We start from the raw sequence: 55,726 nt of genomic DNA, 5'->3' as shown, positions 1-55,726 counted from the left end.
TGCAGAAACAACCCGGGCTTACATGGAAACCCTCCGGGGTTACCTTAATGATCATGGCGTACCACTGGCTCTCTATTCTGACAGACACAGTATATTCAGAGTAAATAACCCGGAGCGGGAAGGAGAGTTGACTCAGTTCACACGTGCGATAAAGACACTGGGCATCGAGCCAATCCATGCCAACAGCCCGCAGGCAAAAGGGCGGGTAGAGCGTGCCAATCAGACACTGCAGGACAGGCTGGTCAAAGAAATGCGGCTTCAGGGTATCAGTGATATTGAAACAGCAAACGCATGGTTGCCGACCTTTATTGAAGCCTATAACAACCGGTTTGCTACGCCGCCTCGTATTGCTGATAACGCCCATCTTGATGTACACCATTCTGAAGAGGAACTGGGTTATATCTTCAGCCTCCAGGCGAAGCGCGTTCTCTCCAAAAATCTCACTTTCCAGTACAAAAGCAGTGCGTTTCAGATTCGCAGTGAAGGCCGGGGATATCGACTTCGGCATTCGGTTGTCACGGTATGCGAAAGCTTTAACGGTGAAATTAAGGTTCTGTATGATGGGAAAGCGTTGGGATGGGAAAAATATGTTGATGGCCCGGAGCCTATACCACTGGATGATGAAAAAAGTGTCCATGAACGTGTGGATAATGCCCGTTTTGATTTACGCTCAAAATTCTACGTAAAACCTAAAGCTGACCATCCTTGGCTCACGCGCCGCACGCAAAGTAATCAGCAAGTGAAGCCCCCTAAATTACCCAGAAAGAAGACTGATCCCGATAAAATGGACTGAAACCAGGCGTTATTCAGTTGAGTGCATATCCAGTCATAGGATAGATTCTTACGTAGCGTTTCTGGCGTGCATTTTCGGGTGGTTTGTTACTGTTTTTAACGGGGACACGTCAGAAACGCGCTCAGGCCGTCTGAGCGGTACGCGTAAATGCGACGTTATGGTAAATAGTCTGAACTAATGTCAGCGAAGAGCGGACGTTGGTAGATTACAATTAACAGCTGTCGGGTCACGAGATGTTTTTTTTGATTGTTACTCAAATACAATTCTCTCCGAAGACTGAGGATACATCGACCATTTATCATAATTGCTGTGGCAGAAAGGAATGTTTTTCTGCCACATACGGGGTCAGTTTACTTTTGGAAAGTCCACCACGGTGTCATTCACACGGTTGACCATATTCGTAAACAGAATCGCACTGACTGCACTGATGACTTCTACTACCTGTCGATCGCTAAAGCCTGCTGCCAGAAAACGACTGACGGTTTCTTCTGGTAAGGTGTTGCGGGTCGTCACCAGAGTTTTTACAAATTTGACCAATGCATCAATATGCGGATCTTCCGGGAACTCTCCCCGGCGTAATGCCTTAATTTGCTCAACGCTGTAACCTGCCATTTTCCCGGTTAACGTATGCGCCGCCAGACAGTAATCACATCCTGACACTTCACTGACCACAAGGTTAACGGCTTCAATTTCCTGTTTATTCAGCTGGCTTTTCGCCAGCGTGGCGTTGTGTGACAATGCCTGACCCAGAATGTCGGGGGCGATCCCGATGGTCTGGTAGGCATTCGGGACTTTACCCATCGCTCGTTTAATGGCGCTGAAGAGATCTGCAGTCTTGCCAGTAGCATTTTCAGGTTGTACGGAAGTTAAACGGCTCATCATTTTTTCCTTTCAGTTTAGGGTTTCGCCGTATCGGCCATGAGCACATAATAGGGCTTACCAGGCAGGCAGGTAGGCCGTATCGTCTCGATTATTTGTCTTATCGTCTCAGGAGCCAGAGTGGACAACCTCAGTCGTTTGCTTTCCTTATTTACTCCAGCATGTAGCGTTAATCTTCACTGCCGTTTTGCCGGGCGCTGGGATGTCGACCACCCGCAACAAGCCGCCGGTATTGTGCCCTGGCATGTCATTCTTCGTGGCGAAACGCGGCTCATTGTTGAAGGAAAGACGTTCGATGTGCGCGCCGGTGATATCATTCTGTTCCCGCACGGATCCCCGCATTTATTGCAAAGCCTGGTGGACTGGGGGCAGGTTGTTCCTGCTCAGGTCAACAATAATGGCATTGTCACTGATGTGTGGACGGAAGGACCGGGGCCTGCGGTTGAGGTATTGTGTGGAGAGTTTCATTTCGGGCCGGGTTATCGCTGGATGTTCGCCGATGAAACGGTACTGATCCATCTCCGTGCCGATGAGCAACACGATTGCCCTGAGCTGGAAACGCTGCTGGTAATGCTGGTACGCGAAAGTCTGGGTGGTTTACCGGGCGGTGCGAGTATCGTTAAGGGGCTGGCAGATACGTTGCTCGCGCTAATCCTGCGTATTTTGCTGTCGCTGCACGAGCCTCCTGCGGGTGTTTTACGGCTACTGAGCGACAAACGTCTTGCTCCTGCCGTTCTGGCCGTTATCGCTGATCCTGCATTGCCATGGACGATGGAGTCGATGGCGCAACGCTGTTTTCTCTCACGCGCCACCTTCGCCCGCCACTTTTCACACAGCTATCATCAGACGCCCCAAGTCTGGCTCAACCAGTTACGTATGGTGTTAGCGGCAAGACTGCTTTCAGAAGAGAAAAATCTGACAGCAGAGAGAGTGGCTGAACAGTGTGGTTTTTTGTCTCTGTCGTCTTTTTCTAAAGCGTTCAAAAAAACCTATGGCATAACGCCTGCTCTGCACCGTAAACGTGGGTAGAGTGAACCATGCCGTAAATTAACGCCCTGCGCGAAGCGACTGAGGTGGAATGCCATACCCGCGAATAAACACCTCCCGCATATGTCGTCTGTCGCGAAAACCGGACTCGCGGGCAATGGCATCCAGTGATAGGCGGCTTTGTTCAATCATTAATCTGGCAGCCTCAAGTCGGAGTCCTTCAATGGCTTTTGCCGGAGATTTACCCGTCTCCTGACGAAAAAGGCGGCTAAGTTGGCGGGCACTGATATGTACCGCATCTGCCAGCAGTTCCACCGTCAGTGTTTTGTGCAGATTATTACGGGCATATTCCAGCGCAGTTTGCAGACGGTCTGAGCGGGGTGCCAGGGCAAGAATTTCTGAATGCTGCGTCTGACCGCCGGAACGGCGCTGGTTCATTACCAGACGATGTGCCACAGTACGGGCAATGTCTGCGCCGAGATCTTTCTCCACCATGCCGAGTGCCATATCCAGCCCGGCTGTCATGCCAGCCGATGTCCAGATAGTGTCATCAATAATAAAAATACGATCATCTTCAAGCTGAATAGTGGGATGTCGCGAAGCCAGGCTGTGTGAGTGTGCCCAGTGCGTAGTGGCGCGTTTTTGCTCCAGCAGCCCGGCCTGTGCCAGTACAAATGCCCCGGTGCAGATCCCGGCAATCCGGCGCGTCTGGCGGGCGGTGGCTTGCAGAAAGTGAATGACACCCGGGCTAGCCGGTTCATCCACTGGCGATAATACGCCCGCCACCAGCCAGGTATCCACCTGCGTTTCCTCGCTCAATTTTGCCGAGTCTACACCAATACCCGAAGAAGAACGTACAGTCCCACCGTGTTCGGAGTAGACCTCGGGTTGATAAAACGGACTTTCAGTCACCAGATTGGCAAACTCAAATACCGTCAGCGTAGACAGCGCCAGCATCTGGAAATGGTCGGCAATGATGAGTCCTAAACGGTGCATCTCAACTCCTTTATGACAGGTGAACCGCCTGATATTTCGCAGAACGTGCTCGTAACCATTCAGACGTCCACAGACTGGCCAGTGCCAGCAGCAGGAACAGGACTGAGCTTATCATTACTCCGTAAAACCCCGACAGCGGATAAAGCCATGATGCCACCGCCGACCCAAAACCAATACCGCAGAACATAAAGGCGCTGGTTAACGCCAGCGAAATTCCACGCGTTTCCGCGGTCGAGATCTCCACAATACGTCGCTGTTGAGTGGGCCATAACAGGTCAGTGGAGAAGGCCCAGACCACCAGCAGGATATACAACAATGACAACTGAGCAGGTAGCAGAATAATAATCAGCATATCCGCAACCAGTAAGGTCAGACCGGCAACCAGTAATTGCTCTGCACTGTAGTGGCGTGCGGCGCGAGTAACAAAAAGATTCCCCACAATACCCGCAATGCCGATAACAGCCAGCGCTATCGATACGGAAGATATATCCCCCTGCCAGCGATCTCGGATAATCGGAGAGATAAAGGCATACATATCGTATACACCGGAGGTGATAAAAAAGACCACCAGAAAGGCTGTCAGCGTTTTCCCCTCTGTAAGTACCCGGGCGACCTGCCGCAAATGAATATCGGCACCTTTGACCTCGTTCGGAACCAGAATCCACACTCCCGCCGCCGTCACCAGGCTGACCAGTGTGACAAGCATGAACAGCAAGCGAGCCCCCCAGGCGCTGGCTACCCATGTCGCAAGCGGAATACCGACCATGCTGGCCATCGACACCCCGAGCAGAATAGTGGCAATGGCACTGCCACGCTCTTTCGGCGCGACCAGCTCAGCGCCGAGCGCGACCAGAACTGGGCCTATCAACGATGCCCCCAGCCCCATCACAATCCGCGAAGCCACCAGCAGCTTGTAGTCTGGAGCAATGGCAAATATAAAGGCCCCGAGCCCAAATACCAGCATGCCTGCCAGCACCTGTGTTCTGCGCATCAGCTTGCCGAACAGTACCTGCGCCAGCGGTGCGCCCAGCGCAAATGTCAGACCAAAAATAGAGAGCAGGCGGGCACTTTGTGCATCGCTTATCCCCCACTCCTGAGAAATCGAACCCAGGCTGCCCGCCACGGAAAGTGAACCCGTCGCCTGAATAAAATACGCCAGACTTAGCGCCCATAACGCGCGCCTTTGAGATGTTGTCAGATGATTTTGCATCATAAACTCCAGGGATGGGGCAGTTACCTGCCCCTGAGTCGGTCAGGCAACCTGAATGGGGTTATCTACCATTGACTGATTAAACGCGTTCACCATCTCGTGTTCGTTCACACCCGGATTCGCACGTGCAGGGAGCACACTATCTACAATCACTTCAATGGAATCTGTCGCCAGTTTGTCAAAAGTTTGCTGGATAAAATCAGCTACCGGCATCGCACGGGAATCACCGCTTTTGTAGATCAAATCGGTATCGACCCAAGGCGGTGAAATCTCGATCACATTCACACCGGCATCGCGCAGTAAAAAACGCTGCGACAGGGTATAAGAATGAATCGCTGCTTTGGTTGCTGAGTAGAGTGCATTCGTCACCAAGGGTAAAAAAGCCAGAATCGAACTGTTGTTGATCAATACCGCATCCGGTTGTTGTTTCAGGTGCTCAACAAAGGCTGAACTGACCCGAACAGTGCCCAACAGGTTCGTGTCCAGTAAGGTGGTGGCCATATCGTCATCCAGTTCGGCAGCTGGATTATCGAAGGGCATAATGCCAGCGTTATTGATCACCACATTCAGGGCCGGATAGCGGGAGAGCACCTCTTTCGCCGCCGATTTAATGCTGGATACATCGGTGACATCCAGTACCACGGAATCCATTCCCGGATTGGCGGACGTAACCGTGTCAAGAAGAGCTTTACGACGGCCTGAAATGATCACCTGATTACCCATTTGATGAAATTTTTCTGCCATCTCGCGGCCAATACCCGACGTGCCGCCAGTGATAAAAATAGTGTTGCTTGTCAGTTTCATACGGTTATTCCTGTTGGCTAAATACAAGGCTAGTGAGTAAGTCCGGCACGATAACGGCCGGCGGGTACATTGCTGGAGAGGTGCGGGATCATAGCCTGGCGACTACTTTCCATCGCCTGCCAGTAAGCTTCGTTATGCAGTGACGGGATGGTGACAAATTCCCCGTTAAGAAAACCCGTAAGCGCCGCGTCCACCAGATCGTAAGCGCTCATTACTATTGACTTATCGAGTTGGTCAAGGGGTAAACCACCGTTATCCCAGAACGGCGTTGCTGTCGCGCCCGGCAGCACGGCCTGAAAATGGATGCCCTTTTCAGAGAGTTCATGATGCAGTGACTGAGTGAATGCCAGAACAAAGGCTTTTGTGCCGCCGTACACGCCGTTAAGCAGTTCCGGCGCAAGGCTGACAATCGATGAGATATTGATGATGGCACCCACACCTCGCGCGACAAATCCGGGAACCACGCTGTAAGTCAGACGGGTCAGAGCAACGACATTGAGATTAATCATCGCCTGCATTTGATCGACATCGCTCGACAACAACGGCGTATGAGTTCCGACACCGGCATTGTTCACCAGGAGAGTAATGCTGGCATCGGCACGCAGTTTTTTCTCCAGAGCAGCAAGCTGTTGGGCATCACCCAGATCGGTTGCCAGCACTTCCACATTGCGGGCGGTGTCAGCAGTGATGTGACTCGCCATCTGATTTAGGCGGTTATGATTACGGGCGATAATGGTAAGGTCGTATCCCATGCGCGCCAGTCGACTGGCGTAAACGGCACCGATGCCGGTGGATGCACCAGTGATTACGGCAGTGCCTTTACCCGGTTGTGTTGCGACACTCATTGCAGACTCCTTTCGATCACCATTGATTCGATGAGAGAATCATAAGTGAGAAAGAAATGTCGTAAATGACAATTATGGTAGTTATTTAGGACATTGCGTATTTCTGTTCAAGTAACGGGCAGGAGAGAAAGTAACTATCGGGCTGCGGTTTCATTTCAGACACATAAGACTACTTACGGTGTGTAGTAATGTCCGCTCCTGGCACGGAGCGGACCAGCTAACTGAGCTGAAGGTCCGCTGTGAGCGAGAAGCGGAAGTTAGGGATCCATGTTTACATCGATGTGTTCTGAATCATATGGAACAGATCACCTGACGTTCTTGTTTTTCGGTTAGTGTGATTTATTTCTCTAAATATTCAATACGATAGCTGTATGCAAATCTATAAATAGCAATTGGTTTAATTTATGTTGTATTTCAGTTTGTAGAATAGAGACTAACCAAATACATAAGGATTGTTCTTTACATGAAAACATTAGTAATTGCCACCACCATTTTAATTGGTACTTTTCTAAGCGGTTGCTCTGTGCAAAATGATAAAACACAGTTTCAAGGCCTGGGTCTGACATATCAGTCCGATGTCAAAAAACTGGATAATGGGAACTACCTCACTGAGGTAGAAGCTGCTCCTGCTGCAGGTCGTATACGAGGCGCTATTGGCACTGCAACAAAAAAGGCTTCTGATTTCTGTAGGGTACAAAATAAATCTATGAAAGAAGTCAGAACTGATATTGATACACACTTACTTGTTAATGGCGTTGCTCGCCTGACGTTTAAATGCGTTTAAATATTCCTACGGTTTATGATTTTTCATAAAACTAAGGTGGCTGTTGTGAAATATGTTCTCTCTGCGCATATTCTTACGGCCACTAGGTGATAATATAGTTATCCCCTAAAAACGTCCCTTTCCCTGTTGGAGATATTCCGATATTCACCTATTTATACCAATACCTCCATTCTTCATTAAGGGCTAAGGAGCGGTTTGCTTGAGCTAGTAGTAACGTCCGTTCCTGGCACTAAGCGGACTGTGATCACACTTCTGACGTCTCGTTTTCTGACTTCCTTCGTGGCTTGCCCTAAGCATGTTGTAGTGCGATACTTGTAATGACATTTGTATTTACAAGAGGTGTGAGACATGGGTAGCATCAACCTGCGTATTGACGATGAACTTAAAGCGCGTTCTTACGCTGCGCTTGAAAAAATGGGTGTAACTCCCTCTGAGGCACTTCGCCTCATGCTTGAATATATTGCTGACAATGAACGTTTGCCGTTCAAACAGACACTCCTGAGTGATGAGGATGCTGAGCTCGTGGAGATCGTGAAAGAACGACTTCGCAATCCTAAGCTAGTACGTGTGACGCTGGATGAGCTCTGATGGCATATTTTCTGGATTTTGACGAGCGTGCACTAAAGGAATGGCGAAAGCTGGGCTCGACGGTACGTGAACAGCTAAAAAATAAGTTGGCTGAAGTGCTTGAGTCACCCCGAATTGATGCGAACAAGCTTCGGGGTATGCATGACTGTTACAAAATTAAGCTCCGGTCTTCAGGCTATCGTCTTGTATATCAGGTCATAGACGAGAAGGTTGTCGTCTTTGTGATTTCTGTCGGGAAAAGAGAGCGCTCGGAAGTTTATAGCGAGGCGGTCAAACGCATTCTCTGAAATAAAGCAGGACATCTCTGTTTCGCAGTAAAGGTGCCATTTCTGCTTTGCGTTGACAGGAGAAGAAGGCCATGAAACTGCCGCGAAACACCCTGCTCTGGTGCGTATTAATAGTGTGTCTCACACTGCTGATATTCACTTACCTGACACGGAAATCGCTCTGCGAAATCCGGTACAGGGACACGGACAGGGAGGTGGCAGCTTTTATGGCTTACGAATCCGCTAAGTAGCTAACCCCGGCGGGGGGAAACCCCCGCCATTCAGGGGCTGAGACTGTGTGGACATGCCTGAAGCGCCTTTATGAAGGGGTTGCCGGTTCGCCGGTAGCCCCTTTTTCCTTCCCGATGCGACCGCACGCCTGAACTTCCGGGAAGGGCTGTTCCCCTGCGGGGAACGGGGGAAGGGGGACGCGCCTTCGGCACCGTCCCTCTGCTCCCTCCGCCTTGCCCTCTCTCCTGCCTGATTTTGCTTAAGTCAGAGCACCACGAGTTACCTGCCTGTATCTGGCTTCAGCCTGGTTTTCCCTGTGTTCTTCATCCCGGGCATCATATCCGTCGTCCTGCTGGTTAACTTCCTCAGCTGCAGCTCCGTGGCCATAACCCGAAAACAGGGCAGGGCGATGGCCCCCTTCGGCTCCCGGCCAGCGCTGCTGTCCGGTCGTCGAGCCCCACTCCGCCAGGGCGGCTGCTGCGCACCCGCCGGGCTCCGCCGAATCCCTGCGGGTTTCGGGCTGACGCTAGGGTCTGATGGCGAAGGTCAAAGGCTGCGGCTTCTCCGGCCGTGCCGTCCGGAACGCCTTCACCGCGCCGGCTGATGCCGTCGCTTTAATGGCGCCACGCCGTTCCGACGTGTCGGGTGTGTGCATCCTGTTCCCCCGGTGAAGCCATCCCCCGTGTGTCCTCACGCGGAGGGCTGCTTGTAGCACCGTCGGGTCGTCATCCAAGGGGTGAAATGCACTCCGCCAAAACTTTTTGCGTGCCGCAAAAACTTTCGTCTCCGCCCCTTTCCTTCCTCCCTTCGCCGTTGCTCCTTTGCCCTTTGCCGCGAGAGAACTCACCAGGGAGATGGACAACCATCACCACAGGAGAAAACCAGGATGCACACACGAAACGTCAACGTCAAAACCGCCGCTCAAGAATCTTCCAGGAAGATGGGGGGGAAAACCGTGTCGTACACGATCCTCGTCGCTGAGACGAAAAAAAACTCTGAGGAGGAATCGGACGTTCTGGAGTTCAGCAGCCTTGCAGAGCTGAAGAAACTGCGCAGACGCTGCCCCGAAACAATGCGCTGCACCTATTTCTACGCCCTCAGCAGCGGCGTCGATAAACAGTTCCGCCATATCCATGTGGCTGAAGCTGACCACTTCAAACAGTTTGTGCGCCTGATCGAGCGCGAAGGTATCGACATTTAAATCCGGTTCACTCCGTGCGGCAGCCGCCGCCCGGAACCTCATCAGACAGGAGCCAGAAACATGAGCGTTAACACCCCGACCGCAAAGGCCTGTTCCGGAAATGGGCATATGTCAGGCCCGGAGCCTAAAACAGCCTCTCTAATTGCGATTTATGGCAATGAGGCGAGCTATTCATGGAACGTTCTGGAGGATCTGAAAGCTGCAGGTGCTTCTTATACCCGCAGAAACATTATCGCCGATATGTTCCGCCGTCTGGGCGTTCAGTAACCCGGACTTACCTTCGACCCGATGCGGTGCTGTATAGCAGCTACCGCCCGGAACTAAATCAAACAGGAGCCTGAAAGATGAACGTTAACCCCCCGACCGCTGCACCAGTGGCCTTTTTCGTTCCGTCTCATAACGCCGTTTATGACCGCGCAACACAACTGGACGGGCAGTGGGTGACTCAACGTGAAGCTAAAACGCTGGAATCCCTTCGCCGTCTCTATCCGGATGCGGAGCTGATCCCCGCGACTCTGGTACAGGAAAAGCAGAATGACGGCTATCGCCGTCCCTGGGTGGAAATCACCGAGGCCCGCTATATCGACCAGCTGGAAACGTTGCCGCCAGTGGACTGGTGCAGGGGGTATGGCGGGGAGTCGTTCAAATCGATGGAGTTTACGGGCGGGGATGTGACCGCGATTTTTGTCCGGTATGGCGCGCGTTTCTTTGAGTGCCATGACCTGCACACCCGCCATCACCGGGAGCTGATTGGCGACGTGATCGCCCGTTTCTGTCTCGATGCGCCGCTGAATTCCGCGCATTAAAAAAGCAGGGTAGCCGCAGCAACGGTGAACCGGCAATCACAACCAAAGTAAGGAGATTGATCGTGAAATTTGACCCGCAAACTGTCGCACAGGTGAAGGCATTTGTAAATGCCCTCCGCGCCGGAAAACGCGCTCGCGTACCCGCGCTGCGCTTCTCACAGTGGCAGCCGTTCCTGTCCGTGGTAAATGCCGAAACGGGCTACGCCACCGATGCTGACTGTGGTCTGGCTGTCAGCGTCTACCCGGCGCTTGGACTGGCTTAACAGGAGACGGCCGCCTGCGGGCGGCCGATAAGGAGAAACCATGTCACAACTGAGTTTTGAATCCCTGTTCCTGGCAGACCAGATTGATCCGCAGCCGCAGGGTTCTGCGCCTGCCCGGATGCTGTCGCCAGCTGAGGCGCGTAAAGAGTTCGCCAGTGTCTTCCGTCAGACGGCGAAAAATATGCGCCGTTCCGAAGTGTTCCGCGACTTCATCACCCTGGCAGCCAGCGAGCTGGATATGGCCCGTATTCGCTCGCCGGAGAACATCGAAAACAGCCGCCGCATCTGCGAACGGTATCAGCCGGACGATCTGGACGCCATGAAGCAGCTGTTCTGCCTGTTGGTGGAGGGGCTGGCGGGTGAAATTCATGATTTCCTCGGCGCTCTGTATATGGAGCAGGAGCTGGGCGCGGACGAAATGGGGCAGTATTTCTCCCCGTCCTGCATCTCCCGCCTGATGGCCGGACTACTCATGCCCGGCGCTCAGGAGACGATAAAGCGTGAGGGGTGGATAACGCTCGATGAGCCAGCCTGTGGTAGCGCCGGAATGGTCATTGCCTTTGCATACTGGATGGCTGAAGCGGGATATAACCCTTCAGAACAGCTGTATGCCACCTGCACTGACATCGATCCAATGGTGGCAGATAGCGGTGCATCACCGGCTGTTTTAATCTGCCAGTCACAGCTCACGCTCAGAACGGCCAGCGTTTCATCGTCGGTATCGACTGACTGTGTGGCGGTGATTTGCGTCGTTCCTTTCCGTGAATGGACTAACGATTTCGCCAGATGATCGATGCCGTTCTTGCCGGTAACGTAATGGCTGCTCATTCCCCGCCCTCCCCGATAACGCGGTAGCTCTCATCCCAGTGGGATTTGTTTTTCACGAACTCAACCACAGCCGGCTGATGAAAGTTGTCGTCCGTGTCCACCCAGGGGGCAATCCACAGGCGCTGCGTGGCGTCAGGAATACGCTGAACCGGAACGCGGCCCGCCGTGTTAACCGGCACGGGGGTCGCATGACTCGGCGTGGCCAGCGGCGTGACCAGTGAGCCGGATGTTTTCGCGGGCGCAGTGGTCAGAGGCCTGGCGGCGGTGGTTCCGGTTGCTGCGACGGAGACAGGACGGAACGGATTCACGACCGGTGCCGAATTGCGCAGTGCCGGCAGGGTTTCACCCGCAGGCTTTTTTGCGGTTTTCTCTGCCGTCAGGTCATCCAGACTTTTACCCTGAGCGGCCAGCTTGTTGGCCTCACCGGTGGTCAGGCACTGGTCGGTCGCGGTCTTGTTGCAGTCGAAATCAGAATTGAGACCGGCGCAGCCGGTCAGTGCGCTGCACAGCAGTGCAGCACCCAGTAGTTTTTTCATGGGGTAACTCCGGTTTTAATTTAAGGGGTATTCAGGGAGGGGTAATACTCAATTTCAATTATTTGCAGTTGCACTGAATCACAGTGAAAACCAACTGCACAGCAAGGCTGCCAAACACGCCGGCATAAAATAAATCCAGCGTCAGAAAGTTCAGGTTCATCTGGATAAAGCCATAAATACTCGCCACTATCAGCATTCCGCCCCACGGAACGACTGAACCATACATAAGAAACCTACCATCGAGTTTGTTAAAGGCTGAGTCGCTAAAGCATACGAGGAACAAGCTTAAGAGCAGACACACTCGCCAGGAGAACTGGGGGAGAAGGCCATTACGGTGCCGGTGCTCGATAAAATCACCCACACCCGTCATGAGTTCAATAAAACCGATGCCTGGGAAGCCGGGATGGTGGTTAAACGCGGCGATCGTTACCAGGACGTGCTGGCCGTTGACCGCAACGGCAGTACGGTCACGGTACGCGATGAGGAGGGGAAGATTGGACTGTATTCCCTGAAGGAACTCATCACCGGCGACGTGCAGCTGTTTCGCCGCAGCGAGAGGGAAGTCCGTGCCGGCGATCTGCTGAAGTTCACGGCGACAGACAAGGAGCAGGGACAGATGGCCAGCCAGCGCTATACGGTCGAGTCGGTCAGCGAAACGGGCAATATTCGTCTGAAGGGGGAAAACGGCCGCATTACCATCAATCCTCAGGCGGTCAGGGCGCAGCAGCATATTGACTACGGCTGGGCCGTCACCGGGTACGGTGCTCAGGGGGCCAGTAGCGACTATGTCATTGCGCTTGAGGGCACGGAAGGCGGGCGTAAGGCACTTGCCTCCCGTCGCGCCTTCTACATCTCGGCCTCGCGCGTGAAAGAGCACGTCCAGATTTATACCGACGGGAAGGCGGACTGGGTTAAGGCGGTAAAAACGCCGGAGCGGGATATCAAAACGGCGCACGATGCGCTGGCGCCAGAAACGCAGCGTAAACAGGCGAAAGCCATCTGGGCAATGGGACAGCCGGTGAATAAAACGGCCATGGGCCGCGCCTGGGTGCGCCATCAGGGCATGCAGGACGCGTCACTGACGGCAAAAATCATCCCGGCCACCCGGCGCTTTCCCGAACCGGCGCTGGCGCTGCCGGTGTATGACAACAACGGCCGGAGTGCGGGCCTGGCTCTGGTTTCCCTGGTTGCCAGCCCGGAAGGGCGGATGACACAGGGGGAGACCCGGATGGTCATGACAGAACGTGCCCGTGGTGCGGTACTGCAGCGAAGCCAGTCAGGCAACACGATTGTGGCCAGTGACCTGGCGGCCGCGCTTGATGCAGTACGACATCACCCGAAGGATGGTGTGGTCTGGCAGACCGGCGATGAGCCACCATCAGCACATCTGCTGAAAGTCAGCGGAGGTATCGTTACGGAGGCCGCATCAGAACACAAACTGATCCGTGACCAGGAGGAAACCACACGACAGACGGAAAAAGACATGCTTAACAAAGCCGTTAAAGCGGAAAAAGAAAAGAGTGAGACTCAGGAGCGTATTGTTGTGCCGGTGGAGGACGCGGTGCGTATTACGCCCGGGATGCTTGAGGTTGACGACCGGAATGAGCCAACGATTCCTGCCGGAAAAGTGCTCATTCAGGTTGCCAGCTCGGACAGCGTTAGCCACGATGAGATTGGCCGTCATATCAGGGCAGAAAAGGAACCATTGGCCAGCAAAGTTGCTTCGGAACGTGCGGGAGTCAGCCGCATTGTGAATGAGCTGGCCAATACCGAGCGGGATATTATCCGGCAACCCGAAAATAGCGAGCGCGGCCGCATGCCGGAGCGAGAAGAACAGACCCTCACCCGTACCATTCAGAAAGAACGTTAATCTCCCTTTTAACCATGAGACTCAGACGATGAAAGTACACAAATTAGCTGCATTAATAGTTACAACATACATAGGCTTTATTGCAACGGCACACGCTTCGGCCCCGCAGCTAGTCTTCAGCCCGGAGCAGGAGGCCCGTATCGGGGAAATCGCAGCAGACTACCTGGTGTCCCACCCGGAGATACTGGTAACGGTCAGTCATAAGCTGCAGGAACAGCAGGAGGCACGTAAGCAGAAGATGTTTGCACTCAGCGTGATGGAGAATCAGGCGAACCTTCTGCATGATCCGGACACACCGGTTTACGGTCCTGATAATGCAAAGGTCGCGGTGATTGAATTCTTTGATTACCAGTGCGTGTTCTGCAGCCGCTTCGCGCCGGAGCTGGAGAAGGTCATGAAAGCGCAGCCGGACGTCCGCTACCTCTTTAAGGAGTGGCCAATTTTTGGTGGTCGCTGGGAAGCCTCACTTCAGGCAGCGCAGCAGGGGCTGACGGTCTGGCAAAAGAAAGGGCCGCAGGCCTATGTCACCTATCACAATGCCATCTACGCCACCGGCCATAATGAAGGCAAGCTGACGGCGGAGGATATTCACGGGGCAGCGTCAAAGGCGGGGCTGACCACTCCAGCTCCTGGCGACCATACCGCGTCCCTTGAGAAAAATAGTAACCTGGCAGAGGCGCTGGGACTCACCGGAACGCCGGGGATCATCGTCATGCCCGTTAGCGGAGCCACTCCTGACACCATCACGGTCTTCCCGGAAGCCGTTACCGCTGAAAAACTCCAGGCTGCAATCCGGAAAGCCACCAGGGTGAAATGATCCTCAGTCCGAAGAACGTCTCCCGCCAGAGACTGTTTTTCATGTTCCGCGCGTAAATGCCATCTTCCTGTTCCGTTCTCCTGCGCTTCCTCGATCAGACCTGCCGGCCTGATACTGCGGCGAGCGCTGCCGGTTAAACGTCCCTTCAGGACAATTAGCACGCAAACAATGAACGCTAATCTGGCCTGACATCTGGAAATATTGCCAGCGAGAAGGTAGTATTCGGATCGTCAGCGATCGTCTTGTGGTGGGACAGATTGTTGATTCAGATTACTTTTGTGACCTAACTCAAACTGACGGTTTGACTGCTTTGTGGTGAGGCAGGCGGGTGGCAGAAGATGGTTTTACGGAAGAAATGCGGACTTCCGGAAACAGACAGGGACAGGACGTGTCCAGTAAAACGTTCAGGAGCAGGTGACGGGATTTCCCGGAGCCTGAATGCACAAACCCCCCGATATCTGCTACGAACTTGGCGGAACGTCAGATATCAGGGGGTCCAAAAGCAGGCGCGTTGCCTGTGAAGGATTATAACGCATGCACCATAGAAAACAACACCCGGCCGCCATAAGAACAGGCCGCCGTGAATGACAAGCAGATTTCTGTTCACTGGTCTGAGCTTCCGGCCGAAGAGTTAATCCGTTTCTGGCAGGACGTCGATGCCGGCACACAGGATAATTTTCTTACTGAGCCGGTCAAAAAGCGGACCCGCCGCAAACGCGGTGAACACTCCACAAAAGCCAAATGTGAAAACCCGTCCTGGTTCCGTCCTGAGCATTATAAAAAGCTCTCCGGACAGCTCGGTCATGCCTACAATCGCCTGGTGAAAAAAGACAAAGAAACGGGGCAGGTCAGCCTGCGCATGCATGTTTCCCGTCACCCTCTCTATGTTGCCGGCCGCCGTAAAGCGGGACGTAAATATGGCTTCCGTCCGGAACGTCAGCGCCTGCTCGATGCGCTCTGGCCAGTGCTCATCAGCTTCTGTGATGCCGGCAAGCATACCGTTGGCATGTGTATCACCCGTCTTGCAAAAGAACTCAGTGCAAAGGACGCAAAAGGCAATGTCATTCCTGAAACGGAGGTGACGGTGTCACGCCTTTCACGGCTTATTGAGGAACAGGTACGGTTTGGCGTTCTGGGCCTTGCGGAAGAACGCACCTGGGATCGTGAATCCCGCTCCTGGCTGCCAACGTATGTTTATATGGGGTCCGCTTGGAAAACGGAAATTATCCTACGCTAAGCCTGTTTTTTGTACATATTACTATTCACTGAGCGTAATGCGCGGTATTTACCCTGTCCCAGTTTGAGGTTCGTTCTCCAGACGTAATCCCCGCTCAGGTTGATATGTTCCCATCCCAGTGGTGACAGATGGTAATCAGTTGCTCATTAATCGGGATCCCTTTTCGTCTCAAAGAATCTATCGCTCTTTCTATATATACCGTATTCCACAGTGAGATCGCCGCAGTCAGCAACGTCAGACCGCTGGCTCGATAGCTCTGATTCTCCAGCCCCCGATCTCTGATTTCACCCAGCCGATGCATAAAGACCGCTCGCGCAAGGGCATTGCGAGCCTCACCTTTATTCAGCCCCGCCTGTATTTTAACGAGGAATATACATGCGACGTAATGCACAAAAATGGGTGATGCTGCCAACTTACTGATTTAGTGTATGATGGTGTTTTTGAGGTGCTCCAGTGGCTTCTGTTTCTATCAGCTGTCCCTCCTGTTCAGCTACTGACGGGGTGGTGCGTAACGGCAAAAGCACTGCCGGACATCAGCGCTATCTCTGCTCTCACTGCCGTAAAACATGGCAACTGCAGTTCACTTACACCGCTTCTCAACCCGGTACGCACCAGAAAATCATTGATATGGCCATGAATGGTGTTGGATGCCGGGCAACCGCCCGCATTATGGGCGTTGGCCTCAACACGATTTTACGTCACTTAAAAAACTCAGGCCGCAGTCGGTAACCTCGCGCATACAGCCGGGCAGTGACGTCATCGTCTGCGCGGAAATGGACGAACAGTGGGGCTATGTCGGGGCTAAATCGCGCCAGCGCTGGCTGTTTTACGCGTATGACAGGCTCCGGAAGACGGTTTGCGCACGTATTCGGTGAACGCACTATGGCGACGCTGGGGCGTCTTATGAGCCTGCTGTCACCCTTTGACGTGGTGATATGGATGACGGATGGCTGGCCGCTGTATGAATCCCGCCTGAAGGGAAAGCTGCACGTAATCAGCAAGCGATATACGCAGCGAATTGAGCGGCATAACCTGAATCTGAGGCAGCACCTGGCACGGCTGGGACGGAAGTCGCTGTAGCTCTCAAAATCGGTGGAGCTGCATGACAAAGTCATCGGGCATTATCTGAACATAAAACACTATCAATAAGTTGGAGTCATTACCCTTTTTTCAACTTCTGATGGATGCGAGTGATTGAACTCATACATTAATGTTTTCCCACGAAGTCTTTTTTCAGGTAAGCCTTCGCACATATCGGTAAATAGCTTGCCTGCTTTTATTTTTTCTGTCATCGACATGTTCATTTTTAACATTCCGTCCTGATAAGTTGGTCGGATAAGGCGCTCGCGCCGTATCCGACATTAATTTCTTAAGCGACTTCATTCACCTGGCGACGCAGCAGGGAAAGTGGGCCGGGGCCGCTAAGCGTGAACACGGAAATTAAGGTGAAGCCCAGCGCCACCAGACCCAGCACCAGGTAAGCGCCCTGGAAACCGATGCTTTCATACATATTGCCCGCCAGAATAGACATAAAAACCATCGCCAGTTGCTTAAAGAAGCAGAAACAGACCAGATAAATCGTCGCTGAAAAACGCACTTCAAACTGGCTGGTAATATATTTAAAGCAGCCCACCAGCAGGAACGGTACTTCAAACATATGCAGCGTTTTCAGAATAACCACTTCCAGTGCTGAGGTAGCGAACGATGAGCCAATAATACGTACTGACATAATAGTGCCAGCCAGCAGCAGGGCGTTTTTCCCACCGATGCGATTAATGATCAGTGGCGCAAAAAACATAATCGAGGCGTTAAGTAATTCGCCCATTGTCGTTACGTAGCCAAATACCCGCGTACCCTGTTCACCGGTAGCAAAGAACGAAGTAAAGAAATTAGCAAACTGTTGGTCAAAAACATCGTAGGTGCAGGAAACGCCAATAACATACAGTGACAAAAACCACAGTTTTGGCTGTCTGAACAGTTCCAGCGCCAGCTTAAGGCTAAATGCCGAATGGTTGGCACCTACCGCATTGGCAACCGTGGCAGAAGAGGGCGCATCCGTTTTGGCGAAAAAGAGTAAAACGGCGAGGATGAGTGCACAGCCAGAACCCAGCCAGAAAACAAACTGATTATTGATGGTGAACATGATGCCGACAATCGAGGCACACAGCGCCCAGCCAACACAGCCAAACATCCGCGCTCGACCAAATTCGAAATTACTGCGACGGCTGACTTTCTCGATAAATGCCTCTACTGCTGGCGCACCGGCGTTAAAACAAAAGCCTAGATAAATACCACCAACAATCGATCCTACTAAAATGTTGTATTGTAACAGTGGCCCGAAGATAAAAATAAAGAACGGCGCAAACATCACTAACATGCCGGTAATAATCCACAGCAGGTATTTGCGCAGCCCGAGTTTGTCAGAAAGCAGACCAAACAGCGGTTGGAATAATAGCGAGAACAGAGAAATAGCGGCAAAAATAATACCCGTATCACTTTTGCTGATATGGTTGATGTCATGTAGCCAAATCGGGAAAAACGGGAAGTAGGCTCCCATGATAAAAAAGTAAAAGAAAAAGAATAAACCGAACATCCAAAAGTTTGTGTTTTTTAAATAGTACATAATGGATTTCCTTACGCGAAATACGGGCAGACATGGCCTGCCCGGTTATTATTATTTTTGACACCAGAGCAACTGGTAATGGTAGCTACCGGCGCTAAGCTGGAATTCCGCCGACACTGACGGGCTCCAGGAGTCGTCGCCACCAATCCCCATATGGAAACCGTCGATATTCAGCCATGTGCCTTCTTCCGCGTGCAGCAGATGGCGATGGCTGGTTTCCATCAGTTGCTGTTGACTGTAGCGGCTGATGTTGAACTGGAAGTCGCCGCGCCACTGGTGTGGGCCATAATTCAATTCGCGCGTCCCGCAGCGCAGACCGTTTTCGCTCGGGAAGACGTACGGGGTATACATGTCTGACAATGGCAGATCCCAGCGGTCAAAACAGGCCGCAGTAAGGCGGTCGGGATAGTTTTCTTGCGGCCCTAATCCGAGCCAGTTTACCCGCTCTGCTACCTGCGCCAGCTGGCAGGTCAGGCCAATCCGCGCCGGATGTGGCGTATTGCTCGCCACTTCAACATCAACGGTAATCGCCATTTGACCACTTCCATCAATCCGGTAGGTTTTCCGGCTGATAAATAAGGTTTTCCCCTGATGCTGCCACGCGTGGACCGTGGTAATCAACACCGCGTCGGCAAGCGTATCTGCCGTGCACTGCAACAACGCTGCTTCGGCCTGGTAATGGCCCGCCGCCTTCCAGCGTTCGACCCAGGCGTTAGGGTCAATGCGGGTCGCTTCACTTACGCCAATGTCGTTATCCAGCGGTGCGCGGGTGAACTGATCGCGCAGCGGCGTCAGCAGTTGTTTTTTATCGCCAATCCACATCTGTGAAAGAAAGCCTGACTGGCGGTTAAATTGCCAACGCTTATTATCCAGCTCGATGCAAAAATCCGTTTCGCTGGTGGTCAGTTGCGGGATGGCGTGGGGCGCGGAGGGGAGTGTCACGCTGAGGTTTTCCGCCAGACGCCACTGCTGCCAGGCGCTGATGTGTCCGGCTGCTGACCATGTGGTCGCGTTCGGTTGCACTACGTGAACCGTTAGCCAGAGTTGTCCGGCGCTCTTCGGCTGCGGTAGTCCAGGCAGTTCAATCAACTGTTTACCTTGTGGAGCGACATCCAGAGGCACTTCACCGCTTGCCAGCGGCTTGCCATCCAGCGCCACCATCCAGTGCAGGAGCTCGTTATCGCTATGACGGAACAGGTATTCGCTGGTCACTTCGATGGTTTGCCCGGATAAACTGAACTGGAAAAACTGCTGCTGGTGTTTTGCTTCCGTCAGCGCCGGATGCGGCGTGCGGTCGGCAAAGACCAGACCGTTCATGCAGAACTGGCGATCATTCGGCGTATCGCCAAAATCACCGCCGTAAGCCGACCACGGATTGCCATTTTCATCATATTTAATCAGCGACTGATCCACCCAGTCCCAGACGAAGCCGCCCTGTAAACGGGGGTACTGACGAAACGCCTGCCAGTATTTAGCGAAGCCGCCAAGACTGTTACCCATCGCGTGGGCGTATTCGCAAAGGATCAGCGGGCGCGTCTCTCCAGGCAACGAAAGCCATTTTTTGATGGACCATTTCGGTACAGCCGGGAAGGGCTGGTCTTCATCCACGCGCGCGTACATCGGGCAAATAATATCGGTTGCGAAGGTGTCGGCTCCGCCGCCTTCATACTGTACCGGGCGGGAAGGATCGACAGATTTGATCCAGCGATAGAGTGCGTCGTGATTAGCGCCGTGGCCTGATTCATTCCCCAGCGACCAGATGATCACACTCGGGTGATTACGATCGCGCTGCACCATTCGCGTTACGCGTTCGCTCATCGCGGGTAGCCAGCGCGGATCATCGGTCAGACGATTCATTGGCACCATGCCGTGGGTTTCAATGTTGGCTTCATCCACCACATACAGGCCGTAGCGGTCGCACAGCGTGTACCACAGCGGATGGTTCGGATAATGCGAACAGCGCACGGCGTTAAAGTTGTTCTGCTTCATCAGCAGGATATCCTGCACCATCGTCTGCTCATCCATGACCTGACCATGCAGAGGATGATGCTCGTGACGGTTAACGCCGCGAATCAGCAACGGCTTGCCGTTCAGCAGCAGCAGACCATTTTCAATCCGCACCTCGCGGAAACCGACATCGCAGGCTTCTGCTTCAATCAGCGTGCCGTCGGCGGTGTGCAGTTCAACCACTGCACGATAGAGATTCGGGATTTCGGCGCTCCACAGTTTCGGGTTTTCGACGTTCAGACGTAGGGTGACGTGATCGGCATAACCACCACGCTCATCGATAATTTCACCGCCGAAAGGCGCGGTGCCGCTGGCGACCTGCGTTTCACCCTGCCACAAAGAAACCGTCACCCGCAGCTCATCGCGCAGCTCGCCGTATATCTGAACGTCTGCCTCCAGTACAGCGCGGCTGAAATCATCATTAAAGTGAGTGGCTACATGTAAATCGCTGATTTGCGTGGTCGGTTTATGCAGCAACGAGACGTCACGGAAAATGCCGCTCATCCGCCACATATCCTGATCTTCCAGATAACTGCCGTCACTCCAGCGCAGCACCATCACCGCGAGGCGGTTTTCTCCGGCGTGTAAAAATGCGCTCAGGTCAAATTCAGACGGCAAACGACTGTCCTGTCCGTAACCGACCCAGCGCCCGTTGCACCACAAATGAAACGCCGAGTTAACACCATCAAAAATAATTCGCGTCTGGCCTTCCTGTAGCCAGCTTTCATCAATATTAAATGTGAGCGAGTAACAACCCGTCGGATTCTCCGTGGGAACATACGGCGGATTGACCGCAATGGGATAGGTCACGTTGGTGTAGATAGGCGCATCGTAACCGTGCATCTGCCAGTTTGAGGGGACTATGACAGTATCGGCGTCAGGAAGATCGCGCTCCAGCCAGCTTTCTGGTACCGCTTCTGGTGCCGGAAACCAGGCAAAGCGCCATTCACCATTCAGGCTGCGCGACTCTTGGGAAGGGCGATCGGTGCGAGCCTCTTCGCTATTACGCCAGCTGGCGAAAGGGGGATGTGCCGCAAGGCGATTAAGTTGGGTAACGCCAGGGTTTTCCCAGTCACGACGTTGTAATACGACGGCCAGTGAATCCGTAATCATTGTCATAGTTGTATCCTGTGTGAATTGTTATCCGCTCACATTTTCGCATAACATACGAGCCGGACACATAGAGTGTAAAGCCTGGGGTGCCTAATGAGTGAGCTGACTCACATTAATTGCGTTGCGCTCACTGCCCGCTTTCAAGTCGGGAAACTTGTCGTGCCAGCTGCATTAAGGAATCTGCCAACGTGCGGGGAGAGGTGGTTTGCGTATTGGGCGGTAGGGTGGTTTTTCTTTTCACCAGTGAGACGGGCAACAGCTGATTGCTCTTCACCGCCTGGCCCTGAGAGAGTTTCAGCAAGCGGTCCACGCTAGTTTTCCCCAGCAGGCGAAAATCCTGTTTGATGGTGGTTAACGGCGGGATATAACACGAGCTGTCTTCGGTATCGTCGTATCCCACTACCGAGATATCCGCACCAACGCGCAGCCCGGACTCGGTAATAGCGCGCATTGCGCCCAGCGCCATCTGATCGTTGGCAACCAGCATCGCAGTGGGAACGATGCCCTCATTCAGCATTTGCATAGTTTGTTGAAAACCGGACATGGCACTCCAGTCGCCTTCCCGTTCCGCTATCGGATGAATTTGATTGCGTGTGAGATATTTATGCCAGTCCGCCAGACGCAGACGCGCCGAGACAGAACTTAATGGACCGGCTAACAACGCGATTTGCTGGTGACCCAATGCGATCAGATGCTCCACGCCCAGTCGCGTACCGTCTTCATGGGAAAAAATAATACTGTTGATGGGAGTCTGGTCAGAGACATCAAGAAATAGGGCCGGAACATTAGCGCAGGCAGCTTCCACAGCAATGGCATCCTCGTCATCCAGCGGATAGTTAATGATCAGACCACTGACGCGTTGCGCGAGAAGGTTATGTACCGCCGCTTTACAGGCTTCGACGCTGCTTCGTTCTACCATCGACACCACCACGCTGGCACCCAGTTGATCGGCGCGAGATTTAATCGCCGCGACAATTTGCGACGGCGCGTGCAGGGCCAGACTGGAGGTAGCAACGCCAATCAGCAACGACTGTTTGCCCGCCAGTTGTTGTGCCACGCGGTTGGGAATGTAGTTCAGCTGCGCCATCGCCGCTTCCACCTTTTCCCGCGTTTTCGCAGAGACGTGGCTGGCCTTGTTCACCACGCGGGAAACGGTCTGATAAGAGACACCGGCATACTCTGCGACATCGTATAGCGTTACTGGTTTCACATTTACCACCCTGAATTGACTCTCTTCGGGTGCTATCATGCCATACCACGAAATGTTTTGCGCCATTCGGAGGGGGCACGCCGAAGTGAGATTCAAAATGCCGACGTCAGTTCACAGGTGGGTAATGATACCAACGTGTTGATTTCGTATTTTCACTGACACCAGGATCATCCTGATGTTACAAGGATTGAATGACTACAGATTAAAATAGTCATCAACAGGTTGACAGCATTACCCAGCGCCCGCTTTCCGCGTATTTTTCGATTTGCACTGCCGGGGGCACTGGCGGGTATCGCGTTCCGCACACTTTTACATTTATTTATCTGGTGACTGACCTTTTAAAGGAGACAGAATGAAAGCCGTTGGTTTCTGGCAACCCGGGGAAAGTACATCCGTTATTGAAGATTTGTCGCTTCCCCACCCATCCATGCCCAAGGGGCGTGATCTTTTGATCAGAGTCAGGGCGGTCGCGGTTAACCCACGGGACCTGAAAAGCCGGCGAAACATCAGTCCCTCTGCAGGCAATCCGGTAGTTATGGGATACGACGCTTCCGGTGTTGTTGAAGCAACCGGACCAGATGTGACGCTGTTCAGGCCAGGTGACCACGTTTTCTATGCCGGTGTGCTCGATCGCCAGGGAGCCAACGCAGAGTTTCAGCTGGTTGACGAACGCATTACGGGGATAAAGCCGGCAGCACTAAGTTTTGAAGCTGCAGCGTCGGTTCCTCTGACCGGTCTGACAGCCTGGTAAATGTTATTTGATCGTCTGCAGTTGTCAGTGAACGGAGATGCTGATCAGACCCTGTTGATGCTTGGCGGTGCGGGCGGAGTCCCTTGTATGGCTATACAGCTTGCCCGCACTCTGAGTCGGGTGAACATCATCGGGACTGCCTCCCGGCAGGAGAGTGTCAGAGCGGTTCGCGGGTTTGGTGCGCATTATGTCCTGGATCATTCATGTGCGCTTGCGCCACAGGTTGCCAGCCTTGCTGGACTCCCTCCCATTACCCGGATTTTCTCAACGTACACCACGCCATCTGCCTGGGAAAATATGGCCGAAATTATTGCCCCACAAGGCCGTATCGGACTCATCGACGACCCTGAACCACTGGATCTGCGTTTGATCAAATTTAAGAGCGTTTCTGTTCACTGGGAGGCAATGTTTACCCGCCCCATGCATGCTACTGCGGACATGTCTAAACAGCATGATATTCTTAACAAACTCTCATGCATGCTGGATTCCGGTAAGCTCAAACCTCCGTTGCTGGCAGAGTATGGCAGGCTGAATGCTAAAGCACTTCGCCGGGCTCATGAGGACATGGAAAATAAAAATGTGAACGGGAAAATTGTTTTTTCAGGGTTCTGATGAACAGGCCTGTCAGAGTAAAAAAAGATTCGGGTTCAGCACAATGCTGAATTCTGTCTGGCTATAGAGTAAGAATCGTACCGGAATTGAGCATTTACCCTCAGTACCTGCGGATGAAAAAGCAGTCTGCCCTGACATACTGAACAATCCCTTCTCATAAGATGCCTCTCTTTTGCTGTTTAAAGAGCTGAGCAGTCCGGGCGGAGACTGACCTCGTTCCGCTTTCCAAGCGACCCCCTTGTTGAAAGTGCGACAAAAGAGATAGGGCGAATGACTATACTTCGCTCATAGCTGCCCGTCATGCCAGCTCAAAAAACAGGCTTAACGTTGGATATTTTCCGTTTTCCAAGCGGCCCCCATATTGAATGGCTGACGGTACTGGATTTCGATGAGATAAAAATAGACCGTATTTTTATTGCCAATATTGATGACCCGGTGAAGCGAGCGCTACTTGTTTCTGTGGTGAAAGGGTTACGTGGTACTGGCAAACCACTGATGTTTGAAGGGGTGGAAACGCCAGGACAGTTTGAATTCGTCCGTTCTCTTGGCCCCGGTTACCTAGTTCAGGGCTGGTATACCGGAAAACCCGAAACAATATCTGCGATGAATATTCAGGGTTAAAACGATACGGGGCCCGGCCCGTATCGGCAACCCGACCCGTCAGCGTATCGCTTTCTGTCTGAAGCCGGTTCAGGTCGGCTTCTATCTGCGCGATGCGGCGGGAGATTTATTCAGAACGACTGCCGAAGTTCATCCGGCGAAGCTTATCCAGCTGCGCCTGCAGATGGTCTATTTCGCGCTCCCGGTCGGCCTGCTTTTCCAGCAGGGCGCGGTTCAGCGCTTCCTGTTCGGACAGGCGCTGTTTCAGCAGAAGGATGTCGTCAGGGGGAGGTGTTGTTCATAAGCCCGCATTTTACCAGGCTTATTCAACGACAACCAGGATAAAGAGGCCTACAACATGGTCAGGGACGTAAGCAGTCTTTTAGGCTGCCGCCAGTCGATGCCTTCCAGAAGCATTGCCAGCTGCGCCGGGGTCAGGAACACTTTGCCATCGCGGGCAGAGGGCCAGGCGAAGCGGCCGCGTTCCAGCCGTTTGGTCAGCAGGCACAGCCCGTCGCCGGTGGACCACAGCAGTTTGACCTTACTGCCGCTGCGGCCCCGGAAGATGAAGACATGGCCGGACATCGGGTCATCTTTCAGCATCGTCTGCACCTTTGCGGCGAGACCATTGAAGCCGTTGCGCATGTCGGTGATACCGGCAACCAGCCAGATTTTGGTGCCTGTTGGCAGGTGGTTATCACTTCCTTTATCTGTCCTGTGATGATCCTTATGACTTCGCCAGACTACTTCACCACACACATGGGTCTGCCAGATACCGGTTCGGGATGGATTTCCGCTTCTACGCTGAACACCGTCTTTAGAAGCTCTGGTTTCATCACTGCTTCCGGAGCACCTTGCGCCATCACGCGACCGCTTGCCAGTACCACCAGATGATCGCAATAGCGGCTGGCCTGATTCAGATCGTGGAGTACCGTCACTACGGTTTTCCCCTGCCTTTTGAGTTCAACCATCAGGCGCATCAGTTCAACCTGATGATTGATATCGAGGTAGGTCGTAGGCTCATCAAGAAGAATGAGTGGGGTATCCTGTGCCAGCACCATCGCCAGAAACGCACGCTGGCGCTGGCCGCCGGAAAGCTGGGTTAACCTGCGGTCAGCCAGATTGCGCGTCCGGGTCTGACTCATTGCCACGTTGACCCGCTCGTTGTCTTCCGCGGAGAGTCGCCCCCACAACGACAGCCACGGGCTGCGGCCGTAGGAAACCAGTTCCCGTACAGTGATCCCCTCGGGGGATAAATGGTGTTGCGGCAGTAAAGCCAGGCGGCGAGCCAGCTGGCGGGCGGAAAAACCGGCTATGGGTTTTTCATCAAGCAATATCTCGCCAGAGTCTGGTGTTAACAGGCGAGAAAAACAGTTCAACAGCGTCGATTTCCCGCAACCGTTAGGGCCGAGCAGGGCCGTGATTTTTCCGGCAGGCAGGGCGAGAGAAAGTCCATCCAGCACGGTTTGTGCGCCATAGCTGACGGTCAGATTTTCAGTACGTAATCTCATTTATCGCATTCTCACAAGCAGCCAGACAAACCACGGTGCGCCGATAATGGCGGTCAGCACGCCTGCCGGAAGCTCCAGCGGCGGATGAATGATTCGTGCCAGCAGATCGGCAATGACCAGCAACAACGCGCCCGTCAGGGCCGAAACGGGCATCAGCCAGCGGTGACGCCCGCCGGCGATCCTGCGCACCATGTGCGGCACGACGAGACCAATAAAACTTATCGGGCCACAGACGGCCACGCCGGTTGCTGTCATCGCGACAGCCAGCATCAGCCCCTGGAACCGGGTGCGCTGAACCGACACGCCGAGCGTGGCTGCTCGTGCATCGCCCAGCGCCAGCAGGTCGAGATCGCGACAAAAGCGCAGGCTCAGCGGCAAAAACAGAATGAGCAACGGCACGGCAATCTTCACAAAGTGCCAGTCGCGCCCCCATAAGCTACCCGTCAGCCACAGCAGGGCACTGTTTACATCCTGCGGGTGCAGGAGCATCAGGTAATCCGTCAGGCTCGCCCAGCAGGCGGAAAGCGCCACGCCGGTGAGCGCCAGCTTCATCGGCTGGTGGGTCTTTGCCAGCATCTTCAGCAAGATCAACCCCGCCATACCGCCCGCAAAGGCCAGCAGCGGCAGCACCATCACGGATAGTGATGGCATAAGAAGCAGTGCTCCCACAGAGGCAAGGCTGGCGGCATGGTTAATGCCGAGAATATCCGGTGATGCTAGCGGGTTACGCACAATCCCCTGTACCAGCACGCCCGCCACGGCGAGGGCTGCACCGACAAACAGTGCCAGCAGCAAGCGCGGCAGTCGGTACTCCATCAATACATAATAATGCTCGCGTCCGTCCTGCCAGTCGGTCAGCAGCGCGCGCCACGGCACGGGGATCACCCCCATATGGAGTGATAACAGCGCACAGCCTGCCAGGGCAAGGGTGATGAAAATGACCAGCGCAATTTTCATCCTCGCCTCCTCACCAGCCAGACAAAGCAAGGACTGCCAATCAGCGCCAGCACTGCGCCTGCGGGCAGATCGCCGGGGAAGGCCAGCGCGCGTGCGAGTACATCTGCCATCAGCATCAGCGTGGCCCCCAGCAGCATGCTCACCGGCAGTACGTTGCGCTGATCGAAGCCTGCCCAGAAGCGCGCCAGATGTGGCACCAGCAGGCCGATAAACGCCACCGGACCTGCCACACTGACGCACGCGCCAACCAGAAGCAGCACTAACATATTGATTATCAAACGTAGTCTCGGCAGGTTCACTCCCAGCGTATGGGCGGTACTGTCGCTGACGTTGAGCAGGTTCAGTTGATTCGCCAGCAGCAACACGACAGGGACTGCAGTGACCACCACCGGCAAGAGCTGCCAGACATCCTGCCAGTGGGCGTGGGACACTCCGCCTGCCAGCCAGTAAAAGATGCCGTAAGCATGATCTTCGGCCAGCAGTAGGGTGATGCGGGTCAGGGCCATACAAAAGGCCGACAGCGCGATACCCGCGAGGATCAGTTTGTTTCTGTCCTGGGTATGACGAAACCCGCCTCCTGCGGTCATGACCAGCAGCCAGCTCACGCCGCCCCCGCATGCCGCGATGAACGACAGGGAATAGCCTGCAACCGGCGTCGGACTCAGCGCGCTGGTAAGCGCCATAGCCAGCGCCGCGCCGCTGTTAATGCCGAGCAGTGAAGGAGAGGCCATTGGGTTGTGGGTCAGGGTTTGCAGCAGCGTGCCCGCGAGCGCCAGGCTTGCGCCGATCAGAACGGCGACCAGGCTTCGCGGCAAACGAAGGTTTTGCACCAGCGCTTCTGGTAGCGTTGGCGTGTGTCCAGGCAGCAGGGCGCGGATTGCGTCTGCTCCGGAAACAGGAATGGCCGAGTAGCAAAACAGACTCAGCCAGAAAATAATAATAAGTACTGCAACGGGAAGCCCCCACAGCAGCACCGGGTGTTTTAGCGCGGTCATTTCACATCGGTAAGCGGCTGATGGTGGAAGATTTTTACCGTGTCAGCGGCAATACGCTCTGCGGCAAAAATACCGCGCATCCGCGCCCAGGCGTTACTGTCGACTGAAGCAACCTGCTGCTTCTGCGCGGCGGTTAATATCTGCCAGAGCGGATCTTGTTGCCAGCGTTTAACAATGCTCTCTTCGCGATAGTGGGCAACCAGCAGCCAGGCAGGATTGACCGCCAGCAGTTGCTCCAGGCCGATGGACGGCATGGACGCGCCCGCCATCGCAGCGGGAACGTTCAGCCCCAGAGAAGCCAGCACGCTGCCGGTCCAGGTCTCCTGGGTATGCAGGTTGAATAGCTGTTCGCGTGATGTGCCAAAGGCCACGCGTGTCCCTGTGGGAAGCTGGCTGGCCCACTGCGCCATCTTCTCTTTATGTTGTTCCAGACGCGCCTGCATCTCTCGTTTTTTACCTACCACTTCGCCGATGATAGCCGCTGAGTGCAAATTTTCAGCGTAGGTTTCGTTGCGGGACTTAAGCAGCAGTACCGGCGCGATTTGCTGCAAGGCGGTGTAAATCCCCGCATGGCGACTGCTGTCGGCAATGATCAGGTCTGGTTTCAGGGCAGCAATGGCTTCCAGGCTCGGCTGCGCGCGCGTTCCGACGGACTGCCACGGTTTCAGGTGCGCACGCACTTCGGGCAGGATGCGTTTTGCATCGTTATCGTCGGCAATACCGATCGGGCTGACGTCCACGGCGGCCAGCGCATCGGCGAACGAGAGTTCCAGCACCACAATCCGTTGTGGCGTTTTATCGAGTGTAAACGTGCCGTGTTCGTCCTGAACCGTGGCGGCAAAGGCGTGGCCGATCACCAGCAGCAGGCCTGCAAAAAGAAAACGGATAAATGCCAACATAGTCACATTCCAGCTAAAAGCCCGGCAAGCCGGGCGTTAACACATCAGAACTTCAACGACCCCTGCATATACAGCGTGCGCGGCTGGCCTGCGTAGATGCCTTTGTTGTTGTCGTCATAAGAGCGGATGAAGTAGTCCTGGTCGAAGATGTTTTTCACACCGAACGCCAGGTTCAGATCTGCCATCTGCGGGCCAAAGTCATACGCCACGCGTGCGCCCCAGAGCATGAAGCCGGGAATGCGGCCGGTACTGCCGTCGGCGCTCTCTTTCACCGTATTGGCGTTATCCGCAAACTGGCTGGACTGGAAATCGCTGTTCAGATTGAACGTCCAGTTGCCCGGCTTGTAGTCCACGCCCAGCGTGCCTTTATGTTTCGGGGAGAATGGCACCTGATTGCCATAGGTGTCGCCTTTCTCGCGGATTTCCGCTTTCACATACGCATAGCTGGCGTAGACGGAAACGTTATCAAGCGTTGGCGTTAGCGTACCCAGGTCGTAACGTGCCTGCGTTTCCAGCCCGGTATGGCGCGTTTTGCCACGTGCAGTGACGGTGTCGTTGGTCTGGTTGGAGTCGTAGGGGTCTGAGGTCCAACCATGCGAAAAACCACGTTAAGAAAGCAACCTTCTGAAAAGGCGACGTTTATCAGTTTTTTTTCCGGCCATAAATGGGGCGGAAATTATTCCCTGCACGGGTATTCGCAAGGATTTCGGTAGTGCTCTGGCTCTGCCCCCCATAACCTGGCGGACAGAGCATGATTGGGAAAGCGGTACCCTCACGGCAGAAACGATTGACGCAGGCTATATTTCTATTATTCTGGAAATATAGATAAAGGAGGTATTATGGATTTAAACACTGCTGCAAACGCACTTCGAGAACTGGGCCACCCGACACGTCTCAGCATATACCGGGAGCTGGTCAGGGCGGGTCATGAAGGCCTGCCGGTTGGCGAACTGCAGAAGCACCTTGAGATTCCTGCCTCCACGCTCAGCCATCATCTTTCAGCGCTGATATCCGCTGGACTCATAAGCCAGGAACGGCAGAGTCGTACCCTGTTCTGCAGGCCCTGCTATGCGCAGCTTGAGCAATTGATGGCCTTTCTGACAGAAGAATGCTGCGCAGGCGGCAGCTGCAGTCTGTCACCCGCAAAGACTCCCGAAGAGACCCCATTGTGAACAACCTGACTGATGCCCTGAAAAATATCGATCCGGCCCTCCTGGACGCGCCGCTGACGGAAGATAAGCTGAAGGCCAGAGAGATAACGCATCCGCCCCGCATCCTGATGCTCTACGGCTCGCTGCGGGCGCGCTCTTACAGCCGGCTGACAACGGAAGAAGGTGCCCGGCTGCTGACGGCCATGGGCGCGGAGGTGAAAATTTTCAACCCGTCCGGCCTGCCACTGCCCGATGATGCGCCGGAGACGCACCCGAAAGTGGCTGAGCTGCGGGAGCTGGTTCTCTGGTCGGAAGGCATGGTCTGGTGCTCTCCGGAGCGTCACGGGGCCATGACCGGCATCATGAAGGCCCAGATTGACTGGATACCGCTGACGTCAGGCGCGGTCCGCCCGTCACAGGGAAAAACCCTGGCCGTCATGCAGGTCAGCGGCGGCTCACAGTCGTTCAACGCTGTAAATCAGATGCGTATTCTTGGACGCTGGATGCGGATGATCACCATCCCGAATCAGTCATCCGTGGCAAAAGCCTGGGCCGAGTTTGATGAGGATGGCCGCATGAAGCCTTCTTCGTATTATGACCGCATAGTGGACGTCATGGAGGAACTGATGAAGTTCACCCTGCTGACGCGCGGTCGCAGTGATTATCTCACCGACCGCTACAGCGAAAGGAAAGAGAGTGCCGCGCAGCTTTCTGAGCGGGTCAACCAGCGCAGCATATAAAAAAGCCGGCAGATGCCGGCTTTTTCCACACTGTTATGCCCGCAGCCTGGTAAAAAATCAGTGGCTGACGCGGTTCCCGTGCTCATCAATGACGGCTTCGCCGTCCTCTTTGGTAAACGCGCCCTGCTGCGGGTCCGGCAGTATGTCCAGAACCACTTCGGAGGGACGGCACAGCTTCGTGCCGAGCGGTGTCACTACCACCGGGCGATTAATGAGGATCGGATGAGCCAGCATGGCATCGAGCAGTTCGTCATTGCTGAAGCGGTCTTCTGCCAGGCCGAGCTGTTCGTACGGTTCGGTATTTTTGCGCAGCAGGTCGCGCACGCCGATGCCCATATCCGCAATCAGCTTCTTCAGCTCATCGCGTGACGGCGGCGTTTCCAGATACAGAATAACCGTGGGTTCGGCGCCGCTGTTACGGATAAGCGCCAGGGTATTGCGGGATGTCCCGCAGGCCGGGTTGTGGTAAATGGTAATGTCAGTCATAAGCGGTACTCCGTAAAGGGGCTGCACGGGCGCAGCCCCGGGGTTAAAGTTAAACAGACAGGCGCAGGGCCAGCGCGGCCAGCGTGACAAAAAGCACCGGCAGGGTCATCACGATGCCCACGCGGAAGTAATAGCCCCAGCTGATGGTGATGTTTTTCTGTGCCAGCACGTGCAGCCACAGCAGGGTTGCGAGGCTGCCGATAGGGGTTATTTTCGGGCCGAGGTCACAGCCGATGACGTTGGCGTAAATCATCGCCTGCTTCACCACGCCCTGTGCGCTACTACCGTCAATCGACAACGCGCCAACCAGCACGGTGGGCATGTTGTTCATGACGGACGAGAGTGCCGCCGTCAGGAAGCCGGTGCCGAGCGTTGCGCCCCATACGCCGTGCTCTGCAAACCGGTTCAGGGCGGCGGAAAGGTAATCAGTCAGTCCGGCGTTACGCAGTCCGTATACCACCAGATACATGCCCAGCGAAAAGATAACGATCTGCCAGGGCGCGCCTTTCAGCACCCTGCCGGCGTCAATCACGTGTCCTTTGCGGGCAACCAGCCAGAGAATAAACGCCGCCACCGCCGCCACCAGGCTGACCGGCACGCCGAGCGGCTCCAGAGCAAAAAAGCCAACCAGCAGAAGAACCAAAACCACCCAGCCAGCCTTAAAGGTTCGTGCATCCCGGATGGCTTCCCGCGGTGCCTTCAGCTTCGCCAGGTCATAGGTGACCGGGATGTCCCTGCGGAAAAAGAGATGAAGCATCACCAGCGTGGCCGCAATGGAGGCAATGTTCACCGGCACCATGACGGATGCGTACTCGCTGAAGCCCAGCGTAAAGAAGTCAGCCGTTACGATGTTCACCAGGTTCGATACGATGAGCGGCAGGCTGGAGGTGTCAGCGATAAAGCCCGCTGCCATCACAAACGCCAGCGTGGAGCCGGGAGTGAATCCCAGCGCCAGCAGCATGGCAATAACGATCGGCGTCAGAATTAGCGCGGCTCCGTCATTGGCAAACAGCGCCGCCACTGCGGCACCCAGCAGAACGATATACGTGAACAGCAGCCGGCCCCTGCCGCCTCCCCAGCGGGAAACGTGCAGCGCGGCCCACTCAAAAAAGCCGGACTCATCGAGCAGCAGGCTGATAATGATGACCGCAATGAACGTGCCCGTGGCGTTCCAGACAATCTGCCAGACCACCGGAATATCACCGATGTGCACCACGCCGGTCAGCAGCGCCAGCGCCGCACCGATGACGGCACTCCAGCCAATGCTCAGCCCCTTCGGCTGCCAGATGACCAGTACCAGCGTCAGGATGAAAATCGCACCTGCCAGAAACATACCCGCTCCTATTGAATACAAATGCCTGTTAAACCGGACTGATAAATTTTCGATGCGTAATATATTCGATAATCCAGATATATACCGGTAAATTTTTAAATGCAGACAGGCTTGCCGTTGGTGGTGGCGTTATCGCGTTCAGCCTGCCGGCTGAGCTGGCGGATATCATCCCGCTGGCAGAGATAAGCCTGTTCGATAACCGCCGCTGCCCACGCCGGCATATGAGGCGACAGACGATAGTGGATCCATTTTCCGTCCCGCCGGTCGGTAAGCAGCCCGTTTTCTCTCAGCAGAGCCAGATGCCGTGAGATTTTGGGCTGAGTTTCTTTCAGCACGGACGTAAGTTCACAGACGCAGAGCTCCCCTTTTTCGCGTAGCAGCAGCACGAGGCTGAGTCGGGTTTCGTCGGAAAGGCTTTTAAAAAGCTGCAGGGGGGACACGGGTGGCATGGTGACTCCTTATTGTGACTGACCTGAGTGTACCTGTGAAACTTTCTCCGTCAAATTTATATTCACTTAATCATATGTATGTGCGAACGCCGGACGAGCCTGAGCATGCAGAAGGACTTTCCGTCCGGATGCGCCTGACCGGCATTCCATGAACAGCGTTTTTGCCCTGCGCGTTGACCCCGTTAACAATTCGTGTAGAGTAAAAAGCGCTTTTTGCCGTGGTTCATCTGCCCGGCGGGCATTTGTGGCCGGTACTGAACGTCTGTTCATCCGGTCTTTCTGATTACCCGCGCTGCTCTGTCAGCCGTGAAGGAGTGATAAACACCACCATGCGTCTTACGCCACCCTGAGTCGTACCCCTCCTCTGTCGCACTGAATAAACTTCGGCGCGCACTCAAAAACATCCCGTCTGCGGATGTGCTTTTTCGTACGTAAAATTTTTGCCCTCACGGGCTGACCGTAATCAAAAACTGAGAAATGACTATGCTGCTGTCCTCGACGCGTAAGGACTGGCTGGGTAACGTCCGTGGTGACGTCCTTGCCGGTATTGTGGTCGCGCTCGCGCTTATTCCCGAAGCGATCGCCTTTTCCATCATCGCCGGAGTCGACCCGCAGGTCGGGCTCTACTCTGCGTTCTGTATTCCCCTGGTTATGGCCTTCCTCGGCGGCCGTCCGGCAATGATATCGTCCGCCACCGGTGCGATGGCGCTGCTGCTGATCACGCTTGTAAAAGACCACGGCCTGCAGTATCTGCTGGCGGCCTCGGCGCTGACCGGCGTACTGCAGCTGGCGGCCGGCTACCTGAAGCTGGGCAGCCTGATGCGCTACGTCTCCCGCTCGGTGGTCACCGGTTTCGTGAACGCGCTGGCCATCCTGATATTTATGGCGCAGCTGCCGGAGCTGACCAACGTCACCTGGCACGTTTATGCCCTGACCGCTGCGGGCCTGGGCATCATTTATCTCTTCCCGTATCTGAACAAAACCATTCCCTCGCCGCTGGTCTGCATCATCGTGCTGACCGCCATTTCCATGTGGCTGCACCTGGACGTGCGCACCGTGGGTGACATGGGCAAACTGCCGGACAGCCTGCCGGTGTTTCTGATCCCGGATATCCCGCTTAACCTCGACACGCTGATGATTATTCTGCCGTACTCGGCAGGACTTGCCGTGGTGGGGCTGCTGGAGTCGATGATGACCGCCACCATCGTGGACGACATGACCGACACGCCGAGCGATAAAAACCGCGAGTGCAAGGCGCAGGGCGTGGCCAACATCTGCACCTCCTTTATCGGCGGCATGGCGGGCTGCGCGATGATTGGCCAGTCGGTGATCAACGTCAAATCGGGCGGGCGCGGGCGGCTTTCCACGCTCACCGCCGGCGTGGTGCTGCTGCTGATGGTGGTGTTCCTGCGCGACTGGGTGTCCCGGATACCCATGGCGGCTCTGGTGGCGGTGATGATCATGGTCTCCATCGGCACCTTCTCCTGGCGCTCCATCAGCAACCTGCGCAGCCATCCGCTGTCAACCAGCGTGGTGATGCTGGCCACCGTGGTGGTGGTGGTGGCGACCGATAACCTGGCGTTTGGCGTGCTCACCGGCGTGCTGATTGCCTCGCTGAACTTCGCCACCAAGGTCGCCCGCTTTATGGCGGTCTCCTCTGAGCTGAAGGACGACACCCGCACCTATACCGTAGCCGGCCAGGTATTCTTTGCCTCATCCGATCGCTTTATGAGCCACTTCGACTTCCGTGAAGCGGTGGAGCGCGTGGTGATTGACGTAACGCACGCCCACTTCTGGGATATCACCTCCGTGAGCGCGCTGGACCGGGTGGTTATCAAGTTCCGTCGCGAAGGCACGGAAGTGGAGATCAAGGGTATGAATGACGCGACCCGCACCCTCGTTGACCGCTTCGGAGTGCATGACAAGCCTGAAGAAGTGGAAAAGCTGATGGGTGGCCATTAATTTACTGGAGAAAGCATCATGAATAACACCGTTATTGCCTGCGTTGACGGCTCGCCGTCAACCCGGCCGGTCTGTGAGTATGCTGCCTGGGCAGCCGGTAAACTTGGCGCGCCGCTGGCGCTGCTGCACGTGCTCGAAAAGAGTGAGACTCCCGCCGTGTCTGACCTGACCGGGAGCATTGGTATTGACAGCCGGGAGCAGCTGACCGAAGCGCTGGTCCGCGTCGAGGGTGAGCGCAGCCGGCTGCTGATGGCGCAGGGCAAGGCCGTGCTGGCCGGCTGTGCGGAGCTCCTGAAGCAGACCGGACAGCCGGACGCACAGCTGCTGCAAAAGCACGGCGCACTGGACGAAATCCTGGCGGAGCTGGGCGAAGTCCGGCTGATGGTGCTGGGGCGCCGCGGGACGCAGAATCAGGTAGGCAGCCATCTGGAAAGCGTCATTCGCCTGCAGAAAAACCCGGTGCTGATTGTGCCGGAGACGTTTACGCCGCCGGCGCGGGTGATGTTTGCGTACGACGGCAGCAGTGAGAGCCGTAAAAACCTGACGCGCCTGACGGTCAGCCCGCTGCTGCACGGCCTGAGCTGTCATATCGTGATGGTCAACGGTGACATGTCAGCCCTGCAGGATGCGCAGGCTGTTCTTCAGGAAGCCGGTATCACGACCGAGACACGCCTGCTGGAAGACGAGTCCGTAACCGGGGCGCTGTGCCGCTACGCGGACGCCCATGATATCGACCTCACGGTAATGGGGGCCTGCGGGCACTCCCGGTTACGGCGATTCTTTATTGGCAGCCACACCACGGAAATGCTGTCTGAAAGCCGTCAGCCCCTGCTGATGCTGCGATGAAACAGGCGGGCCTGATATCAGGCCCGCCTTCACAGGGGAAAGAGGATGACGGGTATGAAGGTAAAGGCGCGTTATTGCGGCGCATCCGTCCTGATACCGGTGGCCAGCAGGCTGGCGCCAAGAATGTAGACCAGGCAGAACAGGGCCTGAAGATGCAGGGTGACATGGTTATCTATCAGCACGCCCATGATTACCGGGGATGCCCCGCTGGCAATCACCGTCCCTGCCTCAACCGCCGAGCGCACCCTGGCCAGCTGCGCCGGACCAAACAGCTGTACCCAGAGCGCGGTGGCAAGCGTTGAGGCAATGGCCGACGATACGCCGGTCATAATCAGGTAAAAAGGCGTCACCCACTGACCGTTGCTGAGCCATAGCGCCAGCATGGCCAGGGCCTGTGGCATCAGAAACCACGGCAGCAGCCTGCGTGGTGAGAGCCGGTCAATCAGCGGGCCAAACGACAGCAGCGATACCGCCTGGGTAATGGCATAGGCAATAAACCATACCGCCACCCACGACAGCTCCCAGCCTTTCTCCTGTGCCAGCCTCGCCTGGTGGAAGAAGAAGCCGGTGGTGATAAAGGGGGAGGCCAGCACGACAGGCAGCGCCAGCAGCAGGTTGCGGTTTCGCCATACCGGCGCCTCTTTTTCTTTCTCCTCACCCCGCTTTCTGAACGTACGCAGCGGCTTCTCTTTCCCGCGGGGCAAAAACATCAGCGCGACCCCCACGCCGGCAACAAGCATTCCGGCATTGATGCCCCAGGCAGCGCGCCATCCCGTCAGCGCGCTTATCTGCACCGCAATCACAGGAAAAACGGCCTGCGCCAGCGAGAGCCCCAGCGCGATGGCGCCGAGCGCCTTGCCTGCATCAAGGGGGAACTGGCGCGCCGTTGCGGTCAGCGCAGTATGCACCATCAGTCCCTGGCCGCCGAGGCGCAGAAAGTAAAACCCGATGCACAGCATCCACGCCGCCTGTGCGCCGGAAACCAGCAGGCAGGCCGTGAGCAGCAAAAGGGTGACCGCCAGCGTGAAGCGGCGGGTCGTGGTGTAGTCAATCAGCCGTCCGGCCCAGGTCAGCGTGATGGCGCTCATCACCGTTCCGATTGCGTACAGGCCGCCCAGTCCGCCGTCGGTGAGCCCAAAGGCCTCACGAAAATCCTGCCCGTAAAGTGAGACAAAATAGGTCTGTCCAAAGCTGGACATGGCCATCAGCATCGCACCGAACGTAAGGTGAGAGGCGTGATGAAACATAAACCGAAAAAGCTGACGCATGAATATCCCTGAAGGCGGGCTGCAGCCCGCCGATTAATCACGACGTGTCCGTACCGGCTGCTGCGGACACGGCGCCTGCGTCCCTGAAGCAGGTACACGCGGGTTCACCGTGAAAGGTGGCAGTCCCGTAACGGATATGAGAGAACGGTACCCGGCGCGGACTGGCTGTCGCGGCAGGCTCTCTGATAAAGGACGGGCGAAGAGAAACTCAGGGTGGCGTAATGTGCATGACTCACAGTCAGATATAAAATGCTGCCGAAACGATAATTTTTAATGCTCTTCAGGTCAAGCCTGAAAACGGGCTCCTCATGCCCGCCGCAGGGGGAGTCGCACAAAAACAGTGGATAGCCGCTTGATTAACGCCCGTGACCGGGCCAGAATTGCGGCGAGGTGATGGCGTTCCACCTTACCCAACCGCTTCCCCTGAGAAGCTGATGACGCCTGATATTACTCCCCTTTAACCGGGAGTATGTCAGGCCGCCCCGTATCATCAGCCTGCATACTCCCTCTGACACAGAGGTAAACCCCGTGAAATCTTATCTGGCCATTATCATTGGTGGATCCGCTGGCTGCCTGATCCGCTGGCTGCTTGGCGCACGCCTGAACAGCCTGTTTCCTGACCTGCCACCGGGCACGCTGGTAGTGAACCTTGCGGGCGGATTTATCATTGGTGCGTCGCTGGCCTGGTTCATGCGCCATCCTGACCTGGATCCGGCCTGGCGATTACTTGTTATCACCGGGCTGTGCGGTGGGCTGACCACGTTTTCCACGTTTTCCCTGGAAATATTCTCACAGCTGCAGTCCGGTAATTATTTCTGGGCGTTTACTTCACTGCTGGTAGGGGTCGTCTCAGAAAACGGAAAATAAAGCACGCTAAGCCGGTTGCAGCGGCCGTAGCGGCCTGAACTTGCCCGCGCCGATCTTGGCGCTGCTGCGCCAGAGGTAATCGCCGGTCAGGTTGATGTGCTCCCAGCCGAGCGGCGACAGGTACTGCAACAGGCCGTCATCGACGGCTTGACCGTGGCCACGCAAGGCGTTCGCGGCCCGCTCCAGATAGACCGTGTTCCATAGCACGATGGCCGCCGTCACCAGGTTGAGGCCGCTGGCCCGGTAGCGCTGCTGCTCGAAGCTGCGGTCGCGGATTTCCCCCAGGCGGTTGAAGAACACGGCGCGGGCCAGCGCGTTGCGCGCCTCGCCTTTGTTCAGCCCGGCATGCACGCGGCGGCGCAGCTCGACGCTTTGCAGCCAGTCCAGGATGAACAGTGTGCGCTCGATGCGTCCCAGCTCACGCAGGGCGACGGCCAGGCCGTTCTGGCGCGGGTAGCTGCCAAGCTTCCTGAGCATCAGCGAGGCCGTCGCCGTGCCCTGCTTGATCGAGGTGGCCATCCGCAGGATTTCATCCCAATGGGCGCGGACGTGCTTGATGTTGAGCGTGCCGCCGATCATCGGTTTCAACGCCTCGTAGGTGGCATCGCCCTTCGGGATGTAGAGCTTGGTGTCGCCCAGGTCACGAATGCGCGGGGCGAAGCGGAAGCCCAGCAGGTGCATCAACGCGAAGACGTGGTCCGTGAACCCTGCCGTGTCGGTGTAGTGCTCCTCGATCCGCAGGTCGGATTCGTGATACAGCAGGCCGTCGAGCACGTAGGTCGAGTCGCGCACGCCGACGTTCACGACCTTGGTGTGGAACGGCGCGTACTGGTCGGAGATATGGGTGTAGAACGTCCGCCCTGGGCTGCTGCCGTATTTCGGATTGATGTGGCCGGTGCTCTCGGCCTTGCTGCCGGTGCGGAAGTTCTGGCCGTCCGACGATGACGTGGTGCCGTCGCCCCAATGCCCGGCGAAGGGATGTCGGAACTGCGCGTTGACCAGCTCGGCCAGTGCCGCCCCGTAGGTTTCGTCGCGGATGTGCCAGGCTTGCAGCCAGGCCAGCTTGGCGTAGGTCGTGCCGGGGCACGATTCCGCCATCTTGGTCAGGCCCAGGTTGATCGCGTCGGCGAGGATCGTGGTCAGCAACAGGTTTTTGTCCTTGGCCAGGTCGCCTGACTTCAGGTGGGCGAAGTGCCGGGTGAAGCCCGTCCATTCGTCTACCTCCAGCAGCAATTCGGTGATCTTGACGTGCGGTAGGATCATCGCCGTCTGGTCGATCAGGGCCTGTGCGGTATCGGGCACCGCCGCATCGAGCGGCGTGATCTTCAGGCCCGACTCCGTGATGATGGCGTCCGGCAGCTCGTTGGCCAGCGCCATGCGGTTGACGGTGGCGAGCTGCGTTTCCAGCAGCGTCAGCCGGTCATGCAGGTACTGGTCGCAATCGGTGGCCACGGCCAGCGGCAATTCGCTGGCCTGCTTGAGGCTGGCGAATTTCGCGGGCGGCACCAGGTAGTCCTCGAAGTCCTTGAACTGGCGCGAGCCTTGCACCCAGATGTCGCCGGAGCGCAGCGCGTTCTTCAGCTCCGACAGCGCGCACAGTTCGTAGTAGCGCCGGTCGATGCCGGTGTCGGTCATCACCAGCTTCTGCCAGCGCGGCTTGATGAACTCGGTCGGCGCGTCGGTGGGCACCTTGCGGGCGTTGTCGCTGTTCATGCTGCGCAGCACCTCGATGGCGTCGAGTACGTCCTTGGCGGCGGGCGCGGCCCGCAACTTGAGCACGTCGAGAAATTCCGGCGCGTAGCGGCGCAGCGTGGCGTAGCTCTCGCCGATGCGGTGCAGGAAATCGAAGTCCTCGGGTTGCGCGAGCCGCTGCGCTTCGGTGACGCTCTCGGCGAAAGCATCCCAGGACATGACGGCCTCGATGGCGGCGAACGGATCGCGGCCCGCTTGCTTGGCCTCGATCAGCGCCTGGCCGATGCGCCCGAACAGCCGCACCTTGGCATTGATCGCCTTGCCGGATGCCTGGAACTGCTGCTGATGCTTGTTCTTGGCGGCATTGAACAGCTTGCCCAGGATGCGGTCATGCAGGTCGATGATTTCGTCGGTGACGGTGGCCATGCCCTCGATGGCGAGCGCCACCAGGGTCGCGTAACGCCGCTGCGGCTCGAACTTCGCCAGGTCGGCGGGCGTCATCTGGCCGCCCTCGCGGGCGATCTTGAGCAGCCGGTTCTGGTGAACCAGCCGCTCGATGCCGGAGGGCAGGTCGAGCGCCTGCCACGCCTTGAGGCGTTCGATGTGTTCCAGCATGTGCCGCGAGTTCGGTTTGACCGGGGATTGCCGCAGCCAGGCCAGCCACGTCGTCTTGCCGTTGTCGCGGCGCTTGAGCAGATCGTCGAGGCGACGGCGATGCACGTCCGTCAGCGGCTCAGCCAAGGCGTCGTAGAGACGCCGGTTGGCGCGGGTAATCGCTTCGGCGCTCGCCCGCTCGACGGCGTTGAGGGCGGGCACAATGACCGACTGCCGCCGCAGGTGCTCGATCAAGGCTCTGGCCAGCACGATGCCCTTGTCGGTTTGCATGGCCAGCTCGGTCAGCAACTGGACAGCCTGCCGGTAGTGGCCAATCGTGAACGGCTGGAAGCCGAACACCGTTTGCAGCTCGACCAGGTGCTCGCGTCGGGTCTGCTCACGCTGCCCGTACTCGTCCCAGCTTTCGATGCCGACCTTGAGCTGGTTGGCGACCAGTCTCAGCAATGGCGGGAACGGTGGCTCATCAGCGCCAAGGATGACGCCGGGAAAGCGCAGGTAGCAGAGCTGCACCGCGAAGCCCAGCCGATTGGCCGGGCCGCGCCGCTGCCGGATGATGGAGAGGTCGCTTTCGCTGAACGTGTAGTGACGGATCAACTCATCCTTGGTGTCCGGCAACGCCAGCAGGCTTTCGCGCTCGGCGGCGGAGAGGATCGAACGGCGGGGCATGCGGTTTCCTTCTTCTTGAAAACGTAGGTTTGTGACAAGCCCGCCAAGGCAACCGGCGCGTGTCATTTTCAGAAGACGACTGCACCAATTGACGGGGTGTGACACCAAGTGTGCAGGCCACTCCTGACAGCGCAATATCAGAAGTCATCTGCACCGATCTCGACTATGCTCAATACTCGTGTGCACCAAAGCGAGGTGTGGGCATGGCGTCAGACACATCACCGATCACCGAACAAGGCGTAGCCACCCTGCCCGAGGCGGCATGGGCGCAAGCCCGGCACCGAGCAGAAATCATCGGGCCGCTGGCAGCGCTTGAGATGGTCGGGCATGACGCCGCCGACGCCGCTGCTCAAGCGCTTGGCCTGTCCCGGCGGCAGGTGTATGTCCTGATCCGCCGTGCCCGGCAAGGCGCGGGGCTGGTGACGGACTTGGCTCGCGGCCGATCCGGCGGCGGCAAAGGCAAGGGGCGTCTGCCGGAACCGGTCGAACGCATCATCCGCGAGCTGCTGCAAAAGCGCTTCCTGACCAAGCAGAAACGCAGCTTGGCGGCATTCCACCGCGAGGTCGCGCAGTCTTGCAAAGCGCAAAAGCTACGGGTGCCGGCGCGCAACACCCTGGCGCTACGGATCGCCGACCTCGATCCGCTCAAGGCCACTCGCCGCCGGGAAGGCCAGGATGCGTCTCGCAGTTTGCAAGGTGTCGGCGGTGAGCCTCCCGCCGTGACCGCGCCGCTGGAACAGGTGCAAATCGACCACACGGTTATCGACTTGATCGTGGTGGACGAGCGCGACCGGCAACCGATTGGCCGTCCGTACCTAACCGTCGCCATTGACGTGTTCACCCGCTGCCTGCTCGGCATGGTGGTCACGCTGGAAGCACCGTCCGCCGTCTCGGTCGGCCTGTGCCTCGCACATGTCGCCTGCGACAAACGCCCATGGCTGGAGGGATTGGCCGTGGAAATGGATTGGCCAATGAGCGGCAAGCCCATGCTGCTCTATCTGGACAACGCGGCCGAGTTCAAGAGTGAAGCGCTACGCCGGGGCTGCGAGCAGCATGGCATCCGGCTGGACTATCGGCCGCTCGGGCAGCCGCACTATGGCGGCATCGTCGAACGGATTATCGGCACGGCGATGCAGATGATCCACGACGAATTGCCTGGAACGACCTTCTCCAATCCCGACCAACGCGGGGAGTACGCCTCCGAGAAGATGGCCGCCCTGACACTGCGCGAGCTGGAGCGCTGGCTCGCACTGGCAGTCGGCACCTATCACGGCTCCGTGCACAACGGTCTGCTTCAGCCGCCGGCCGCGCGCTGGGCCGAGGCTGTGGCGCGCATCGGTGTACCAGCCGTCGTCACCCGCGCCACGGCTTTCCTTGTCGATTTTCTGCCGATCATCCGCCGGACGCTGACCCGAACCGGCTTCGTCATCGATCACATCCACTACTACGCCGACGCGCTCAAGCCGTGGATCGCGCGGCGCGACCGCCTTCCCGCTTTCCTGATTCGGCGCGACCCGCGCGACATCAGCCGTATCTGGGTGCTGGAACCGGAGGGTCAGCACTACCTGGAAATCCCCTACCGTACCTTGTCGCACCCGGCTGTCACCCTCTGGGAGCAACGCCAAGCATTGGCGAAATTGCGGCAGCAAGGGCGTGAACAGGTGGATGAGTCGGCGCTGTTCCGCATGATCGGCCAGATGCGCGAGATCGTGACCACCGCTCAGAAGACCACACGCAAGGCGCGGCGTGACGCGGATCGTCGGCAACACCTCAAGGCATCCGCTCGGCCGGACAAGCCCGTTCCGCCGGAAACGGACATTGCCGACCCGCAGGCCGACAACCTGCCGCCGGCCAAACCGTTCGACCAGATCGAGGAGTGGTAGCCGTGGACGAATATCCCATTATCGACCTGTCTCACCTGCTGCCGGCGGCGCAGGGTCTGGCCCGTCTGCCAGCGGACGAGCGCGTGCAGCGTATCCGCGCCGACCGCTGGATCGGCTACCCGCGAGCAGTCGAAGCGTTGAACAGGCTAGAAACCCTGTATGCGTGGCCGAACAAACAACGCATGCCCAACTTGCTGCTGGTCGGCCCGACCAACAACGGCAAGTCGATGATCATCGAAAAGTTCCGGCGCACGCATCCGGCCAGTTCTGACGCCGACCAGGAACACATCCCGGTGCTGGTCGTGCAGATGCCGTCCGAACCGTCAGTGATGCGCTTCTACGTCGCGCTGCTCGCCGCGATGGGTGCGCCATTGCGCCCGCGCCCACGGCTGCCGGAAATGGAGCAACTGGCGCTGGCACTGCTGCGCAAGGTCGGGGTGCGCATGCTGGTCATCGACGAGCTGCACAATGTCCTGGCCGGCAACAGCGTCAACCGCCGAGAATTTCTCAATCTGCTGCGTTTCCTCGGCAACGAGCTACGCATTCCGCTGGTCGGGGTCGGCACGCGCGACGCCTATCTGGCGATCCGCTCGGATGACCAGTTGGAAAACCGGTTTGAGCCGTTGATGCTGCCTGTGTGGGAGGCCAACGACGATTGCTGCTCGCTGCTGGCCAGCTTCGCCGCTTCGCTCCCGCTGCGGCGGCCTTCGCCAATTGCTACGCCGGACATGGCCCGCTACCTGCTAACGCGCAGTGAGGGCACCATCGGCGAACTGGCGCACCTGCTGATGGCAGCGGCCGTTGCCGCCATCGAAAGCGGCGAGGAAGCGATCAACCACCGCACGCTCGGCATGGCCGATTACACCGGTCCCAGCGAGCGGCGACGCCAGTTCGAGCGGGAGCTGATGTGAAACCGGCATCACGCTGGCCGCTGCATCCGGCACCCAAGGAAGGCGAAGCGCTGTCCTCGTGGCTCAATCGTGTCGCCGTCTGCTACCAGATGGATATGCTCGATCTGTTGGAACACGATCTCGGTCACAGCCAGGTCGATGATCTGGACATTGCGCCACCATCGTTGTTGCTGACGGCGCTGTCCCAGCGAAGCGGCATCGAGCTGGACCGGCTGCGCTGCATGAGTTTTGCCGGCTGGGTGCCGTGGTTGCTCGATAGTCTCGACGACCGGCTTCCGGCCGCCCTGGAAACTTATGCGTTCCAGCTCTCGATTTTGCTGCCGAAGCGCAATCGCAAGACAAGATCGGTCGCGAGTTGGCGCGCATGGCTGCCCAGCCAGCCGATCCGCCGGGCGTGTCCGATCTGCCTGAATGATCCGGCGAACCAGGCTGTGCTGCTCGCGTGGAAGTTACCTCTGATGCTGAGCTGTCCTATGCATGGCTGCTGGCTGGAGTCCTATTGGGGCGTGCCGGGGCGGTTTCTCGGCTGGGAGAGTGCCGACGCTGCGCCGCGCACGGCCAACGACGCAATAGCGGCGATGGATCGGCGTACCTGGCAGGCGCTGACGCAGGGGTACGTGGAGCTGCCGCGCCGGCGCATCCACGCCGGCCTGTGGTTCCGGCTGCTGCGCACGCTGCTGGATGAGCTGAACACCCCGCTTTCGCATTGCGGGGTTTGTGCCGGCAGCGTCCGCTATGTCTGGGAGCGCTGCGGTCATCCGCTGCGCGCCGGACAAAGCCTATGGCGTCCTTACGAAATTCTGGACCCGGCGGTGCAGTTGCAGATGCTGGAGGCGGCGGCCACCGCCATCGAACTGATCGAATCGAAGGTGGTGAGTCCACACGGGGAGCTGGCGGCGTTGTTCTCGCTGGAGACGCAAACCGGGTTTACCAATGGCCTGTCCGAGAAGAAACGTAACCCTGAGCCTGTCGATCACTGGCGGGAGGCGGTCAAGGCGCTCGACGAGGCTATTGCCGAGGCCCGGCACAATTGCGAGACGGCCCGGTCACTGTTCACCTTGGCATCTTATGGACGGCGCGACCCCGAGTCCCTGGATCGCCTTCGCGTCACGTTTGCCCAGGAGGGCATTCCCCCGGAATTTCTGTCACATTATGTTCCAAGCGGACCCTTTGCATTCCTTAGTATGAATGACGGGTTAAGTGACAAAATTTGACCATCAGAACTTTCTGACTCAGACTGTCACATAATCGAACGTATAAGTGACAGGTGCAAGATGCTGATTGGCTATATGCGGGTATCGAAAGCGGATGGTTCCCAGGCCACCGACTTGCAGCGTGATGCGCTGACCGCTGCCGGTGTCGATCCGGCGCATCTCTACGAAGATCAGGCGTCCGGCAAACGCGAGGATCGCCCCGGCCTCGCCGCATGCCTGAAAGCACTGCGCGAAGGCGACACGTTGGTGGTGTGGAAGCTGGATCGACTCGGGCGCAATCTTCGGCATCTGATCAACACCGTGCACGATCTGACCGGGCGAGGCATCGGCCTGAAGGTGCTGACCGGTCACGGCGCGGCCATCGACACCACGACGGCCGCCGGCAAGCTGGTCTTTGGCATCTTCGCTGCGCTGGCCGAGTTTGAGCGCGAACTAATCGCCGAGCGCACGATTGCAGGCTTGGCATCGGCGCGGGCGCGTGGCCGGAAGGGCGGTCGGCCGTTCAAGATGACCGCCGCCAAGCTGCGGCTGGCATTGGCGGCAATGGGGCAACCAGAAACCAAGGTTGGCGATCTCTGCCTGGAACTTGGCATCACGCGGCAGACCCTGTACCGGCATATCTCGCCGAAGGGTGAACTGCGCTCAGATGGTGAGAAACTGCTTAGCAAGCCATGACCCCAACATCCAGCCGGATGCTGGGAACCCCTAGAGCAAGCCAAGGGCCAACCCCGTTCCTATGCCTAGCATGGCTATAGCTACGGTGAGCTGTACCGTGCGCAGCGTGACCTTCTGCAAGACGCGCTTTCCCACAAAAGCGCCGATGAATGCGCAGATTGTCCCAACGGCAACAGGCAGTACCAATGCCTGAGCCTGAGTAAATTGACCGGCAAGCATGGCGGTGCCATACACCACGAGGCGCACGGCATCGACGATCACCGCCGAAACAACCCCCGTCGCCACGAATGCATCCTTGGACAAGCCAGCTTTCAACAGAAACGCCGAGCGCAATGCGCCCTGATTGCCTGAGAGTCCTCCGAAGAAGCCAGAGAGCGCCCCACCAACTGGAAGCCAGCGTGGAGGAAAGGCCAGTGCTTGAAAACGCGGGGATAGTTCCAGCAGTGCAAACAGCACGATCAAACTGCCGATAACCGCCTTCACAGGTGTGATCTCGAAATCCGAGTCAGCGAAGCTGTACTGCCACAAGGCCGGCAGTCGGTCGAACAACGTCAGGGATGCCGCACCAAGAATCGCCGTGATAGCAGCAGGCACGCTGAACTTCGCCACGACAGGCCAATCGGCTTGCCGGGCCATCAGCCCGAACTTGAAGAGATTGTTGGCGAAATGCACCACAGCAGTCGCCGCGATGGCTAATGGCAATGGGAAGAACAGGGCGAACACCGGCATCAGGATCGTTCCCAAACCGAAGCCTGAAAACAAGGTCAGCCCAGATGTCAGTAGGGCCACAAGGCCGATCAGAACGAACTCCATGATGCGCGCCTTTATTTATCGTGTTTCGTTATCGAAGTTCGATTATTATGCTCCAACGAAACCAAAGATCAAGATGTGACCATGACCGATACCACCAAGACTGACCGCAGCCCGTGGGCTGTTTTTCTGGTCTTTCTCCGATTGGGCCTGACCTCTTTCGGCGGCCCGATTGCCCATTTGGGCTACTTCCGCGATGAGTTCGTGACGCGACGGCAGTGGTTGACCGAGCGCAGCTATGCAGATTTGGTCGCCCTCTGCCAATTCCTGCCGGGGCCGGCCAGCAGTCAGGTTGGCATCGCAATTGGGCTGTCACGATCCGGCTATGCCGGGGCGTTGGCTGCGTGGGCTGGTTTCACGCTGCCTTCAGCGATTGCGCTGATCCTGTTTGCGCTGGGCATTGCCAGCTACGGGGATGCGATGCCGTCTGGCGTACTGCATGGATTGAAGGTGGTCGCCGTGGCGGTGGTCGTGCAAGCCGTATGGGGAATGGCTCGCAATCTCTGTCCAGACGCACCGCGCATCACCATCATGGCGGCGGCAACCTGCTTTGTTCTTTTGGTGCCGTCCACCTTGGGGCAGGTGGGGGTTATCGCCATTGCAGCGGTCATAGGTCTGTTGCTATTCAAACCTCAGCAGGGGGCAGCGCATGATCCATTGCCAATTGCCATCCGGCGTCGCGTTGGATTGTTCTGGCTGACGCTGTTCTTTGCGCTGCTGATGGGGTTGCCGTTGTTGACCGCCACATTCCCGAACCAGACGCTGTCGATGGTGGATGCCTTTTACCGGGCTGGATCACTGGTCTTTGGTGGCGGGCACGTCGTGCTCCCGCTGTTGCAAGCCGAAGTGGTGCCTTCCGGCTGGGTCAGCAATGACGCATTTCTGGCAGGCTACGGTGCCGCGCAGGCGGTTCCTGGCCCCTTGTTCACCTTTGCGGCGTTTCTCGGTGCTTCGATGAACCAGGCACCCTCCGGCTGGTTTGGTGGCTTGGTCTGCCTGCTTGCGATCTTCGCGCCGTCCTTCCTGCTGGTCGTGGGTGCGTTGCCGTTTTGGGAACGTCTGCGCCGCAACTCCCGCACGCAAGCGGCGTTGTTGGGCATCAACGCGGCCGTGGTTGGCCTGCTGCTGGCAGCCCTCTATCAACCGGTATGGACGAGCGCGATTCATGCACCGCAAGACTTCGGCTTGGCCCTTGTGGCATTAGTTGCCCTGATGTTCTGGAAGCTGCCGCCGTGGCTAGTCGTAGTTGGTAGTGGTGTCGCGGGCTGGTTGTTGAGCGTGACCCTGTGAGGTTCCGAGCGTGACCGACAAAGACCTTTACGGTGGATTGATCCGTTTGCACATCCTGCATCACGCAGCCGAAGAACCCATCTTCGGCCTCGGCATCATCGAGGAATTGCGACACCACGGTTACGAGATCAGCGCAGGCACCTTGTATCCGATGCTGCACGGATTGGAAAAGAAGGGCTATCTCACTTCACGGCATGAGCGCACCGGTCGACGGGATCGGCGGGTGTATGAGATCACCGAGCAAGGCCGCGTGGCGCTGACCGATGCCAAAGCCAAGGTCAAGGAGCTGTTTGGCGAACTGATTGAAGGCAAATGATTTGCTTATGGTTGTAGTGCAGTTGACTTCTGATAGTCCGTGCAGTCGCCTTCTGAAAGTGACAGCGCGGCACGGGAATCAAGGCATTGCGATTCTCGAAAATAGTTCTTGAAATTCTATTCTTGATTGCATATCATCTCAACGAGTTTCGATAAGAAAGGATGCGCATGCGACCGTCTGTTGTGCTTGACATGAAGCGAAGCGCAGTGCGTGAAGCGGTAGGCCGCTTTCGCGCCGCGAACCCGCGCGTCTTCGGCTCGGTGCTGCATGGCACCGACCGGGATGGCAGCGACCTCGACCTGTTGGTCGATGCGCTGCCCGGTGCCACGTTGTTGGACTTGGGCGATTTGGAAGAAGAACTGAAATCGCTGCTCGGCGTTGACGTCGATCTGCTGACTCCCGGCGACCTGCCGCCGAAGTTCCGGGCCAAGGTGCTCGCGGAGGCGCAACCGATATGAGCGAGAACCGCCTGCCCGATTACCTCGACCACATTCAGCAGGCCGCAACCGATGCGCGCAGCTTCGTGGAAGGGATGGCCAAGGACGACTTCTTGGCCGACAAGCGCACCCAGCAGGCCGTCATCATGAGCCTGATCGTCATCGGCGAGGCGGCCACAAAGGTGATGGATGGCTACGTCGAGTTCACCCAGGCGCATGCCGACGTGCCGTGGCGCAGCATGCGCAATATGCGTAATCGCATGGCTCACGGCTATTTCGACATCAACCTCGATGTGGTGTGGGAGACGGTACAGGAATGGCTGCCGGCGTTGCTCCAGCAATTGCCCGCCGTGCGTCAGGATGCCGACGATGAAGACCGTAACGACAACTGTGAAAGAGGGATCTCCGATGACTGTTGAATCGAGAATATTTTCTGTAGCCGAGTATGTTCAGCCGTCCGAAGGCGAGCCTATTCGTTCCGTTGTGCTTGAAACCCGAGACTCAATTATCGTGGTTTGGCATGTCCATCCCGGGCAGGAAATTGCGGCTCACATTCATCCTCACGGCCAAGACACGTGGACTGTTTTGTCGGGAATGGCTGATTACTTTCAGGGCAATGGGATTGTTCGTGCCCTCAGGGAAGGTGAGATAGCCGTGGCAAGACCGGGCCAAGTGCACGGGGCGCGAAATACAGGTACCGAGCCATTTGTGTTAGTCTCGGTTGTGGCATCAGCCAATGCCGGTTTCGTATTGGCTGAGCGATAGAGCCCAATCTCTGGAGTTGGTCCAATGAGCGGTCGGGGAGATAGGTAACAGACATGCAGCGGACACGGCTGCTAAACCAGGTCGCAAACCTCCTTGCGTCGCAGCGTGCCGCAAGCGACGCGATCAATCGAATGGGGTCGGCATGAGACTGAACACCATCCAGTTCCCGACCGCGTAGCCGCCTGTCCTGCCGATCAGGTCTTGACCATCGACGCCTGGGATCAGTCCTGAATGTTCTTGGAGACCACTACGTTATGAGCCGCAGCCGCCGCAAAACACCCATCGTCGGGCACACGACCTGCGGCAGCGAGCGCGAGGACAAGAAGCTCTGGCATCAGCGCTGGCGCACCCGTGAGCGCACGGCGCTGACCAGCGCGTCGCCCGAAGCCCTGAGCGCCCATCTGCCCCTGCTGGAAAACCAGGCCAGCAGCGTCTGGTCGATGGGCAAGGATGGCCGCTCCTACTGGCCCGTCAAGCGCCAGGCCGCCACGGCGGATCGCATCGCCAATCACAAGGGACGCAACCCGCAAGAACGCGCCTCCCTGAAAAAGCGCCTGCTGCGCAAGTGGATGAGCAAATGAAGCTCTCCTTCCATCAGCACATTGCGCTGTTCTGGATGATCGGTGCTCCGGGCGTCTTCGCGCCCGTGATCGAGAACGCCAAGCGGCCCGATGCCGGCGCCGTCATGGCGTGGGGTGTCGCGATCGTGGCGGTGATGATCCTCTTCACCCCTTTGCTGCTGCGCTGTCCACCATTCCGGCGCTGGTATGGCCGGACGGATGCGCTGTCGGAGCGGCAGCGCCAGGCGCTTGCCGAGCGCGGCCTGCGCCGCTACTACCAGACCGCTTTCGATGACGGCTACGTGCCCCGCGTGATGCCCTACGTGTGGCGCATCATCTGGACGGTCGGCGGGTTGATGGCTGTGACCGCCGTACTGCCTACCAACACCGGACGGCCAGCCTTCGATGCCTTGGTGGTCTTCTCGACCTGGTATCCGATAGGCGTGATGCTGCTGGTTTTCGCGTCGAGGCCCCTTGGCCGGTTGATTCGCCAAAGAGCACAGGAGCGGCGGAAATGAGCACGTCAACCATCGAGGCGCTGGCCAGCGCCTGGGCAAGGATTGCCGAGGAAGCGGAATTCCCCGCTGACTACGAGGGGACTGCCACACCACAAGCGCATCGGGCTAGCGAAGCTATTCAGGAGCAGATTCGGGAGCGCATCGTCGCCACCAACGACATGCGGCTGTTCAGCCTGCTGCACCTGCTGGGTCAGGCGTCGCTGCGCATGGAGCAAGCGCTGTGGCCGGAGGATTACGAGCGGATGACGCGCGAGGTTGAGGAAGCCCTGCGGCAAGCCACCGACGCCAACGCCAGATCGTACACCCACGAAGAAGTGATGCAGGCGATGCAGGAACGCATCGACCGGGCGCGAGACAAGCCATGTTGATTGGCTATGCGCGCGTCTCGACGCAGGATCAGAACCTGGAGCTGCAACGCGAAGCCTTGAGCAAGGCCGGATGTAAAAAGGTCTTCGAGGACAAGGTGAGTGGCACGCGGGCAGACCGGCCTGGCTTGGCCAAGACGCTCGAAATGCTGCGCGAAGGCGATACTTTGGTCGTCTGGAAGCTCGACCGGCTGGGCCGGTCGGTCAAGCAACTGGTCGATCTGGTCGGCGATCTGCACAAGCACGGTGTCCAGTTCAGGAGCCTCACCGACTCCATCGACACCGGCACACCATCCGGGCGGTTCTTCTTCCACGTCATGGCGAGCCTTGCCGAAATGGAGCGCGAGCTGACCGTCGAGCGCACCCGCGCCGGGCTGGAAGTCGCCAAGCAGCTCGGCCGCAAAGGCGGCCGCAAGCCGAAGATGACCGACAGCAAGATCGAGTCGGCCAAGAAGCTGCTGGCCAGCGGGGTGCCGCCCAAGGACGTGGCCAAGAACCTCGGCGTGTCCATTCCGACGCTGTACCGCTGGGTGCCAGCCTCCACGCACGCTTAGCGTGCTTTATTTTCCGTTTTCTGAGACGACCCCTGGTACACGTAACCGGCTCCATTCTGATGACTGCCCTGGGTTTTTTTGTCGTCACATGGCTGCTGTGAGCGTGTGGCTGATGACGGATAAAAATGCCCCTGCCTGCGGCAGCTTTACAGGGCTTTACCTCTTCCGCCTGAAGCGGGCCGGACGTTATGATAAAATTAACGTCACGCTAATTCGTTAATTTATCAGCAATTAATTATCGTATTTTTTATATCTTCAGCGTAGCTCAGCCGGCTTATCCTCTGATAACCAGCGGTTGTATATCAGGGGAAGGCCTGTTTTTTTTGAATAAAGGGAGGGAGTGTGTCAGAAATCCCAGACAGAAATAAAAAGAGGATGTCAGAAGTGCCATCTGCATTTTTCAGCTCGCCCGCAGCCGGCGGCATCGTGCTCATCATCGCCTCAGCAGCCGCTATCATCGTGGCTAACTCTCCGCTCAGGGAGGGATATGAGGTATTCCTGAAATACAACGCCGCCGGCCTCTCCGTTGAGCACTGGATAAACGACGCCCTGATGGCCGTGTTCTTCATGATGGTCGGCCTGGAAATCAAGCGCGAGCTTCTCACCGGTCAGCTTGCCACCTGGGGCCAGCGCGCGCTGCCGGGATTTGCCGCGCTGGGCGGGATGGCCGTGCCTGCGGCCATTTACGTATGGTTTAATGCGGGCAGCGATGAAACCCTCGCTGGCTGGGCAATTCCTGCCGCCACGGACATTGCCTTTGCGCTCGGGGTACTGGCACTGCTGGGCAGTCGCGTACCTGCCTCGCTGAAAATTTTCCTGTCGGCGCTGGCTATTCTGGACGACATGGGCGCAGTGGCTATTATTGCGCTCTTCTATACCAGTAATATTTCGTTTCTGATGCTGGCCGGTGCGGCGGTCACGGTTGCTCTGCTGTTTATCATGAACCGTGCCGGGATTACCCGGCTGTTTCCCTATCTGCTGGCGGGGGGCGTGCTGTGGTTTTTCATGCTTCAGTCCGGGGTGCACGCCACCATCGCGGGTATCCTGCTGGCGCTCTTTATCCCGCTGCGGGTAACCGATCCGGATAAACAATCCCCTCTTGCCCGGCTGGAGCACGGCATCAATCCGTGGGTGACGTTTCTGATACTGCCGCTGTTTGGCTTCGCAAATGCGGGGGTCGCGCTCTCCGGTATGACGGCTGATGACCTGATGTCGCCGGTACCGGTCGGCGTTGCGCTGGGCCTGTTTGTTGGCAAGCAGGCGGGCATTTTCGGCCTGTCGCTGCTGGCCGTCAGCCTGGGCCTGGCAAAACGGCCTGAAAAAAGTACCTGGCTGCAGGTTTACGGCGTATCGGTCCTGTGCGGAATAGGGTTTACCATGAGCCTGTTTATCGGCAACCTGGCGTTTGCAGAAAGCCCCCTGTTGGTGGACGAGGTCAAGGTGGGGGTACTTGCCGGCTCTGTACTGGCAGCACTGGCGGGTATGCTGATACTGCGCTTTTCTCCTTCGCATCCTTCCCGGTAACGCATTCGGGTCCGGAAAATCCCCGTGATGACGGGGATTTTTATTTCCCTGCAAACTTATTAATCAACAGGGCCACCTTCATTACCGTCGGCATTTATTCAGGTGCTTATCATCACACTGGTGCCCGCATTTATAGTTTGCCGAAAAAATTCGCACCGTTAATCATGCAGGTACAAACAAAAAGCAGTCTTTTTGTCAATCATGGCAACTTTTCCTGGCCGCCCCCGGTTATGTCGGTTCTCTCGCCTGTTATTAATGTAGCGGGTAATGTCCCATTTCAAAAAGGGGAAAGGGAGAGGCATGCTGATGTCTAAAATCAGAATGCCCCCGGAGTTCTGTTTATGGATGAGAACCTACAGCTGCTTGTGTCCTGCCAGAATTTTCAGGCCAATGATACCCGCCAGAATCAGTCCGAAACAGGCAATGCGTAACAGGCCCTTATCTTCATTTAAGTAAATTATTCCGTACGCTGCTGTCCCTAAAGCACCAATCCCGACCCAGACCGCATAAGCGGTTCCTACAGGAATAGTCCGTGTTGCCAGGGACAAAAAGTACATGCTCACACCGATAAATGTCAGGCAAAAAATACTGGGGTAGATCCGGGTAAATCCCTCAGTCCGGAGCATTGACGCGGCATAGGGGTTTGAAGGCCAATGGAACGAAAACGTACGTTAAGAATGTAATTTATTGATATTCATAAAAATAAAAAAAGGATCGCTGATTGATCCTTTTGTTTTGCTATTTGAATTTCGATAAACATTAACCACGAGAATGCAGTAGCTCGGCTATCTCATGAGCAATTTCATCGATTGTATGAGTTGCAGTACTACGAGCAACTTTGTCTGCTAATGATGGACTAAAATCGACAACTTCTTGTTTTGTAATATTATGCCATATGGGAAGCAATATTTGCTCACCAGAAATAGCACGAGTGACGATTCCATCAAGTTCATAATTTGTCCAACCTTTGCTTATAAACGCCGGAGACAAAACTACTAACCCAACACGACTGTTTGCTAAACCTTTGTCTATTTTTTGTCTCAGGCTGTCACCAATTCTTAACGTCATTTCGTCATACCATACATTAAGGCCGTGACTGATTAATGAGTTTGCCAGAGAGCGAACAAAATCATCTTTATCCTCTGAGGCATGCGAAATAAATACGTCATGTATCTCGTTGCTCTGTGCTGTTGACGGTGGTCTGTTATCTCTTACCAGACTAGGAACTTCGCTTAACGGCCTATCCTGAATTTCAGGAAGAACCCCTGGAAGAACGCGAACAGAAGCCCTGGTACTCCCCCTTAATCCCTGCATATCTACAGCAATATGCCAATGGCCTGATGAAGGGATCTGTAACCTTATGGGGGAGCGCTTTGCTAACCCACCAATGTAGGAATGTCGTCGGCCATTCTTATAACTACTGAAGTTAGAACTATCCATTAGTCTAACATTTGCACCACTGGTAAGGGTGATTTCAACAATCTCCCCTCTTTTTCTTTGACCAAGATCATTATGGATGAATTGCATGTAAGTCTGCTCTCTTCATTTGAATTGGAAGAATGTAGCCACTTCCTGATTATACTGTATCCAGTGGTTGAGAGTATCTCTTAGTGTGAAAAAATAAATTATAAGACTTTTACTCGGTATGGATGAAGATGTAAAATCCGTAAACCAGAGAATAAATGAGGAAAAAGCGTGACCAAGCACAAAGTTTTCATCAGTTACCACCATGCTAATGACCAATGGTACAAAAACGAACTTGAAAAAATGAATGATGTTTTTGATATTTTTGTGAATCGCTCGGTATCACTTGGTGACATTGATGAAGAAGAAGAACCTCAAAAGATCAGAGAAATAATAAGGGATGAATATTTACGTGATACATCCGCTCTTATTTTACTCGTTGGGACTGAGACTAAAAATAGAAAGCATGTTGATTGGGAATTATATTCATCCATGAGGGATAGTCCCAGAAACGGCAAATCAGGTATTTTTATTATAAATCTTCCTTCAACAGGGACAAACAACATTAGAGCCAGTCATGGTGAAAATGAAAAAAATGAATTTCATCCTAATATAACCGAGTGGATAACAATCAACGACAGAACAACATATAAAGAAATATATCCATATATGCCTGAAAGAGTTATCGATAACTTGATGAGTGAAAAGTCATATATATCAATAGTCAACTGGGATCAGATACACAATAACCCAGAAAACCTTAGAAAAATGATTGAGTTAACATATCAAGATAAAGATAAGTGCGAATACGTTTTTTCTACCCCAATGAGAATGCGTAATGGCTAGCAGAAACAGTAAAGGGGAGTATGATACTCCCCTTTACTTGTTACCAATCCCATTTGGTGGTGTTCACGTTAAATGTTTGTTGAACCCGTGATGTGAAAAAATCATTTACTACTTTAAAATCGTTACATATTTTACTGTAGTTATAGTATTGCTTTTGTATTTTATTTATAGGCGTCAGGTGAACTTTTAATGGTGTATTAGTTATAACATCAATAACTTCATCCTTATCTGATATATATTTATACCATCTTTTATAATTATTTTGATTTTTAGTTAAAAATTTATTTAACACCATTAACA

At 56.1% G+C, this 55,726-nt stretch carries 56 protein-coding genes, 10 pseudogenes and 1 riboswitch (1 of these 67 cut by a window edge); of the genes and pseudogenes, 38 read left to right on the top strand and 28 right to left on the bottom strand.

Annotated elements, in window-relative coordinates:
• On the top strand, positions 1–793 hold the 3' portion of the coding sequence (locus tag IPZ49_RS13030) for an ISNCY family transposase (RefSeq protein WP_015572075.1). It extends 548 nt beyond the left edge of the window; 793 of the gene's 1,341 nt are visible here — the last part of the coding sequence; the start codon falls outside the window, past its left edge; the stop codon is at positions 791–793.
• Positions 794–1,138: 345 nt separating this feature from the next.
• Here the strand turns inward: IPZ49_RS13030 and IPZ49_RS13025 are convergent, their stop codons facing one another.
• Positions 1,139–1,672 (bottom strand): carboxymuconolactone decarboxylase family protein, encoded by a 534-nt coding sequence (locus IPZ49_RS13025; RefSeq protein ID WP_004118098.1) that lies wholly within the window; start codon positions 1,670–1,672, stop codon positions 1,139–1,141.
• A gap of 120 nt (positions 1,673–1,792) precedes the next feature.
• On the opposite strand from IPZ49_RS13025, the gene IPZ49_RS13020 reads away from it, so the two are divergent.
• Positions 1,793–2,701: an AraC family transcriptional regulator gene (locus tag IPZ49_RS13020; RefSeq protein WP_004118099.1), complete on the top strand. Its 909-nt coding sequence runs from the start codon at positions 1,793–1,795 to the stop codon at positions 2,699–2,701.
• 18 nt (positions 2,702–2,719) lie between these two features.
• Here the strand turns inward: IPZ49_RS13020 and IPZ49_RS13015 are convergent, their stop codons facing one another.
• The 4 genes from IPZ49_RS13015 to IPZ49_RS13000 are packed head-to-tail and all read right to left on the bottom strand — an operon-like array spanning position 2,720 to position 6,514.
• Positions 2,720–3,655, bottom strand: coding sequence for a GlxA family transcriptional regulator (locus IPZ49_RS13015; protein WP_004118100.1), 936 nt, complete (start codon positions 3,653–3,655; stop codon positions 2,720–2,722).
• 10 nt (positions 3,656–3,665) lie between these two features.
• Positions 3,666–4,865 (bottom strand): MFS transporter, encoded by a 1,200-nt coding sequence (locus IPZ49_RS13010; protein WP_032670835.1) that lies wholly within the window; start codon positions 4,863–4,865, stop codon positions 3,666–3,668.
• A 42-nt stretch (positions 4,866–4,907) separates the two neighbouring features.
• Entirely contained in the window at positions 4,908–5,669 is a 762-nt protein-coding gene (locus IPZ49_RS13005) for an SDR family oxidoreductase (RefSeq protein ID WP_063147226.1), read from the bottom strand.
• 29 nt (positions 5,670–5,698) lie between these two features.
• Positions 5,699–6,514 (bottom strand): SDR family oxidoreductase, encoded by an 816-nt coding sequence (locus tag IPZ49_RS13000; protein ID WP_032670836.1) that lies wholly within the window; start codon positions 6,512–6,514, stop codon positions 5,699–5,701.
• Between the two features lie 463 nt (positions 6,515–6,977).
• Between IPZ49_RS13000 and IPZ49_RS12995 the strand changes: the two genes are divergently transcribed.
• Positions 6,978–7,298 carry a hypothetical protein gene (locus tag IPZ49_RS12995; protein WP_004197483.1) on the top strand — a complete coding sequence of 107 codons (321 nt, stop codon included), beginning with the start codon at positions 6,978–6,980 and terminating at the stop codon, positions 7,296–7,298.
• A gap of 203 nt (positions 7,299–7,501) precedes the next feature.
• On the opposite strand, the pseudogene IPZ49_RS23185 reads toward IPZ49_RS12995, so the two are convergent.
• A pseudogene (locus IPZ49_RS23185) lies at positions 7,502–7,622 on the bottom strand (hypothetical protein); the annotation flags it as partial.
• 24 nt (positions 7,623–7,646) lie between these two features.
• On the opposite strand from IPZ49_RS23185, the gene relB reads away from it, so the two are divergent.
• The 8 genes from relB to IPZ49_RS12955 all read left to right on the top strand — a co-directional run bounded on the left by relB (position 7,647) and on the right by IPZ49_RS12955 (position 11,443).
• Positions 7,647–7,886: a type II toxin-antitoxin system antitoxin RelB gene (gene relB / locus IPZ49_RS12990; RefSeq protein ID WP_025766490.1), complete on the top strand. Its 240-nt coding sequence runs from the start codon at positions 7,647–7,649 to the stop codon at positions 7,884–7,886.
• A complete protein-coding gene (locus IPZ49_RS12985; protein WP_015572079.1) occupies positions 7,886–8,173 on the top strand; it encodes a type II toxin-antitoxin system RelE/ParE family toxin in 288 nt (95 codons plus the stop codon). Before relB ends, IPZ49_RS12985 begins: the two co-directional genes overlap by 1 nt.
• A 71-nt stretch (positions 8,174–8,244) precedes the next feature.
• The gene (locus IPZ49_RS23410) at positions 8,245–8,403 is read left to right on the top strand and encodes a type I toxin-antitoxin system Hok family toxin (protein ID WP_013087178.1); all 159 of its coding nucleotides are present in this window, start codon (positions 8,245–8,247) and stop codon (positions 8,401–8,403) included.
• Between the two features lie 866 nt (positions 8,404–9,269).
• Positions 9,270–9,584: a hypothetical protein gene (locus IPZ49_RS12975; protein WP_063617449.1), complete on the top strand. Its 315-nt coding sequence runs from the start codon at positions 9,270–9,272 to the stop codon at positions 9,582–9,584.
• Between the two features lie 60 nt (positions 9,585–9,644).
• Positions 9,645–9,851, top strand: coding sequence for a hypothetical protein (locus IPZ49_RS12970; RefSeq protein WP_063147230.1), 207 nt, complete (start codon positions 9,645–9,647; stop codon positions 9,849–9,851).
• Between the two features lie 77 nt (positions 9,852–9,928).
• The gene (locus tag IPZ49_RS12965; protein ID WP_063147232.1) at positions 9,929–10,390 is read left to right on the top strand and encodes a DUF1419 domain-containing protein; all 462 of its coding nucleotides are present in this window, start codon (positions 9,929–9,931) and stop codon (positions 10,388–10,390) included.
• A gap of 62 nt (positions 10,391–10,452) precedes the next feature.
• A complete protein-coding gene (locus tag IPZ49_RS12960; RefSeq protein ID WP_063147234.1) occupies positions 10,453–10,653 on the top strand; it encodes a hypothetical protein in 201 nt (66 codons plus the stop codon).
• Positions 10,654–10,693: 40 nt separating this feature from the next.
• Entirely contained in the window at positions 10,694–11,443 is a 750-nt protein-coding gene (locus IPZ49_RS12955) for an N-6 DNA methylase (protein ID WP_227754094.1), read from the top strand.
• Between the two features lie 34 nt (positions 11,444–11,477).
• Here the strand turns inward: IPZ49_RS12955 and traV are convergent, their stop codons facing one another.
• Positions 11,478–12,017 carry a type IV conjugative transfer system lipoprotein TraV gene (gene traV, locus IPZ49_RS12950; RefSeq protein ID WP_015572095.1) on the bottom strand — a complete coding sequence of 180 codons (540 nt, stop codon included), beginning with the start codon at positions 12,015–12,017 and terminating at the stop codon, positions 11,478–11,480.
• A 307-nt stretch (positions 12,018–12,324) separates the two neighbouring features.
• Between traV and IPZ49_RS12945 the strand changes: the two are divergent.
• The 3 genes and pseudogenes from IPZ49_RS12945 to repA form a co-directional block, all read left to right on the top strand.
• A pseudogene (locus IPZ49_RS12945) lies at positions 12,325–13,887 on the top strand (conjugative transfer relaxase/helicase TraI domain-containing protein); the annotation flags it as partial.
• Between the two features lie 28 nt (positions 13,888–13,915).
• Positions 13,916–14,704, top strand: coding sequence for a DsbA family protein (locus IPZ49_RS12940; protein ID WP_015572118.1), 789 nt, complete (start codon positions 13,916–13,918; stop codon positions 14,702–14,704).
• A 580-nt stretch (positions 14,705–15,284) separates the two neighbouring features.
• Positions 15,285–15,905, top strand: a pseudogene (gene repA, locus IPZ49_RS12935) (plasmid replication initiator RepA); the annotation flags it as partial.
• A gap of 32 nt (positions 15,906–15,937) precedes the next feature.
• On the opposite strand, the pseudogene IPZ49_RS12930 reads toward repA, so the two are convergent.
• Positions 15,938–16,302, bottom strand: a pseudogene (locus tag IPZ49_RS12930) (Tn3 family transposase); the annotation flags it as partial.
• A gap of 92 nt (positions 16,303–16,394) precedes the next feature.
• Here IPZ49_RS12930 and IPZ49_RS23405 point away from each other — a divergent pair.
• Both IPZ49_RS23405 and IPZ49_RS23355 read left to right on the top strand, forming a co-directional pair.
• Positions 16,395–16,670, top strand: coding sequence for an IS1-like element transposase (locus tag IPZ49_RS23405; RefSeq protein WP_000179213.1), 276 nt, complete (start codon positions 16,395–16,397; stop codon positions 16,668–16,670).
• A pseudogene (locus IPZ49_RS23355) lies at positions 16,589–17,090 on the top strand (IS1 family transposase). The gene IPZ49_RS23405 and the pseudogene IPZ49_RS23355 overlap by 82 nt, the downstream one beginning before the upstream one ends.
• Before the next feature lie 14 nt (positions 17,091–17,104).
• Here the strand turns inward: IPZ49_RS23355 and IPZ49_RS12920 are convergent.
• The 4 genes and pseudogenes from IPZ49_RS12920 to lacI all read right to left on the bottom strand — a co-directional run.
• A pseudogene (locus tag IPZ49_RS12920) lies at positions 17,105–17,245 on the bottom strand (maltose acetyltransferase domain-containing protein); the annotation flags it as partial.
• Positions 17,246–17,310: 65 nt separating this feature from the next.
• The gene (lacY, locus tag IPZ49_RS12915) at positions 17,311–18,564 is read right to left on the bottom strand and encodes a lactose permease (RefSeq protein ID WP_015572119.1); all 1,254 of its coding nucleotides are present in this window, start codon (positions 18,562–18,564) and stop codon (positions 17,311–17,313) included.
• A 51-nt stretch (positions 18,565–18,615) separates the two neighbouring features.
• Entirely contained in the window at positions 18,616–21,690 is a 3,075-nt protein-coding gene (lacZ, locus tag IPZ49_RS12910; RefSeq protein WP_032664843.1) for a beta-galactosidase, read from the bottom strand.
• A 121-nt stretch (positions 21,691–21,811) separates the two neighbouring features.
• Positions 21,812–22,894: a DNA-binding transcriptional repressor LacI gene (gene lacI, locus IPZ49_RS12905; protein ID WP_032664842.1), complete on the bottom strand. Its 1,083-nt coding sequence runs from the start codon at positions 22,892–22,894 to the stop codon at positions 21,812–21,814.
• Between the two features lie 352 nt (positions 22,895–23,246).
• Between lacI and IPZ49_RS12900 the strand changes: the two are divergent.
• Both IPZ49_RS12900 and IPZ49_RS12895 read left to right on the top strand, forming a co-directional pair.
• Positions 23,247–24,257, top strand: a pseudogene (locus tag IPZ49_RS12900) (zinc-binding alcohol dehydrogenase family protein).
• A 300-nt stretch (positions 24,258–24,557) separates the two neighbouring features.
• Positions 24,558–24,878, top strand: coding sequence for an EAL domain-containing protein (locus tag IPZ49_RS12895; protein ID WP_227754093.1), 321 nt, complete (start codon positions 24,558–24,560; stop codon positions 24,876–24,878).
• Positions 24,879–24,900: 22 nt separating this feature from the next.
• On the opposite strand, the pseudogene IPZ49_RS12890 reads toward IPZ49_RS12895, so the two are convergent.
• The 7 genes and pseudogenes from IPZ49_RS12890 to IPZ49_RS12860 all read right to left on the bottom strand — a co-directional run.
• Positions 24,901–25,159: pseudogene (locus IPZ49_RS12890) on the bottom strand (IS66 family transposase); the annotation flags it as partial.
• 49 nt (positions 25,160–25,208) lie between these two features.
• A complete protein-coding gene (tnpB, locus tag IPZ49_RS12885) occupies positions 25,209–25,547 on the bottom strand; it encodes an IS66 family insertion sequence element accessory protein TnpB (RefSeq protein WP_029497456.1) in 339 nt (112 codons plus the stop codon).
• 53 nt (positions 25,548–25,600) lie between these two features.
• Entirely contained in the window at positions 25,601–26,368 is a 768-nt protein-coding gene (fecE, locus tag IPZ49_RS12880; protein ID WP_004152282.1) for a Fe(3+) dicitrate ABC transporter ATP-binding protein FecE, read from the bottom strand.
• Positions 26,369–27,325, bottom strand: coding sequence for a Fe(3+) dicitrate ABC transporter permease subunit FecD (gene fecD, locus IPZ49_RS12875; RefSeq protein ID WP_004118246.1), 957 nt, complete (start codon positions 27,323–27,325; stop codon positions 26,369–26,371).
• Positions 27,322–28,320 (bottom strand): iron-dicitrate ABC transporter permease FecC, encoded by a 999-nt coding sequence (fecC, locus tag IPZ49_RS12870; protein ID WP_004118243.1) that lies wholly within the window; start codon positions 28,318–28,320, stop codon positions 27,322–27,324. Before fecC ends, fecD begins: the two co-directional genes overlap by 4 nt.
• Positions 28,317–29,219 (bottom strand): Fe(3+) dicitrate ABC transporter substrate-binding protein FecB, encoded by a 903-nt coding sequence (gene fecB, locus IPZ49_RS12865; protein WP_004118241.1) that lies wholly within the window; start codon positions 29,217–29,219, stop codon positions 28,317–28,319. The genes fecC and fecB overlap by 4 nt, the downstream gene beginning before the upstream one ends.
• Positions 29,220–29,263: 44 nt before the next feature.
• Positions 29,264–29,803: pseudogene (locus IPZ49_RS12860) on the bottom strand (TonB-dependent receptor domain-containing protein); the annotation flags it as partial.
• Positions 29,804–30,058: 255 nt separating this feature from the next.
• On the opposite strand from IPZ49_RS12860, the gene IPZ49_RS12855 reads away from it, so the two are divergent.
• Positions 30,059–30,391, top strand: a complete 333-nt coding sequence (locus IPZ49_RS12855) for a helix-turn-helix transcriptional regulator (RefSeq protein WP_001549890.1) — start codon at positions 30,059–30,061, stop codon at positions 30,389–30,391.
• Positions 30,392–30,396: 5 nt separating this feature from the next.
• Positions 30,397–31,110 carry an arsenical resistance protein ArsH gene (arsH, locus tag IPZ49_RS12850; RefSeq protein ID WP_025801347.1) on the top strand — a complete coding sequence of 238 codons (714 nt, stop codon included), beginning with the start codon at positions 30,397–30,399 and terminating at the stop codon, positions 31,108–31,110.
• 57 nt (positions 31,111–31,167) lie between these two features.
• On the opposite strand, the gene arsC is transcribed toward arsH, so the two are convergent.
• The 3 genes from arsC to IPZ49_RS12835 form a co-directional block, all read right to left on the bottom strand.
• On the bottom strand, positions 31,168–31,596 hold the full coding sequence (gene arsC / locus IPZ49_RS12845; protein WP_001549888.1) for a glutaredoxin-dependent arsenate reductase: 429 nt from the start codon (positions 31,594–31,596) through the stop codon (positions 31,168–31,170).
• 49 nt (positions 31,597–31,645) lie between these two features.
• Positions 31,646–32,929 (bottom strand): arsenic transporter, encoded by a 1,284-nt coding sequence (locus tag IPZ49_RS12840; protein ID WP_001549887.1) that lies wholly within the window; start codon positions 32,927–32,929, stop codon positions 31,646–31,648.
• A gap of 95 nt (positions 32,930–33,024) precedes the next feature.
• Entirely contained in the window at positions 33,025–33,378 is a 354-nt protein-coding gene (locus tag IPZ49_RS12835) for a metalloregulator ArsR/SmtB family transcription factor (RefSeq protein ID WP_001549886.1), read from the bottom strand.
• Positions 33,379–33,861: 483 nt separating this feature from the next.
• Here IPZ49_RS12835 and IPZ49_RS12830 point away from each other — a divergent pair, with 483 nt between their 5' ends.
• Both IPZ49_RS12830 and IPZ49_RS12825 read left to right on the top strand, forming a co-directional pair.
• Positions 33,862–35,340, top strand: coding sequence for a SulP family inorganic anion transporter (locus IPZ49_RS12830; protein WP_001549885.1), 1,479 nt, complete (start codon positions 33,862–33,864; stop codon positions 35,338–35,340).
• An 18-nt stretch (positions 35,341–35,358) separates the two neighbouring features.
• On the top strand, positions 35,359–36,186 hold the full coding sequence (locus IPZ49_RS12825) for a universal stress protein (RefSeq protein WP_004118529.1): 828 nt from the start codon (positions 35,359–35,361) through the stop codon (positions 36,184–36,186).
• 71 nt (positions 36,187–36,257) lie between these two features.
• On the opposite strand, the gene IPZ49_RS12820 is transcribed toward IPZ49_RS12825, so the two are convergent.
• On the bottom strand, positions 36,258–37,454 hold the full coding sequence (locus IPZ49_RS12820; RefSeq protein WP_001549953.1) for an MFS transporter: 1,197 nt from the start codon (positions 37,452–37,454) through the stop codon (positions 36,258–36,260).
• A gap of 380 nt (positions 37,455–37,834) precedes the next feature.
• Positions 37,835–37,905: riboswitch (Fluoride riboswitch) on the top strand.
• 77 nt (positions 37,906–37,982) lie between these two features.
• Between IPZ49_RS12820 and crcB the strand changes: the two genes are divergently transcribed.
• Complete coding sequence (gene crcB, locus IPZ49_RS12815) at positions 37,983–38,321, top strand: fluoride efflux transporter CrcB (protein ID WP_032693988.1); 339 nt, start codon at positions 37,983–37,985, stop codon at positions 38,319–38,321.
• A 6-nt stretch (positions 38,322–38,327) separates the two neighbouring features.
• On the opposite strand, the gene IPZ49_RS12810 is transcribed toward crcB, so the two are convergent.
• Positions 38,328–41,294, bottom strand: coding sequence for a Tn3-like element ISPa38 family transposase (locus IPZ49_RS12810; RefSeq protein WP_015065644.1), 2,967 nt, complete (start codon positions 41,292–41,294; stop codon positions 38,328–38,330).
• Positions 41,295–41,497: 203 nt separating this feature from the next.
• Between IPZ49_RS12810 and IPZ49_RS12805 the strand changes: the two genes are divergently transcribed.
• The 4 genes from IPZ49_RS12805 to IPZ49_RS12790 are packed head-to-tail and all read left to right on the top strand — an operon-like array spanning position 41,498 to position 45,977.
• Entirely contained in the window at positions 41,498–43,177 is a 1,680-nt protein-coding gene (locus IPZ49_RS12805; RefSeq protein ID WP_040110292.1) for a Mu transposase C-terminal domain-containing protein, read from the top strand.
• A gap of 2 nt (positions 43,178–43,179) precedes the next feature.
• Positions 43,180–44,088, top strand: a complete 909-nt coding sequence (locus tag IPZ49_RS12800; protein ID WP_040110293.1) for a TniB family NTP-binding protein — start codon at positions 43,180–43,182, stop codon at positions 44,086–44,088.
• Positions 44,085–45,302: a TniQ family protein gene (locus IPZ49_RS12795; RefSeq protein WP_040110294.1), complete on the top strand. Its 1,218-nt coding sequence runs from the start codon at positions 44,085–44,087 to the stop codon at positions 45,300–45,302. Before IPZ49_RS12800 ends, IPZ49_RS12795 begins: the two co-directional genes overlap by 4 nt.
• A 60-nt stretch (positions 45,303–45,362) precedes the next feature.
• Complete coding sequence (locus IPZ49_RS12790; protein ID WP_040110295.1) at positions 45,363–45,977, top strand: recombinase family protein; 615 nt, start codon at positions 45,363–45,365, stop codon at positions 45,975–45,977.
• Positions 45,978–46,007: 30 nt separating this feature from the next.
• On the opposite strand, the gene IPZ49_RS12785 is transcribed toward IPZ49_RS12790, so the two are convergent.
• The gene (locus IPZ49_RS12785; protein WP_040110296.1) at positions 46,008–46,790 is read right to left on the bottom strand and encodes a sulfite exporter TauE/SafE family protein; all 783 of its coding nucleotides are present in this window, start codon (positions 46,788–46,790) and stop codon (positions 46,008–46,010) included.
• 81 nt (positions 46,791–46,871) lie between these two features.
• Here IPZ49_RS12785 and chrA point away from each other — a divergent pair, with 81 nt between their 5' ends.
• From chrA to nhaA, 10 genes are all read left to right on the top strand, one after another.
• Entirely contained in the window at positions 46,872–48,077 is a 1,206-nt protein-coding gene (gene chrA / locus IPZ49_RS12780) for a chromate efflux transporter (protein ID WP_040110297.1), read from the top strand.
• Positions 48,078–48,087: 10 nt separating this feature from the next.
• Positions 48,088–48,393 (top strand): PadR family transcriptional regulator, encoded by a 306-nt coding sequence (locus IPZ49_RS12775; RefSeq protein WP_040110298.1) that lies wholly within the window; start codon positions 48,088–48,090, stop codon positions 48,391–48,393.
• Positions 48,394–48,560: 167 nt separating this feature from the next.
• Complete coding sequence (locus tag IPZ49_RS12770) at positions 48,561–48,851, top strand: nucleotidyltransferase family protein (RefSeq protein WP_001247892.1); 291 nt, start codon at positions 48,561–48,563, stop codon at positions 48,849–48,851.
• Positions 48,848–49,249 carry a DUF86 domain-containing protein gene (locus tag IPZ49_RS12765; protein WP_001293886.1) on the top strand — a complete coding sequence of 134 codons (402 nt, stop codon included), beginning with the start codon at positions 48,848–48,850 and terminating at the stop codon, positions 49,247–49,249. Before IPZ49_RS12770 ends, IPZ49_RS12765 begins: the two co-directional genes overlap by 4 nt.
• Positions 49,239–49,595: a cupin domain-containing protein gene (locus IPZ49_RS12760; protein ID WP_000215515.1), complete on the top strand. Its 357-nt coding sequence runs from the start codon at positions 49,239–49,241 to the stop codon at positions 49,593–49,595. The genes IPZ49_RS12765 and IPZ49_RS12760 overlap by 11 nt, the downstream gene beginning before the upstream one ends.
• Before the next feature lie 254 nt (positions 49,596–49,849).
• Complete coding sequence (locus IPZ49_RS12755) at positions 49,850–50,176, top strand: hypothetical protein (protein ID WP_003100858.1); 327 nt, start codon at positions 49,850–49,852, stop codon at positions 50,174–50,176.
• Complete coding sequence (locus IPZ49_RS12750) at positions 50,173–50,673, top strand: hypothetical protein (RefSeq protein WP_003100856.1); 501 nt, start codon at positions 50,173–50,175, stop codon at positions 50,671–50,673. The genes IPZ49_RS12755 and IPZ49_RS12750 overlap by 4 nt, the downstream gene beginning before the upstream one ends.
• The gene (locus IPZ49_RS12745) at positions 50,670–51,041 is read left to right on the top strand and encodes a hypothetical protein (RefSeq protein WP_003100853.1); all 372 of its coding nucleotides are present in this window, start codon (positions 50,670–50,672) and stop codon (positions 51,039–51,041) included. The genes IPZ49_RS12750 and IPZ49_RS12745 overlap by 4 nt, the downstream gene beginning before the upstream one ends.
• Entirely contained in the window at positions 51,035–51,592 is a 558-nt protein-coding gene (locus tag IPZ49_RS12740) for a recombinase family protein (RefSeq protein WP_003100847.1), read from the top strand. The genes IPZ49_RS12745 and IPZ49_RS12740 overlap by 7 nt, the downstream gene beginning before the upstream one ends.
• A 375-nt stretch (positions 51,593–51,967) precedes the next feature.
• Positions 51,968–53,116 (top strand): Na+/H+ antiporter NhaA, encoded by a 1,149-nt coding sequence (gene nhaA / locus IPZ49_RS12735; protein WP_011977829.1) that lies wholly within the window; start codon positions 51,968–51,970, stop codon positions 53,114–53,116.
• A 353-nt stretch (positions 53,117–53,469) separates the two neighbouring features.
• Here the strand turns inward: nhaA and IPZ49_RS12730 are convergent, their stop codons facing one another.
• Complete coding sequence (locus tag IPZ49_RS12730; RefSeq protein ID WP_074143158.1) at positions 53,470–53,742, bottom strand: multidrug efflux SMR transporter; 273 nt, start codon at positions 53,740–53,742, stop codon at positions 53,470–53,472.
• Positions 53,743–53,875: 133 nt separating this feature from the next.
• Positions 53,876–54,643, bottom strand: coding sequence for a DUF1883 domain-containing protein (locus IPZ49_RS12725; RefSeq protein ID WP_001159650.1), 768 nt, complete (start codon positions 54,641–54,643; stop codon positions 53,876–53,878).
• A 168-nt stretch (positions 54,644–54,811) separates the two neighbouring features.
• On the opposite strand from IPZ49_RS12725, the gene IPZ49_RS12720 reads away from it, so the two are divergent.
• Positions 54,812–55,426 carry a TIR domain-containing protein gene (locus tag IPZ49_RS12720; RefSeq protein ID WP_000160641.1) on the top strand — a complete coding sequence of 205 codons (615 nt, stop codon included), beginning with the start codon at positions 54,812–54,814 and terminating at the stop codon, positions 55,424–55,426.
• A gap of 40 nt (positions 55,427–55,466) precedes the next feature.
• Here the strand turns inward: IPZ49_RS12720 and IPZ49_RS23170 are convergent.
• A pseudogene (locus IPZ49_RS23170) lies at positions 55,467–55,726 on the bottom strand (hypothetical protein); the annotation flags it as partial.

Source organism: Enterobacter cloacae complex sp. S2, from assembly GCF_015159675.1.
Taxonomy (GTDB): domain Bacteria; phylum Pseudomonadota; class Gammaproteobacteria; order Enterobacterales; family Enterobacteriaceae; genus Enterobacter; species Enterobacter intestinihominis.
The sequence above is the reverse complement of the archived record's forward strand: the minus strand, read 5'-3'. Positions and strand labels throughout refer to the sequence as shown.

Coding starts and splice junctions, on each gene's coding strand:
- fecB (WP_004118241.1), bottom strand. CDS start 29,219: ATGTTGGCATTTATCCGTTTTCTTTTTGCAGGCCTGCTGCTGGTGATC.
- IPZ49_RS12805 (WP_040110292.1), top strand. CDS start 41,498: ATGGCGTCAGACACATCACCGATCACCGAACAAGGCGTAGCCACCCTG.
- IPZ49_RS12820 (WP_001549953.1), bottom strand. CDS start 37,454: ATGCGTCAGCTTTTTCGGTTTATGTTTCATCACGCCTCTCACCTTACG.
- IPZ49_RS12730 (WP_074143158.1), bottom strand. CDS start 53,742: ATGCTCCGGACTGAGGGATTTACCCGGATCTACCCCAGTATTTTTTGC.
- IPZ49_RS12745 (WP_003100853.1), top strand. CDS start 50,670: ATGAGCACGTCAACCATCGAGGCGCTGGCCAGCGCCTGGGCAAGGATT.
- IPZ49_RS13005 (WP_063147226.1), bottom strand. CDS start 5,669: ATGAAACTGACAAGCAACACTATTTTTATCACTGGCGGCACGTCGGGT.
- nhaA (WP_011977829.1), top strand. CDS start 51,968: ATGTCAGAAGTGCCATCTGCATTTTTCAGCTCGCCCGCAGCCGGCGGC.
- IPZ49_RS12760 (WP_000215515.1), top strand. CDS start 49,239: ATGACTGTTGAATCGAGAATATTTTCTGTAGCCGAGTATGTTCAGCCG.
- fecE (WP_004152282.1), bottom strand. CDS start 26,368: ATGAGATTACGTACTGAAAATCTGACCGTCAGCTATGGCGCACAAACC.
- chrA (WP_040110297.1), top strand. CDS start 46,872: ATGACCGATACCACCAAGACTGACCGCAGCCCGTGGGCTGTTTTTCTG.
- IPZ49_RS23410 (WP_013087178.1), top strand. CDS start 8,245: ATGAAACTGCCGCGAAACACCCTGCTCTGGTGCGTATTAATAGTGTGT.
- IPZ49_RS12830 (WP_001549885.1), top strand. CDS start 33,862: ATGCTGCTGTCCTCGACGCGTAAGGACTGGCTGGGTAACGTCCGTGGT.
- IPZ49_RS12975 (WP_063617449.1), top strand. CDS start 9,270: ATGCACACACGAAACGTCAACGTCAAAACCGCCGCTCAAGAATCTTCC.
- IPZ49_RS12790 (WP_040110295.1), top strand. CDS start 45,363: ATGCTGATTGGCTATATGCGGGTATCGAAAGCGGATGGTTCCCAGGCC.
- fecC (WP_004118243.1), bottom strand. CDS start 28,320: ATGACCGCGCTAAAACACCCGGTGCTGCTGTGGGGGCTTCCCGTTGCA.
- IPZ49_RS13015 (WP_004118100.1), bottom strand. CDS start 3,655: ATGCACCGTTTAGGACTCATCATTGCCGACCATTTCCAGATGCTGGCG.
- IPZ49_RS12835 (WP_001549886.1), bottom strand. CDS start 33,378: ATGCCACCCGTGTCCCCCCTGCAGCTTTTTAAAAGCCTTTCCGACGAA.
- IPZ49_RS12965 (WP_063147232.1), top strand. CDS start 9,929: ATGAACGTTAACCCCCCGACCGCTGCACCAGTGGCCTTTTTCGTTCCG.
- IPZ49_RS12785 (WP_040110296.1), bottom strand. CDS start 46,790: ATGGAGTTCGTTCTGATCGGCCTTGTGGCCCTACTGACATCTGGGCTG.
- lacZ (WP_032664843.1), bottom strand. CDS start 21,690: ATGACAATGATTACGGATTCACTGGCCGTCGTATTACAACGTCGTGAC.
- lacY (WP_015572119.1), bottom strand. CDS start 18,564: ATGTACTATTTAAAAAACACAAACTTTTGGATGTTCGGTTTATTCTTT.
- IPZ49_RS12755 (WP_003100858.1), top strand. CDS start 49,850: ATGAGCCGCAGCCGCCGCAAAACACCCATCGTCGGGCACACGACCTGC.
- IPZ49_RS12940 (WP_015572118.1), top strand. CDS start 13,916: ATGAAAGTACACAAATTAGCTGCATTAATAGTTACAACATACATAGGC.
- IPZ49_RS12770 (WP_001247892.1), top strand. CDS start 48,561: ATGCGACCGTCTGTTGTGCTTGACATGAAGCGAAGCGCAGTGCGTGAA.
- IPZ49_RS12750 (WP_003100856.1), top strand. CDS start 50,173: ATGAAGCTCTCCTTCCATCAGCACATTGCGCTGTTCTGGATGATCGGT.
- IPZ49_RS13010 (WP_032670835.1), bottom strand. CDS start 4,865: ATGCAAAATCATCTGACAACATCTCAAAGGCGCGCGTTATGGGCGCTA.
- IPZ49_RS12985 (WP_015572079.1), top strand. CDS start 7,886: ATGGCATATTTTCTGGATTTTGACGAGCGTGCACTAAAGGAATGGCGA.
- IPZ49_RS13000 (WP_032670836.1), bottom strand. CDS start 6,514: ATGAGTGTCGCAACACAACCGGGTAAAGGCACTGCCGTAATCACTGGT.
- IPZ49_RS12970 (WP_063147230.1), top strand. CDS start 9,645: ATGAGCGTTAACACCCCGACCGCAAAGGCCTGTTCCGGAAATGGGCAT.
- IPZ49_RS12740 (WP_003100847.1), top strand. CDS start 51,035: ATGTTGATTGGCTATGCGCGCGTCTCGACGCAGGATCAGAACCTGGAG.
- IPZ49_RS12840 (WP_001549887.1), bottom strand. CDS start 32,929: ATGTTTCTGGCAGGTGCGATTTTCATCCTGACGCTGGTACTGGTCATC.
- fecD (WP_004118246.1), bottom strand. CDS start 27,325: ATGAAAATTGCGCTGGTCATTTTCATCACCCTTGCCCTGGCAGGCTGT.
- relB (WP_025766490.1), top strand. CDS start 7,647: ATGGGTAGCATCAACCTGCGTATTGACGATGAACTTAAAGCGCGTTCT.
- IPZ49_RS12765 (WP_001293886.1), top strand. CDS start 48,848: ATGAGCGAGAACCGCCTGCCCGATTACCTCGACCACATTCAGCAGGCC.
- IPZ49_RS12855 (WP_001549890.1), top strand. CDS start 30,059: ATGGATTTAAACACTGCTGCAAACGCACTTCGAGAACTGGGCCACCCG.
- IPZ49_RS12810 (WP_015065644.1), bottom strand. CDS start 41,294: ATGCCCCGCCGTTCGATCCTCTCCGCCGCCGAGCGCGAAAGCCTGCTG.
- traV (WP_015572095.1), bottom strand. CDS start 12,017: ATGAAAAAACTACTGGGTGCTGCACTGCTGTGCAGCGCACTGACCGGC.
- IPZ49_RS12955 (WP_227754094.1), top strand. CDS start 10,694: ATGTCACAACTGAGTTTTGAATCCCTGTTCCTGGCAGACCAGATTGAT.
- IPZ49_RS12825 (WP_004118529.1), top strand. CDS start 35,359: ATGAATAACACCGTTATTGCCTGCGTTGACGGCTCGCCGTCAACCCGG.
- IPZ49_RS13025 (WP_004118098.1), bottom strand. CDS start 1,672: ATGAGCCGTTTAACTTCCGTACAACCTGAAAATGCTACTGGCAAGACT.
- arsC (WP_001549888.1), bottom strand. CDS start 31,596: ATGACTGACATTACCATTTACCACAACCCGGCCTGCGGGACATCCCGC.
- IPZ49_RS12995 (WP_004197483.1), top strand. CDS start 6,978: ATGAAAACATTAGTAATTGCCACCACCATTTTAATTGGTACTTTTCTA.
- IPZ49_RS12895 (WP_227754093.1), top strand. CDS start 24,558: ATGCCAGCTCAAAAAACAGGCTTAACGTTGGATATTTTCCGTTTTCCA.
- IPZ49_RS12725 (WP_001159650.1), bottom strand. CDS start 54,643: ATGCAATTCATCCATAATGATCTTGGTCAAAGAAAAAGAGGGGAGATT.